This window comes from Pseudoalteromonas sp. RWi3, assembly GCF_054960735.1.
Genome location: NZ_JBHNYL010000004.1, coordinates 230,120 through 287,790, shown reverse-complemented (window position 1 = coordinate 287,790; position 57,671 = coordinate 230,120). Strand labels below are relative to the sequence as shown.

The window sequence follows — 57,671 nt, the reverse complement described above, 5'->3', positions numbered from 1 at the left end:
TTTGCCGTTGAGTGACATGGCTGTTACAGAATCAACTTTTGCCGCTAGAACATGTTGCTTTAGAATGCTGGCAAGTACATCTGGATTTGCCAATAAAGTGTTTAGCATTTTTTCACCAATGGCTTCAAAAGCAGCATCTGTAGGTGCAAATACTGTAAACTCAGAAGATGTATCAGACAATACTGAAGTTAGGTTTGTCGCTTCCAGGGCGGCTAGTAAGGTTGTAAAGTTACCAGCTTGCTGAGCAGTTTCAATAATATTGCTAGTCGGTGCTGGTTGATTTTCTTCGCTTGGCATTAACACAGCGTCAACGATATGAATGATACCATTGTCAGCTGCTACATCAGCATTAGTAACAGAGCTTGTGTTGACAAGTAATGTTTCACCACTTAATGATAACGCAATTTCTTGACCATTCACCGTTGTTACCGTTGCGCCAGCTAAGCCAATAGCCGCTTCTGCATCGACGGAACCCTCTACAACATGGTAAGTCAGTATTTTGCTCAATTTGTCAGTATCAGCAAGTAATGCGTTAATAGTGTCTTCGCCAAGTAAAGCAAACGCGTCATCAGTGGGTGCAAATACTGTGTACGATTTACTAGTGTCTGCAAGCGTGTCGTCCAAGCCAGTGGCTTGCAACGCTGCAACAAGGGTAGTGAAGTTTCCTGCGTTTACTGCAACATCAACAATTGTTGATTTAGATTCTATTGGGGGGGTTACACTATTTTCTTTGTCATCATCGTCATCATTACACCCTTGTAAAAACGCAAGGGTTAAAATAATAAGTAAGAGCTTAACGAATTTATCCATCTTGTAATCCTTTTAACAATTTAATTAACAATCGAATAACCTTTACGCAGTAATTGTGTAAAGTGATCATAAATAATTTTTGTTATTCAAATTGGGTACGGTGGTAAACTCCATTTTAAGTAAAGTCGGCTTTTTAATATCTATATAAATTAATATTGAACGATTACTCCAGCGTGATTTGCAAGCCTACTTGCTTTAATCTCAATGTTAATACACTCAGCCATTTTTACACATTAAAGTAGCGACTTTACATTTTTCGCATGCTGCGACGCTATTGTAATTTAAATGATAATATTAAAAAGTTAATATTAATCAAGTGGTTATTTTATATCTGAGTACTGGCACCTGTATTGCAATTAGTTAAAACAATAACCGCTCTTACAGAAAAAATTTTGAGCTTGGCATATCAATTAACTGATAGGTGAAAGTAATGAGGTCGATTAAACAAATAGAATGTAAGCATTCAACACATGGGCTAAAGCAGGTAGTTAAACATGGATCTGTACTGTTAAGTTGTTTGGTTGGGTTCTATACATCTACTTCATTTGCAAGCATCTCAAATGAAATACCTAACAAAATGGCAAATCAACAAGCCAGTGACGTGTCAAAAAGTATTTATATAGATCCTAAATCAACACAGCAAATTGAAAGGATGAAAAACGTAGTCGCCTGGCATCAGGAAATTGTAAATCGTGGGGGCTGGCAACAGCTAAACCTCGATGGTGCATTTATTCACATTGACACACGAGGCTTTAAAGCTCGTTGGAGAAAACCTTAAGTTATTATTTGACTATACGATTTAATAAGGAAATGTATGTCTATTGGGAAGAGTTTAAAACAGCAAACGCGTAAGTTTATTGACTCTAAGCATATGCTCAGCGGGATCACGGTTGCGTCATTTTTAGAATCGACTATTGTGCCGATTCCACTTGAGGCGGTAATGGTGCCACTAATGCAAGCTCGTCGAGATAAGTTGTGGGTAATTGCTTTGATGGCAACAATTGGCTGCATTGTTGGCGCTTTGGTAGGTTATGCGCTGGGCTATTACTTATTTGATTTGATTGGTGATTGGGTTATTAATACATTTTCAAGCCCAGAACAGTTTGAAAATGTTAAACAAAAAATGCAGGAGCAAGGCTTTTGGTTTGTACTGACCTTAGGGATTGTGCCAATTCCATTTCAAATAGCTATGTTAGCAGCTGGGGCGACTAAGTATTCGATAATGCTGTTTTTACTGGCGACTACCATAGCTCGTTCAATTCGTTATTTTGCACTTGCGCTGGTGGTTTACTATGCTGGCGACCAAGCAGAAAAGGTGATCAAAAAACACAAGACGAAAGCTCTCATTTTTGTCACTGGATTGGTTTTGATCGCATGGTGGTTAAGTTCTTTATAAGTCTATTGTTTATTTGGTAGTTGCTCGTTCATATAGCTAGGTTTTATTGAGCGCTGCCAAATAGCTTTAAAAGCTTTGTTAAATATATATAAAAATAGTAATGGCATTAAAATGAGTTTCACAACTAACAGAGATAAAAGATTGATGAAGTCTATAAAAAGCGCCTCTAGAGACGCAACCATTTCAGTAATCCCCGATGTCACTGCATCAGCTACTTTACTCACCATATTTCCTGTATTGCCTGTTAATTGATCATTATATAGCTGAATATTTTGTTTTAATTGCTCTGTTTTATCGTGTAATGCCGCAAGCTGATTATTCAGTTTGGCTTGTTGTTGTTTTAAATCCTGTTGTTGCTCAATAAGCGGCTTAGCCTGTTCAAGTTGTGTCATTGTCAGCTTTTGTGTCAGGCTACGATTAGCTTGAATTGCATCAATATCAGTTGTAAGTTGTTTTAATTGATGTTGATTATTTTTAACAGTTTTGTTTAATTGGCTTTGTTCAGTGCTGAGTAGTGTTAACTCATCTAATGTTGTTTGTTTTTGGCTGGTAATTTGCGAACGCATATTTGCAGATAATGCTGAGGTGGCATTTGCCTGATCTGTTAGTTTGTCGACAGTTTGACTTACTGCTTTACTTTGCGTATCAATTTCGTCATCTAAAAACACTTGGCTTGCAAACCCTGTTGTAATTACCACGAGTGGAATTAAAAAACGGACTAATATGAAGCTTGCTAACACGTTCGTGCTTAGTTTTTTTAAGTAACCAAAGTAATCACACACAACATAGCACGCAACACTCAAGCTAAACAGAACACTAAAAAGTACTCCCGAGGCAATGCTTAATAAAATACGCTGTATAAATAAAGAGCCTAATGCCAAGCGCATCGCATCTGACATGTATTCAGCTAAATCATTAACTGGGTCGAGCAATTGTGCTGGTTGGATACTAGCAATACCTATGCCTACTTCAGCGGACTGTAATAGCGATATAATGGCATTTACAGAGCGAGATGAGGCATACAGAATGCCTGACTGTAATAATGCTTGATCAATGAAGTCCAGAATAAAGCTCTGAAAATGAGGTAACCAGGCTAGTAAAACTAAGCTACTCAGTAGTATGTACTTAATGACTTGCTGTGAAGTAAAAGGCAAGTGAACCTCTAATAAACAACTAGGTGTTACTCACTATAAAGTGAACAACACCTATTGCCAATTATTTATCACCAATGAGTTGTTGCGGAATTTCCCAACTTTGTTGTAGTAATTCATTTTTCCACGTTTGAATGGTGACCCAAAGCTTGTCATTTTGGCTAATAGTGACAGGTGCAATTGCGTGAGCGTGCTGGCCGTGATCCGTGCCATGCATTATGCCTTCGTCACTTTGAGCAAACTCACTCAATGGCAGTGGTGCAGGGCCTATATTCAAATATGCTTGACGGATATTATTAATTTCACCTTGGTTAAACGCTAGATAAAAATCTTTAACATACTCGTTGTGATGAGAGTAAGGCTGTTCCATATTGAGTGGCATTGGGGCTATTTTAAATTCTCCAATGGTTTGCTCTTGCCATAAGTCAGGAAAGGTTGGGTTTAAAGCTTGATAAATAAATACGCAGGGTAAAATTAAAAACAGTGCATTAAGTAAATATTTTTTTTGTTGCCACCAAGTACTTTGTAAACGCGCCATTAGCTTGCCTCCACAGTTTTGCTGATAGTTGCTGGGCTTGGCTTTTTAGCTTTAACCAGTTTTTTTGAGTACATCATAAAGCCTGTAATTGACATGCCACTTAAAATCAAGCCAAAGATAAACCAAATTATCTTGGTCCAGATACCGCCAATTGTGCCGTAATGCAGAGGGTCTGCAATGTGAGATAATGTTTGTAAAGTGGTCATTGTTTCAGGGCTTTTGCTCGTGGCTATTTCACCTGACCATGGATTCACAGAGGTCGAATATGAGTAACCATCGTAAAAAATTGTATCACCCGCACCCATGATGTTGTACATACCGCGATTGTGTTCAGGCAGCATGATATAAGTAGGAGTAAAATCGCCAAATTTATTTTTAGTCAAGGCAACAGCACTATCTAAACTAATAGGTTGAGTGTTTTTAGAGTTGGGTAATTGAGCTTCGCTTACTAAAGGCGCATGCTCTTCAATATCAATTTCGTTATGCCACATAATTGATTGAGCCAAGTACCAAAGCCCAGTTAAACTCATGATGGCCATAAACCAAATTGACCACACACCACTGACCGTGTGCAAATCTTTTAGTAGAGTTTTACGACCTTGGTTGAAGCGAATTTTAGGTTGGACAAAGGCGCGCCAAAAGCTTTTGTAAATAATTAAGCCGGTGATCAATGCCCCTAGAATAACGATTGCCATAGCACTGACTAGGTAATAACCAACACTATAGCCTTCTTGCCAAGGGAAAAATAACCAGCCATGTAACGTCCGCATAAATTCAACGAAGGAAATTGTTTGATTGATAGCCTGCACTTCACCAGTATATTGGTTTACATAAGCAACAGCGTAAGGTTTGTCTGTGTCGGTAAAAATTATCGCGTTAACCAGGTAAGGTTCATAGCTAAGAATGCTCATGACATCGGCGCTAGGATGCTGACTTTTTAAGCTTGCAATCAGTGTGTCTTTTGATTTTTCTGGTAAATTATCTGGGTTTGTGGCTCTTGCAGCAGAATTTGTCAACCATGTTAACTCGTGGCTAATTACCGATACGGTTCCAGTGACACAAATAAAACAAAATAAAACCCAGATTGGTAGCGAGCACCAACCATGCAACTGAAACCAAAACCGTTGGCTTACCTTTGCCATGTTAACCTCTGTATTGTAAATAGTAAGTATTATCAATTCTTTTTAGATTGTACTACTAAAGCTTAGAGGAACTCAATTAGCTTTGCTAAATGTTCTTCTTACAGGGGGGAAGTAAGGGTCTGTTGACCTTTGCGGATTGAAATTTGTTCAAAGAGGGGCGAATTAATCGCGGCGCAAGGTTTGTAACCAAGTGGGTTAAGTCAAAACCGAGCAAAGCTTCCGTGTCCTGCTCACGCCCCTTAGCACCATCCATGTAGGCCAAAAAGCGTAAATCGCCTATTTATGGGGAGTAACCACACCACATAGGCGCTGCCTTGCCTGAATACCAAACAGATTGCTGAAATTTAACCTTAAAAATCAACATACTAGTTTTTTGCTATTCTTTATTAAGCGTAACCACTCGTTGCGGAAAGGGTATTTCAATATCAGCGCCTTGAATAGCACTATAAACACCGCCGTTAACAGCAAGTTTTGTTTCAATAATTTTGGTCGTTGGAACCCAATAACGGTAACTGATAGTAACGCCACTTTCAGCAAAGGCTTCAATACCAACCTGTGAATGCGGGTTTTCAGCCACTAAATCATGTTGCTCTAGCACTTTTTCTATCAGGCTAATCGCCTGCTCTGCACTGGCATCATAGGCAATGTCAATTTCGCCTTTTACAAGTGAATAGTTAAATGAGTTATGAAGAATTTCACCAACAATATGTTTATTTGGAATAGTGATCTCTACTTTTTCTTCATTAATTAGCACTGTGTGACCCAGCTCAATAGTTTTAACTTGCCCACTAACATTTTTGACTTCGATTGTGTCGCCAACAATAAAAGGTCGTGTAGCAATAATTGCAAGACCTGCCCCATAATTTGACAGCATTCCTTGCAGTGCTAAACCTGCACCAAGCGATGCAGCACCAATGGCTGCAACAAAAGGGGTAACACTAATACCTATTTTGCCAAGCGCTATAATGATAAACATAATTATCAATAATACTTTAACCACATTACTGACAAAGTTAGTTAAGGTAATATCAATATTGTTACGAGTCATAATACCCGCAACTACTTTAGACAGTTTTTGCGCTATCCATAATCCAAAAATGAGTATGAGTACCGCACCCACTAACTGCATGCTGTATTTGACCAAATACTCACTGATCATTGTGTAGTATTTTTCAACTTGCTCTATTTCTGTACTGATCATGAAAAGCCTATAAGTAAATAAAATTCAATTAAGTGAGGGAAGTTATAATAGCAGAAGTTGGCTGAGATAAGGATAAAGCCAAGGTACTATAATTGCCGTCAGTAGTGCACTTAATGCCATAGCAACAGACGAAAAAGCACCAATTTGCGGGTGTTTATTCAGTGCAGCAGCTGTTCCAATTGCATGGCACGCAGTTCCGATTGCAACGCCTTGGGCTTGATGATTTAACACGCCACTCCATTGCAAAATAATAAATCCAAAAAGCGCGCCTAGCAAACCAATAAAAATAACCATTGCAGCAGCTAAAGAAGCAATTCCTCCAAGGGAGTCAGTAACCACTAAGGTGATTGGTGTCGTTACTGACAAAGCGGCAACAGAGTGTGCCAGTTCTTTAGGGACAGCAAATACGATGCTTAATAGAAAACCGACAACGGTTGCGTTAACAATGCCAACAACACTACTGATGAAAATAAGCAAAGCACTTTTTCGAACATGTAAAAATTGCTTATATAAAGGGAGTGCGAGGGCGACAATGGCGGGTTCTAACAACCAGCTCAAAAACTGGGTGTGATAACTAAAAGTTTCATAAGGTATATTAAATAAGATCAGTATTAAGGCTGATAAAACAATTGCTAAAAATACAGGGTTGGTTAGCGCAATAAAGGTTGTAGACTGGCTCAGTTTATTTAAATGTTTAAGTAACATAAACCCTGTAACCACAGCGGGTATACACAACCACCACAAACTAATCATGCTGCGATCGCCCTTTGAAGACGGCTATTAGATGGCTAATTAATAGCAGGCTAGTTAAAGGAACTAAAATTAGGCAGGCAACGATAAACTGCCAGTGTAATGAAATTAAGTTTAAATGTTCAATAAAGCCAACACCTGCGGGAATAAAAAATAAAGGCATAAAATTCAACAAGGGAGATGCGCTAGGGGTAACATGGTGTTCTTTAATTAAACCAGTGAGCAAAAGCCCTAATAATAAAAGCATACCGAGCAAAGGCGCTGGAAAGCTGCCTTGAGTCAATTGCATGATTACTTTTGCAACTGCGAGGCAGGCTAGAATGATTGCTATACTGAGCAAAAGCTGGGCACTTGCTTTTAGTGAAAGAGTAAAGGCAGACATATCAATGCTCTAAAATATTGGTTTTACTTAAGGAAACAAAACTTAATCATGTTTTGAATTTTTTCACTATGCGACTTTATAGCTAAGCATAATGAGAGTGTTACCAACGTTTGCTGTTTTGGTACTCAATGTTATCGTCACCTTTTGCTTTGGCGATTGCACGTTTGGTATTTTTATTGACCAATAGTCTAATCTGGCTAAATGTTTCTTTGGCGAGTATATGTCGTCGGGGAGTTGCATAGCTTTGCTGAGTAACTCGTTTTATCGCAGCTAGCGTATCGGGAGAACGGCTTGATAAAGTAGTGATCATATTTAAGCACTCTTGCAAAGGGTCATCACAAACTTTAGTGACTAAACCAAGTTGATGTGCTTTTTCTGCATCAATTGGTTTGGCGTGGCTGGCTAACCAAAGCGCCTGGTCACGCTGTAACAAACTTGGCAAAATAACATTTGCACCCATATCAGGGCAAAGTCCCCAGCGGGCTTCCATAATCGCTAATTTAGCATTGCTATGTACGATTCTATAATCTGCACCAAGGGCTATTTGTAAGCCGCCACCAAAGCAATTACCTTGAATAACAGCAAATACAGGCACACTTAACGACTGCCATCCAAGCACCACTTTTTGCGCTAAATTACAATTTCCAGGCAACCATTTAAATAGCAATTTGAGAATATTCATTGGATTTTCCATCACGGAACTGACATCAAGTCCGGCACAAAAATGTTCTCCATCACCTTGGATAATAACGGCACGAACAGATTTATTTTTTTTAATTTTTTTGATAATCCCATTCAGCTGTTTAAACATAATGAAACTGAGAGCATTTTGTTTTTGCTCTCTGGCAAGCGTTACAAACGCAGTGTGATGTTTTATTTCTAGTTTAACCATGTCAACTCCTCTGACCTGTTTGGATTAGCTTACGAGTTAATTGAGGTTATGTAAAGTCTATGCTTTGTATTGAAAAATAAAGCGTATTTAGGAGTTAAATTGTTAATTTGACCTACAAAAGGTAACAAAGTGGTGTATATTTTTAATTGAACTAATTGCTATTTTATCTATCAACACTAGCCGACGAGCGTCTGAAACGTTTCGCTGCATTTGAAATAATCATAAACCGTAGTTTAGCTGTAAGCTACAAGGAGAATAAAAACATGTTTAAACGGTTCACGCCAAGTATATCGAGCTCGTGGCTGCTTTTGGCTATCAAAGGTACTTTAGCGACTTCATTAATAACAACGTTAGCTGGTTGTTCTGATGATAATGCAGCTAAACAGGTTGCTCCAGCACCTGCTGTTTCAGTGTTTCATGTAATAACGCAAGAGGTGGGTAATTATCGTGAATTTGTTGCTCGTACAGAGGCACATCAAGAAGTTAAAATTCGAGCTCGCGTTGAAGGTGAGTTAATTGAACGCCATTTTGATGAGGGGTCATATGTTGAAAAAGGCCAATTGTTATTAAAGATAGACCCTTCAGAGTATCAATCGAGTGTGGCACAAATTGAGGCTGATTTAAAAAGTAAAACAGCGGGTGCAAATGGCGCTGAACGTGACTTAAAACGAGGTAAAGAGGTTGCAGCCCAAGGTTTTATTTCTCAGTCAGACTTAGACAAACTCACCACCAACTTCGATCAAGCAACAGCAGCCGTGAAGTCAGCTGAAGCAAGCCTGGAAAAAGCAAAACTTAATCTGAGCTATACCGAAATTAGAGCGCCGTTTGCTGGGCGCATTGGTAAGGTAAATTATGATGTGGGCAACGTTGTTGGGCCTGGCTCAAACGAGCTTGCTGAACTGACCGATGTGGATCCAATCTATGTTAACTTTCAGGTAGAAGAGGCTGATTATATTAGCTATCGTCAAAAGCATCAAAACACAAATGATAACCCCAAAAATGTAGCAATAGATTTAGCGCTTCGTTTACCGAACAACACTAATTTTGAATCTAAAGGTCAACTCGATTTTGCTGACACAAAGATTGATCGCAGTACAGGGACGGTTGAGCTACGTGCCGCATTTGCTAATGAAAAGGCAATTGTTATGCCGGGTTTATTTGTTACTTTAATTGTTGAAAGTAAAGATAAACAGGCTCATTCACTTATTCCGCAAGCAGCAGTGCAAGAAAACCAACAAGGCAAGTTTGTGTTAGTGGTAGGTGATGATAATAAAGTGGCAACACGTATAGTAACACTAGGCAGACGAATTAATGCCATGTGGGTTGTTGAGTCTGGCCTTGAAGAAGGTGAAAGAGTCATTGTTGAAGGCCTTCAAAAAGTGCGCCAAGGCGTTGAAGTTAAAGCTGTTGAGAAAGAAGTTGATCATACAACAGGCACTATTTCAAATAAATCAAACTCAGCGAGTTAAAGGGAGCGCTCATGATAAGTAAAACGTTTATCGCGCGGCCCAAATTTGCCTTAGTGATATCGATTGTGATCACACTGGCAGGTTTGATTTCTGTTGGCTTGTTGCCGGTTAATATGTATCCAGAAATTACGCCACCGCAAATACAGATCACCGCCGTTTATCCAGGTGCTAGCGCGCAAGTTGTTGAAGAGTCGGTTATTAGACCCATTGAAGAGCAGGTTAACGGTGTTGAGGACATGATGTATGTGGAGTCCAGTTCAAGTAATAATGGCACGGCAATTATTACTGTGTACTTTAAAGTTGGCACCGATACTGATATTGCCCAAGTTAATGTTCAAAATAGGGTGGCATTGGCCGAGCCTGGATTACCTAGTGAGGTGACCCGTCAAGGGGTTTCAGTGAAGAAGAAATCGAGCTCAATGTTGCTCGGTATTAACTTGTATTCTGATAAAGAAAATATAGATGCAATATTTCTTAGTAACTATGCAACTAATTACCTTACAGAACCTCTAGGGCGAATTAATGGGGTGGCATCAGCGGAAGTTATGGGTGAGCAAACTTACTCTATGCGTTTATGGTTACGTCCCGATAAAATGGCCTCTCTAGGTTTAACGGTTACAGAAGTCAAAGCGGCACTACAAGAGCAAAATACTATTGTTGCTGCAGGTCAGCTTGGGGCTGCACCATCGCTGCCGAGTCAACAATTTGAATATTCAATTCAAGCAAGGGGGCGTTTGAAAACGCCAGAAGAATTTGGCCAAACAATTATACGCGCCAATCAAAATGGTAACTTTGTTCGACTAAATGACATTGCGAGAATTGAGCTGGGGTCAGCGAGCTATGGCACAACGGCAAAACTGAATCAACAAGATACGGCATTTTTGGTCATTTACCAACTTACAGATGCTAATGCAACGCAGGTCGCCAGTGACGTTAAATCGACAATGGCTGAACTTGCGAAGCAACTCCCTGATGGCGTTAAGTACTCTATTCCTTATGATACAACCGAGTTTATTAATCGGTCGATTGAAGAAGTGGTTGTCACTTTATTTCAAGCCGTTGGTTTGGTTGTGCTTGTGGTCTTTTTATTCTTGCAAAATTGGCGTGCAACGTTGATTCCCACCATAGCCATTCCAGTTTCATTAGTGGGTACGTTTGCGTTTATGATGGCAATGGGTTACTCAATTAACTTAATCACTTTATTTGGCTTAGTGTTAGCAATCGGTATTGTGGTCGACGATGCAATTATTGTTATTGAAAATGTAGAGCGAATTTTAAAGGAAGAAAAGCTGCCAATTAAAGAAGCTGTTACAAAGGCAATGACGCAAGTGACAGGGCCTATTATTGCCACTACCTTAGTGTTGCTTGCTGTGTTTGTTCCCGTAGGGTTTATGCCAGGGATAACGGGTGAGCTATATAAACAGTTTTCTGTAACAATCTCATTTGCGGTCTTAATTTCTTCTGTGAATGCACTGACCTTGAGTCCAGCATTGTGTACTTTATTGCTTAATGAAAAATCGATGCAGCCAATCAAGTGGTTGGCACCTGTTGAGCATAGCATCACTAAATCAACTTCCGCTTACAGTAAGGTTATTCACTTTATACTCAAGCGCGTAGGGCGTATGAGTTTGTTTGCGATAGTTATATTTGTTGCCGCTGCATGGCTTGCTAAAAGTGTGCCGACAGGCTTTGTACCAGCAGAAGATCAGGGCTTTGTATTTGTTGATGTTCAATTACCAGATGCCGCTGCTTCAGGGCGTACAGAACAGGTGATGAAGAAGATTGGCGAAGTTATTAAAAATGAACCCACTGCAACCGATTTTATTGCGGTATCAGGCTTTTCATTAATTGGTGGAGCTGGCTCTAACAATGCACTTGGTATTGTGATTTTAAAAGATTGGGAAGAAAGGAGCACACCGGAACTTGGTTTGAAAGCCACGATAGGGCGTTTAATGGGGCAGCTATGGGCAATGCCAGATGCGCAAATCATGGTATTTAACCCACCACCAATCCCAGGACTTGGCAATAGTTCAGGTTTTGAATTCCGTCTACAAGATAGTGAAGGACGTGACCCTAACGAATTAGCACAAGTGCTTAATGGTCTAATTTATGAGGCTAATCAACACCCTAGCTTATCAAATGTATACAGTACGTTCCGTGCAAATGTGCCACAATACTTCTTGGAGGTTGATAGAAATAAAGCCAAAGCACAGGGCGTTGCACTGAGTGATATATTTATTACCTTACAGGCTCAATTAGGGTCACTGTATATTAATGACTTTAATCAGTTTAGCCGAACTTACAAAGTAATTATGCAAGCAGAGAGTGAGTTTAGAAAAGACCCGAGTGATCTTCAGCATTATTTTGTTCGAAATGATCAAGGAGACATGGTGCCATTGACGACATTGGCTAAACTTGAACCGATCCTTGGACCTACGACCCTAAACCATTTTAACTTGTATCGCAGTGCAAGCATTAGCGGTCAAGCAGCTGCCGGCTTTTCAAGCGGTGATGCAATCGCCGCAATGCAAGAGCTTGCAGGCCAGTTGCCAAATGGTTATACATTCGAATGGGCAGGGCAGTCAAAGCAAGAAATTGAGGCTGGAAATATGGCGCCCATTCTATTTGGTTTAGCTGTTATTTTTGTTTACTTGTTTCTCGTCGCTCAATATGAAAGTTGGACTATTCCATTTTCAGTTATTGCTGCTATTCCATTGGCTATGTTTGGTGCAATGCTTGCCTTGTATGTACTGGGTATGGAAAACAATATTTATGCCCAAGTTGGTTTAGTGCTCTTAATTGGTATGTCGACCAAGACAGCCATTTTAATTGTGGAGTTTGCGATGGAAGAGCGCCTTGCTGGCAAGAGTATTTTTGAGGCTGCGCTGAGTGCGGCAACAATGCGATTTAGAGCTGTATTGATGACGGCATTTTCATTTGTATTGGGTGTATTGCCGCTGGTTTTTGCAACTGGGGCTGGCGCAGGTAGTCGGGTATCGTTGGGTATTACTGTTTTAGCAGGTATGTTAGCCGCCACGATATTTGGTACATTATTAGTCCCGCTGTTTTATAGTTTGGTGCAAACCATGCGAGAGAAAGTCAAAGGTACTGCTAATACTTAAAACTGACGCAGAGGCCATTTAAAAAAGTCAGGGAAACCTGGCTTTTTTTTGGCAAAAATTTGTTTAGGTTTGATACTATAAGGAAATTGATAATGTTGAAGGGTCCACTGTAATGACTGGTCCACGTTTATACAGCGAAGAAGAAGTAACACATCAAGCATATGATATCTTTTTAGAGTTAGCGCCTGATAACTTAAGTGAACAAGATATTGAAGATTTTAATATGCATCGTGAAGAGCTTGGCTTTATTGAAGAAGGTGAGCCAGATGCTCAATGGCAAGATTTTGTTGCGCTTGAGATTGAACCGGAGCACTTTTTACAGGTATTAGTAGGTCTGGAGTTTGAGAACCAAGATATTTTATTTGCCAAAATTTTAATTAGTCGCGATAAAGATGCTCCTTTTTGCCATATTTTATGGAAGGATAGCGAATAATCAGATGATCAATTTAGTACACCAAATAGTTAATTTCCTTACCATGTTAGTAGGTAAATAGTGAATCGTTTTATTCTGTTACTCTGCGTATTCGTCAGTTTAAAAAGCTGGGCAGTCGATCCATTTGAAGACTTCCACGAGTATGGACAACTATCAGAAGAGGAAATACATAAAATTCACCAAGGTGAATTACTTTATGGTGATACTGAATTTGGTTTTATCGTCAGCAGTGGTAATACAAATTCGACCAGCTTTAAACTTAAAGGCAATTTATATCAAGACCTCGAAAATTGGCGCAATCAATTTAAAATAGACACGCTTTATAAACGTGACGAAAATGAGGCAACAGGTGAGAATGAAGTTTCCGCTAATCGTATCTTTATATCCGCTCAGGGAAACTACAAAGTAGGTGTCAAAGATGCATCATTCTTTATCTATGGCGATTATGAAAACGATGAGTTTAGTGGCCTTGCATTTAAAAGTACATTAGCAACAGGTTACGGTAATCGTTTATATGAGGGTGAAAAAAACCAAGTCGATTTTGATGTTGGGCCGGGCTTATATCGCTCAGTTGCAGATAGCAGTACGGAGATTGAAGAGGGGGAAGATGCGACGAAAACAGGTTACCTTTTACGTCTAGCCCTACAGTGGGAGCGCACTGTATCTAAGCGAACACGCTTTAACCAGGATGTAAGTATTGAACAGTCTTTATCTGGACTCAATTCACGTTTAAAATCAGAAACATCATTGATCAGTCAACTTATGGGTGACATGTCTTTAAAGTTTACTTACTTATATCGCTATAACTCAAAACCTGAAGACGATAAACTCAAATACGATTCAGAGCTTAGCGCGACTTTGGTTTATAGTTTTTAACCCCTATTGAGATTTTTATGTATAAAAATAAGCAGTATGCATTATTTATTTTTGCAATCCTTGCTTGGATTGGTAGTTTTGTTGGACTTGCTTGGTATTTAATTGGCGCAGATATGCCTTTAATGGTGTTTGCTGGCATATTAATTCTGGTAGGTTATGTATTTCATGGCTTGACCATTAAAGTAGATCACACATCTATTAGCTGGGGTTTTGGTCCTGGTCTATTTGGAGATACTTTATTGTTGCAGGATATTGTGGAAGCGAAAGCTGTGGAAAACTCATTTCGCCATGGTATAGGCTTACGAATAACCCATGACGGTTGGATTTATACTGTGTCAGGGTTTAGTGCGGTGCAATTAACAATGAAAGATGGCAGTCAGTATCGGTTAGGTACTAATGATCAAGCGGGGCTTCTTGCTGCATTAGATGGTAAGATTAGTCCGTTAGAATCCACTAAGACTGCTTAAAGCAGCTAAAAAAAGCGCCGTCGAGGCGCTTTTTTTGTAACTATTTAGTGCTCGTGGCCACAGCCGCCTTCGCCATGAACATGGCCGTGAGCAAGCTCATCAGCACTAGCATCACGTACTTCAAGAACTTCTACATCAAATTTCAACGTAACACCAGCAAGCGGATTGTTGCCATCAACAATCACTTCATCTTCTTGGATATCGATGATCATAACTGATTGATCACCGTCATCAGTTGTTGCTCTAAACTGCATGCCAACTTCGATTTCCATGCCTTCAAACATAGACTTAGGCACAGCTTGCATTAATTCATCATGGCGCTCACCATAGCCATTTTCAGGTTCCACAGTTACGCTTAATGTATCACCAGCCTGCTTGCCTTGCAGCGCATCTTCTAGGCCTGGAATTAAATAACCAGTTCCAATGATAAACACGAGTGGCTCGCCATCAAAAGAATTATCGATAGAGTTGTTGTCATTATCCGTTACAGAGTAATGCATTTTAACCACTTTATTTTCTGCAATGATCATAGTCATTCCTATTTATTCGTCTTCAAGAGAGTAAGGCAGTGCTTGGATGTTCAGCCCTACTTGCGGTGCATGTTTTACACGCAGTGATTGACTAGGCTCACTGTCGTTTGGCAACACAACAAGGCCATAAAAAGTATGTGATTCTTTATTGTATGCTTGCGCTATGATTTTTCCAGCTCGGCGCCAGTTTTCGCCGACTTGGGTTTCTACATCTAATTCTTCAAATGTGCCATCGCTTTTACCTGATACGATAAACATAGCGCGTTTATTTTTGCCTAAATACTTCATGCGAGCGACAGTTTCTTGACCTGTGTAGCAGCCTTTACGAAAACTGATACCGCCAATAGCTTGTAAATTAACCATTTGTGGTACATATTCACCGATAGCTTCACTGTTTAGCTGCGGCTCGCCAGCTAAAATTGAATGCTGTAGCCATAATGCATCATCCTCTAAACGGGTAACCTTCTCAGGTAATTTATAGTCATCATTGAGTATGAGTAACAAGCGGTTATTTGCTAGCTTGAGGGCTTTTCCTCCAGCAAAGTCACACGCAGTGATTTTCTCAGAAAACGCCAGGCCTAATTGTTCCTCTACAGAGCTTAAATCCTCGGCTATTAAACCGACCAATTGCTGTGAAGATAACTCAATATCTACCTTTGAAAATACAGCATATTTTTTGAGTTCACCTAAAGACTGTTCAATTTCTGGTTCAGAGGCAACCAGAAAATAACTATCTTTAAATGCAAATAATTTAGCGACACTCCACAGTTTGCCTTTTGCATTACAGTGTCCGGCCCACAGAAAGTTATCTTGCTTAAGTGTATTTATATCTTGGGTGATTTGGCCATGAAGATAGGCGAGTTTATCTATACCACTTATACTGATCAGCTTATGTGATAATGGGCATGCATATACAGTCGACATAAAAACCTGCTTTGCGAGAAATTTAGGTACTTATAATAACGTAGATGCTTCTATGGGTATAGATGAAATCAAATGATAAGTTAGTACATTGGAAATTATTTTACTCAAAGATATGAAGTATTATTTAAAGCTGTTTATTCATAGGCATTTTGTTAAACTCAGTAACAACTAAGTACGAGGTAAAAAATGACTGAAATTCATAGTAAAGCACGTATTCGCTGGGCTTGCCGTCGCGGGATGTTAGAGCTTGATGTATTGTTTATGCCATTTGTTGAAGAAGCGTTTGATTCGTTATCAGCAAAGCAACAAGCAGTGTTTCAACGTTTATTGGAAGCAGATGATCCCGACTTATTCGCTTGGTTTATGGGCCATCAACCTTGCAAAGACGCTGAACTAAGCGAGATGGTGCAGCTTATTTTAAATCGAGTTCGTGTATAGATTTTGCGTTACAAATAATAAAGCAGATCATAAAGTTTTTGTGGTCTGTTTTGGTTTATTTGCGTTTTGTTTCTGTGCCTTTTTAACGACACTGTTCGCTCAAGTTTTGACTTTATGTTTGAGTTTGCTAGTTGGGTTATTTTGTTGGCGATGGTACACGCATCAACATCCTATAAGAGGGACGTTGATCATTGATTCTCCACACTGCCACTTTGTGAACCCTGAAAAAGAAATCACGGGTAAAATAGGCGGCAAAAGTCGAGCGTATCAGCATAGTGTGTGGTTGAACATTATTGGGCTAAGCCGCACCCATTGGCTAATTATTAATGCTAATGGATGCGATGAGCAAAGTTTTACCCGCCTCAAGCGAGCTGTATTGATTAGTTCAGCTGATGGGGCGGTGTCAAAATAGTTGGTTTGGGGTTGTTACCTTTATCTGGGTAATCAATGGTGTAGTGAAGGCCTCGGCTTTCTTTTCGCTGCATTGCACTGCGAATAATAAGTTCTGCTACTTGCACTAAGTTACGTAATTCCAGTAAGTTATTAGAAACTCTGAAGTTTGCATAATACTCAAGAATTTCTTGTTGTAATAATTCAACACGGTGAAGCGCTCGTTCTAAACGTTTGGTTGAGCGAACAATACCAACATAATCCCACATAAAAAGTCGTAACTCATGCCAATTATGTGTAATTACGACCTCTTCATCCGAATTAGAGACTCTACTTTCATCCCATACTGGCAATGCTTGTTGTTCAGGGCTTTGATTAATTTTTGCTAGTATATCTTTTGCTGCTGAATGGGCAAAAACAATACATTCAAGCAGTGAATTACTTGCCATGCGATTTGCACCGTGCAAACCAGTATAAGCGACTTCACCAATAGCATATAAGTTATCGAGATCTGTTTTGCCATTAAAGTCAGTCATCACGCCACCGCATGTGTAATGTGCTGCAGGTACAACTGGGATTGGCTCTTTAGTAATGTCTAAACCAACACTTAAGCATTTTGCATAAATAGTGGGGAAGTGCTCAATGATAAAGTCTTTTTCTTTATGGCTAATGTCTAGGTAAAGACAGTTAGCACCTAAGCGTTTCATCTCAAAGTCTATTGCGCGAGCAACGATGTCACGTGGTGCGAGTTCTTCTCTTTCATCAAAGTCTTTCATAAAGCGTGTACCATCGGGGCGCTTTAAATAAGCGCCTTCTCCACGCATCGCTTCAGTGATTAAGAAATTTTGTAGTTCTGGATGATACAGGCTGGTTGGGTGGAATTGGTTAAACTCCATATTCGCTACACGGCATCCAGCGCGCCAAGCCATCGCAATACCATCGCCACTTGATACATCAGGGTTTGATGTATACAAGTACACTTTACTTGCGCCACCAGTAGCTAATGCAACAAATTTTGCTGCAACGGTTTCTACACGTTTTGCTTGGCGGTTCCACATGTAAATGCCGTGGATATGTTGCCCTTGTCGGCCTAACTTTTTATCACCAATTAAATCTATTGCATTGTACTGTTCTAAAATTGTTATATTGGGGTGGGCTTGGACTTGGCTAATGAGAGTTGTTTGTACAGCACGGCCTGTAGCATCTGCGGCATGTAAAATACGTCGATGGCTATGTCCACCTTCACGGGTTAAGTGAAAACGTTCTTTGCCTTGACTATCAAACTCCATATCAAATGGAACACCTTGTTCGATTAACCATTGTAGGCAACCTTGTGCATTACTTGCTGTGTAATGCACCACTTCGCGGTCACATAAGCCGCCACCTGCATCTAGTGTATCTTGAACGTGTGATTCTATGCTGTCATTTTTTTTATCAAAAACAGCGGCAATACCCCCCTGGGCATAAAGGGTTGAACCTTCCTTTAATTCACCCTTACTTATAACGATAACGTTGCAGTGATTAGCTAGCGATAAAGCTAATGAAAGTCCAGCCGCGCCGCTTCCAATAATAGCAACATCTGTGGTGTGGTGTTTATTTTGGTTCATGTCCGTGTTCTTTGCGGTTACAATGCCCGAGATACTAATTTATGAAATTGGTACGAGCAATCAATATTATTGTATATGCGTATATGTATCATATTTTGGGGCGACACAATTAGTCATTTTAAGCCCTCATCTACATATTTATGAGCTATTTTATAAAAAAATAATATTAAATGAACTTTTTATTCACCCCTCAGTCAGAGTATTTGTGAACAATGACTAAGATATGAATAACAAGTAATAATTAGATATAGGAGTACCGGCTCGAATGAGCGAGCAGGATTTGGATTTAGCGCTGGTAAAAAGAGTTCAGCAAGGCGATAAGAATGCCTTCAACTTATTAGTAAAGAAGTATCAGAATAAAATAGCCGGATTGATATCACGTTATGTATCTAATCATGGTGATATTGCTGATGTTGCACAAGAAGCGTTTATTAAGGCATATCGTGCACTTCCGAACTTTCGTGGAGACAGTGCTTTTTATACTTGGTTATACCGTATCGCAGTTAATTGTGCTAAAAATTATTTAGTGGCTCAAGGCCGCAAACCGCCAGCAAATGATGTTGATGCTGAGGATGCAGAATTTTATGAAGGTGCTGATGCACTGCGTTCAAATGCATCTCCAGAAAATTTGTTACTCAGTGACGAAGTCCGCGCTGTAATTTTTAACACAATTGATAGTTTGCCTGAAGATCTTAAAACCGCGATCACCTTACGAGAAATCGAAGGGATGAGCTATGAAGAAATAGCCGTGGTTATGGATTGCCCAGTTGGTACAGTGCGTTCGCGCATATTTCGTGCCCGAGAAGCAATTGATAACATAATAAACCCATTAATAGGCGAGTCTTAAATATGACAAAAGCACACGTTAACAAGTTGGATGATCAAAACTTATCCGCGTTACTTGACGGCGAAGAGTTTTTAACCGATCAGGAAATTGCTGCTAAAGAGTCTGCAACATTAGGCCGTTATGCTTTGATTGGCGATGTAATGCGTGCTGAGTCTGAAAATGACTTTGTTTTAGATATTAGCGATAGCGTTGCCAAAGCACTTGAAAGCGAACCTGTATACGCTGATTTCAGTCAAAAACAAGACACTGAGAGTACAGCTGTGGCTAGTGATAATGTTGTTGCCTTCAACTGGCGTAAGCCGCTTGCACAATTAGCAATTGCAGCCAGTGTGGCCATGTTTGCTATTGTTGGGGTGCAAACATTACCACAAGGTGATAACTCACCTATGAATGAAATTCCTATGCTACAGAGCACACCACTTACAGGTGTTGCATCGCCAGTAAGTTACTCGTCAGAGCCTGCGCTTGAAAATGCAGAAAAAGGGTTTCGTGAGTTACAGCAACAGCGTATCGGAGCGCTTGTATTAGAACATCAACGTCAAGCACGCGTTGCATATTCTCTTGAAAAAGCTCAGACTAAGGCGCAAGCCGAAGAGGAAAAAAAATAAGTAAATGAAATTCATTACCTTTATTTTATCACTAGCATTAATGGCCCCTGCCTATTCTAGTGATGAAAAATCAGCAAAAGAGCTTTTGCTCAATATGGCTGAAGCCGTTCATAACCGCAACTTTGATGCATCGTTTGTTGTTGTTAAGGGCAAATCCATGGAGCCCTATCGTTGGCTCCATGCAAAACAAGGTGAAACCGAATTAGAGCACTTAAGTTTACTTAATGGCGCTGGCCTTGAAATAATTAGAATTGATAACCAAGTCACCTATTTTGAACCTCAATCAGCTCCTTATTCTATTGCCACAGATTCAATCGCAGGCCCAATACCTGAGGTTCTTTTTAAAAACGTAGAGCGTTTAAATCAAGAATATGACTTTGTCTTAGGTGGGAAAGGGCGTATTGCAGGTCGGCCTGCACAACTTGTGCGTATTGAGTCAAAAGATGAGTATAAATTTAACTATTGGCTTTGGATTGATGCAGAGTCATCGCTGATTTTAAAATCAGCCTATGTAAATCACAATGGTGACATGCTCGAGCAACTACAGTTAACACATATCAGTGTGACAGAAGAGCCTGCACCTTTGTTACTTGAAATGCTCAATAAAGATTTCCCTACACCGCTACCTAGTGATGCAATAGCACAAAAAACTGACAATTTAGCGAGTAACAATTGGCAAATAGGCTGGTTGCCAGATGGCTTTAGTTTATTGAAATCAGATAGGCATAAGTTAGACTTGAATAATGAGTTAACTGATTACTATCTCTATTCTGATGGCTTTGTAGAAGTATCTGTATTTGTTCAGCGTCCATTACCCGGGCGTAGACCAAGTGGTGCTTTATCATCAGGTGCAACAACTATTTATGTTCACAACGCTGGCAGTTTTGATGTGTCGGTGGTGGGTAATATCCCAGCGGCAACCGCTAAAACTATCGCAGAATCTGTGGCAAGGCCTCTATAATTCAACATGATTGAACAAACCCTTACAGTGGTGTCTATTAAAGGCACCATTGCTAATTTAGAAGCTCAACAAAAAAAAGCATGTGAAGGATGCAATGGTCGCTGTGGCTCACAAGTGTTTGGTAAGCTTTTCGGCACAGCTAAAAAAACATTCCCATATCAGTTTGAAACGCCCGTTGAGGTCGGTCAAAAAGTTACCTTAGCATTAGACGATAGCCATATGGTTAAACATGCTTTTGCTGTTTACATGCTACCTTTATTTTTGAGCCTTACATTTGCACTTGGTGCTAGTGAAATATTTGATGCTGCCGAGTGGATACAGATTTTAGCCGCTGTTGTAGGTGGTTTTACAGGCTTTGGAATAGCTAAAAGTCGTGTTAAAAGTCTTACGCACGATATAAAAGTAATAAAAATTCACCCAATTAGCCTTCCTTTAACTCAAATAGATGGTGATTGAGGCCAATTAAATGTAAAATTGCGCCTTTATACACTTATTCCATTAAAATAGAAGTTTAGAATCCAGTTTATGAAGCATATCCGTAACTTTTCGATCATCGCCCATATTGACCACGGTAAATCGACCCTTTCTGATCGTTTAATCCAAGTTTGTGGCGGTTTAACCGACCGTGAAATGCAAAAGCAAGTATTGGATTCGATGGACATCGAGCGTGAGCGTGGTATTACCATTAAAGCGCAAAGTGTAACGCTAAATTATACAGCCAATGATGGCGAAACATATCAATTAAACTTTATCGACACCCCAGGACACGTTGACTTTACCTATGAAGTATCACGTTCTTTAGCTGCATGTGAAGGTGCTTTGCTAGTTGTTGATGCCGGTCAAGGTGTAGAGGCGCAAACATTAGCGAACTGTTACACCGCAATTGAAATGGATTTAGAAGTAATTCCAGTTCTTAACAAAATCGATTTGCCGCAAGCTGATCCGTTACGTGTCGCAGAAGAAATCGAAGATATCATTGGTATTGACGCTTTAGATGCAGTGCAATGTAGTGCTAAAACCGGTGTAGGTATTGCCGAAGTATTAGAAATGATCGTGAAGGATGTTCCTCCACCGGTTGGCGATAAAGATGAACCTTTACAAGCGCTGATTATCGATTCTTGGTTTGACCCATACCAAGGTGTTGTATCACTTGTTCGTATTAAACATGGTGAATTACGTAGCGGCGATAAAATTAAAATTATGTCGAATGAGCAAGTACATATTGCTGATCACGTGGGTATATTCACACCAAAACAGACAAACACTGGCGTTTTAAGAACGGGTGAAGTTGGCTTTGTAATTGCAGGTATTAAAGAGATTCATGGTGCACCGGTTGGTGACACTATTACTCATCAAAAAAATGCGGCGCCTGAGCGTTTACCTGGTTTTCAAAAAATTAAACCGCAAGTTTATGCAGGTATGTTCCCAATTGCGTCTGATGACTATGAGTCGTTCCGTGATGCACTTAATAAATTAAGCCTCAATGATGCTTCATTATTCTTCGAGCCGGAAAATTCAACGGCGCTTGGTTTCGGTTTCCGCTGTGGTTTCTTAGGCATGCTTCACATGGAGATTATCCAAGAGCGTTTAGAGCGTGAATACGACATTGATTTGATCACCACTGCACCAACGGTAATTTATGAAGTAGTGACTAAAGAAGGCACTACGCAAATAGATAATCCATCAGACTTACCGCCAGTGAATGATATTTTAGAGATTCGTGAGCCGGTTGTTGAAGCTAATATACTTGTACCACAAGAATATTTAGGTAGTGTTATTACGTTGTGTGTCGATAAGCGTGGCATGCAAACTAAAATGAGCTATCACGGTAAACAAGTTGCAGTAACGTATGAACTACCAATGGCTGAAGTAGTGATGGACTTTTTCGATAAGTTAAAATCTACCAGTCGTGGTTTCGCATCTCTTGATTATAACTTTAAACATTTCCAAGTTTCAGACATGGTTCGCGTTGATATTTTAATCAACGGTGACAGAGTTGATGCACTTGCTATTATTGTTCACAGAGAAAGTGCGCAATCACGCGGCCGCCAATTAGCTGATGCTTTGAAAGAGCTTATTCCTCGTCAGATGTTTGATATTGCAATTCAGGCTGCAATTGGTCAGCATGTTATTGCCCGAACAACGGTTAAGCAATTACGTAAAAATGTAATCGCGAAATGTTACGGTGGTGATGTGAGCCGTAAGAAGAAACTTCTTCAGAAACAAAAAGACGGTAAAAAGCGAATGAAGCAGCTAGGTAATGTTGAAGTACCGCAAGATGCTTTCTTAGCTATTCTTAAAGTTGGTAAATAAGTTTCGTAGATAAAGGGATTAATGAATGGCTGGTTACTTTTCAATATTTTTAGTGCTTTTAACTTTAGGTTCAGGCTTAATTTGGTTAATTGACCACTTTATTTTTGCACCAAAAAGACATGAGCGTATCGCCTTAGCGAGTAACTCTGCTGGCGGAGAATTAGATGAAGAAACTGTTGCATTAATCGCTCCGGAACCGGCAATAATTGAAACGGCAAAATCAATCTTCCCGATGATTGCAGCAATCACGATATTTAGATCGTTTTTGTTTGAACCGTTTCAAATTCCATCGGGTTCAATGATGCCAACATTGCTTGTTGGCGATTTTATTCTCGTGCAAAAGTATTCATACGGGGTAAAAGATCCGGTTTGGCGTACTCAACTAGTTGATGTTAGTGAGCCTGAACGTGGTGATATCGTGGTATTTAAATACCCGCTCGATGAACGGGTTGATTACATTAAACGCGCCATCGGTTTGCCGGGTGATAAAATTGTATATCGAAATAAACGTTTATACATTCAGCCTAATTGTGAGCAAGGACAAGCACAAAAAGGTGATTTAATGTGTAATGAGTTTAATAAAATCGATATGGAAATCATCAACCGCGATGAGTTTAAGCAAGGCTCTATGGATTTAGTGCGTATAAATGAAAATTTAACCACATTAGAGCACGATATTTTAATAAACCCAGAAGCGCTTGAAATGAAAGGGCGTTACTATCAACAACCGGGTACACGTTCAGATGAATGGGTAGTACCGGCAGATCATTATTTTATGATGGGTGATAATCGCGACAATAGCCAAGATAGTCGTGTATGGGGCTTTGTACCAAAAGAAAACTTGGTGGGTAAAGCTGTCTTTATATGGATGAGTTTTGAATTTGATAATGGCCCAGATGACATTTTACCAGGCTGGGTTCCAACTGGAGTTCGTTTTGAACGCCTAGGTAACATTCAGTAACAATGAAAAAAAACGTAACAGAGTTATATAACAAAATAGGGTATACATTTACTGATCAAGGACTACTTGAACAGGCGATGACCCATCGTAGTCACAAAGGGCAGCACAATGAACGCTTAGAGTTTTTAGGAGACTCTATCCTAAGCTTTGTCATTGCCAATGCACTTTATGGTAAGTTTCCAAAAGCCCGTGAAGGTGATTTAAGCCGTATGCGCTCTACTTTGGTGCGTGGTCAAACTCTCGCTGAGTTTGGTCTTGAATTTGGTTTAGGTGACTATTTACGTTTAGGCCCAGGTGAACTTAAAAGTGGTGGTTTCAGACGCGAATCTACACTTGCTGATGCTGTTGAAGCGATTATTGGTGCAGTATTTTTAGATTCAGGCATTGATGTATGTGGTGATTTAATTTTGCAGTGGTATGAGCCAAGACTCGATGCAATATCACCTGGGTTAAATCAAAAAGATCCTAAAACATTACTGCAAGAATACTTACAAGCTCGTAAATTGTCTTTGCCAGGTTACACGGTCGTTGATACCAAAGGCCAAGCTCACAATCAAACATTCACGGTTGAATGTATTGTTGAAGGTATGGATAGCATAATCTCAGTAGGTAGCTCTCGTCGTAAGGCCGAGCAAAAAGCCGCTGAAAAAGCATTGAAGATACTTAAAAATGAATCTTGATACACTTATTCAACCTCATGAAGGTGAGCTAGACACTTATTGTGGCATGATAGCCATTGTTGGCCGACCCAACGTCGGTAAATCAACATTACTTAATGAAATTATTGAGCAAAAGGTAAGTATTACCTCGCGTAAACCTCAAACAACACGCCACCGTATTATGGGTATTCATACAGAAGGTAAGCATCAAGCTGTTTATGTAGATACACCAGGGTTACACGTTGAGGAAAAGCGTGCCATTAACCGTTTAATGAACCGCGCAGCATCAAGCTCAATCGGTGATGTTGAATTAATCATTTTTGTGGTTGAAGGCACTCATTGGAATGCTGATGATGAAATGGTACTCAATAAGGTAAGCCAAAGTGGCAAGCCAGTTTTATTGGTTATTAATAAGATTGACCAAGTCAAAGATCGTGATCTTGTATTACCGCATATGAAGTTTTTAGGCGATAAGTTTGACTTTATAGGTATTATGCCTGTGTCAGCGACACAAGGTAAAAATATTAACTTGATCAAAGATGAAGTAACGAAACGCCTTCCGCCGTGTGAATTTTACTTCCCAGATGACTATGTAACTGACCGCTCAATGCGCTTTATGGCAGCTGAAGTTATTCGTGAAAAGCTTATGCGATTCATGGGTGAAGAACTTCCATACTCTGTAACAGTTGAGATTGAGCAGTTTAAGTGGCAGGAAAATGGTGTTTGGCATATCAATGGTCTGATTTTGGTTGAGCGCGAAACACAAAAGCGCATGGTTATAGGTAACAAAGGCGAAAAGCTAAAAGTTATTGGCCGTGAAGCACGTAAAGATCTTGAAGAAATGCTTGATAATAAAGTGTTCTTAGAGCTTTGGGTAAAAGTAAAATCAGGTTGGGCTGACGATGAAAGAGCCCTGCGTAGTTTAGGCTATGGTGAAGATTAACTTCAGCCTAAATTAACCTATGGATAGCGACTTCTACACAGCATACTTATTACACCGACGTCCTTACAGCGACTCACAAGTAATGCTTGATATGCTCGTAGAAGGCGTTGGCCAATTGCGAATGTTAGCCCGTATTAGTGGCCGACAAGCAACAAAGCATAAAGCACAGTTACAACCCTTCCAAACTTTACTAGTAAATTACACTGGTAAACATGATTTAAAATATATTCAACGCTTTGAATTACATGGTGCACAATCGCCACTTGTAGGTGATCAGCTTTACTGTGGCTTTTATTTAAATGAACTCACTAACCGCATTGTGCCAATTAATGAACCCATTGATTACGCTTATCAGTTATATAAAACTCACCTTGCGCAGCTAAACCAACATCCAAACTTACAAGCGGTGTTGCGCTCTTATGAATTTCAGTTACTAGAGTTGCTCGGCTATGGTGTTGATTTTACTTTCGATGCGGCGGGCGATCCAATTGATGCGGCGCACACGTATAGTTACTATGCCGAATACGGTTTTGTTGCCCAAGACTTAAAAGGGGATGGGTTTACGGGAGCTCAGTTAAATGCAATTGCAGATCATGACTTTAGTGCACCTGATGTGCTATATATGGCGAAACAATTAAGCCGTCATTTAATGAAGCCATTGCTTGGTAAAAAACCACTAAAAAGCCGTGAGCTTTTTATTAAATAATTATATAGGTAAAAAATGAAAGACATTCTGTTAGGTATCAACGTTGATCATATCGCAACTTTACGCCAAGCACGCGGCACAAACTACCCAGATCCCGCTCATGCAGCAAGTGTAGCTGAACATGCTGGCGCTGATGGTATAACTATCCACTTGCGTGAAGACCGCCGCCATATTCAAGACCGTGATGTTTATGTGATGGCCAAAACTATTCAAACACGCATGAATCTAGAGATTGCAGTAACTGATGAAATGCTGGATATCGCATTAGATGTTAAGCCTGAGTATGTTTGCCTAGTGCCAGAGAAACGTGAAGAACTGACTACTGAAGGTGGTTTAGATGTTGTAGCAAACTTTGAAAAAATTAAATCAGCTACAGCAAAGCTGACTGCTGCGGGGATCAAAGTATCGCTATTTATAGATGCTGATAAATCACAGCTGGATGCCGCAAAAGCATGTAATGCCCCATTTGTTGAAATTCATACCGGCGCATATGCAGATGCTGAAAATGACATTGATATGAATAAAGAACTTGAGCACATTCGCCAAGGTGTCGAATATGCCGCTAGTTTAGGTATGACGGTAAACGCAGGACATGGTTTGCATTACCATAACGTTAAACCCATTGCTGCAATGAAAGATATTTATGAACTAAATATTGGACATGCAATCATTGCCCGTGCAGCCATTGATGGCATTGATAAAGCGGTTCGCGATATGAAGCGCTTGATGTTAGAGGCTAGAGCCTAATTTAATCAATAAAAAACGACTCGGATGAGTCGTTTTTTATATTATGCTTGAATTAACAGTTAGTTTCTTCGGCTTTTACGCCTTCTTTAACTTCTTCACATGCATCTTCTATTTTGTTACCGACATCTGTTACTGCTTCATCAATGCGCTCACCGGCTTCTTCGGCATGATTGTCTTCACAGCCCATAATAAAAGCACTTGCGAAAAGGGCGATAACGGCAGTCTTTACTGTTGTAGATTTCATAATGTAATTCCTTGTAAATAAATAATAAATAAATCAGTATGTATATGTTTCGACTAAGGTGTTTTGCCTTGTAGCGCACCTGAAACTAGTGAAATAACTAATAATACTAAAAATATAAAAAATATAATTTTGGCAATTCCTGCTGCGGCACCTGCGATGCCACCAAAACCTAACACTGCAGCAATAAGTGCAATAACTAAAAATGTAATTGTCCAGCGTAACATTGTCGTCTCCTTGGTTTGTTAATTTGTACGAATTAGTTAATGCTAGTTATGTGCCATAAATTTAGTTGTTTATTTTCAGTGGGTTGACTTTAATTGGTAAGCGGGTGAAAAAAATGTGTAAGTAATATTTACTTTATTACGTGTAACTTATGCTTGCTGTTATATATTCCTTTATTAAGCTATTTTTTGGTAAGACCAATTTAACTTTCTTTATATTTTAATTCTGAACTAGTTGGTTTTATAAGTTAAAAATTAAAAATAGTCATGCTAATTAAGTTAGCTCATAACTTTTAGCTATATTGACTATTTTTGTAATCTATATCACAGCAAATAATACCAATATTGAGAGTGTTAAGTTAAGTGTGGGTATGTTATTTTAATATTAATTGGTTTTACCAATTTACAAAGCTTGGATAGGGTTCCTATCTTTGCTATGATTGCTGAATAATTATTTATATAAACTGGTTTATTACCCACTTGTGGTGTGGGTTGCAAATTTTGTATTTAGGGGGTCTGCATGGATATTGGTCAATCACTTGCAACAGCAGCAAATTTAATGGTTACTGGTATGGTGGGTGTTTTCATTTTTTTATCATTGCTAATTTCAGCAATTACACTCATGTCTAAATTAATGAGTCGATTTGAAGAGCCTGTGGCTGAAGCTACACGCACTCCATCGCTCAAATCTCAAGGTGTGCCTAGTGGCCACATCGCTGCAATCAGTGCCGCGATTGCTCAATACAAAAATAATCAAAAACAATAAGGGGTGTCCTATGGCTAAATTAAAACTTACTGAGTTGGTACTCAGAGATGCACATCAATCTTTGTTAGCAACACGCATGCGCTTAGATGACATGTTGCCTATAGCTGAAAAATTAGATAACGCAGGCTATTGGTCTATAGAATCTTGGGGTGGGGCAACATTTGATTCCTGTATTCGTTACCTAGGCGAAGATCCGTGGGAGCGCATCCGTGCACTTAAAAAAGCAATGCCAAATACGAAGCAACAAATGCTACTGCGTGGTCAGAACCTTTTAGGGTATCGTCATTACGCTGATGATGTGGTCGAAAAGTTTGTTGAACGAGCCCATAAAAATGGTGTTGACGTTTTTCGTATTTTTGATGCGATGAATGATGTGCGTAACCTTGAAACAGCTATCAAAGCTGCAATAAAAGTGGGTGCACACGCGCAAGGCACTATTTCATATACAGTCAGCCCAGTTCATACACTTGATATGTGGTTAACCTTAGCTAAGCAGTTAGAAGATTTAGGTTGTCACTCAATTTGTATTAAGGATATGGCAGGTTTACTTAAGCCTTATGACTGTGAGCAATTGATCAAAGGATTAAAAGAAACTGTTTCTATTCCTATCGCAATGCAATGTCATGCAACTACTGGTTTGAGCACCGCGACTTATCAAAAAGCAATAGATGCCGGTATTGATATGCTCGATACAGCAATTTCGTCTATGAGTATGACTTACGGCCACAGCGCAACAGAGACCATTGTTTCAATTGTTGAAGGAACTGATCGCGATACTGACTTGGATCTAAACCAGCTAGAAGAGATTGCAGCCTATTTTCGTGATGTTCGTAAAAAGTATGCGGCATTTGAAGGCAGTTTAAAAGGGGTTGATGGTCGTATTCTATTAGCCCAAGTGCCTGGCGGTATGTTGACTAACATGGAAAACCAATTAAAAGAGCAGGGTGCAGCTGATAAGCTAGACCAAGTACTTCTTGAAATACCACGTGTACGCGAAGACTTAGGCTTTTTACCATTAGTAACACCTACCTCACAAATTGTTGGTACTCAAGCTGTATTGAATGTACTAACTGGCGAACGTTACAAAACCATCACAAAAGAAACGGCGGGTGTGCTAAAAGGTGAGTATGGTTCAACGCCAGCGCCTATGAATAAGGAACTTCAAGAACGCGTACTTGATGGTGGCGAAGCTATTACATGTCGTCCAGCAGATGTACTTCAGCCTGAGCTTGAAACGCTACACACAGAGTTGTTAAAAGAAACGCAGGAGCAAGGATTAGAGCTAGCAGATGAACAAATTGACGATGTTTTAACATACGCATTGTTCCCTCAAATTGGCTTAAAGTTCCTGAAAAACCGTAACAACCCAGATGCATTTGAAGCAGTACCAAGTGCTGAATCAGCTAAGCAAGACAAGCCTTCTAGCAACAAGCCTAATAACAATACCGTTAAAGCAGAGCAATACAGCGTTAAAGTTGATGGCAAAGTATATGATGTTGTTGTTGCCCAAGGCGGTGAGTTAAAAGAAGTAACACTTAAAGACAGTGAGTTAATTCCTCAGTCTGCATCAGTTGCATCTGGAGAAACATTGAATGCTCCACTTGCGGGTAACATTTTTAAAATCAAGGTTAAAGCGGGTCAAGCAGTGAATGCGGGTGACGTTGTGATGATCATGGAAGCGATGAAAATGGAAACTGAGATCCGTGCCACACACAGTGGAACGATTGCAGAAGTACTCGTTGCTGAGGGTGACTCTGTTACAACTGGTGACGCTATGATTTCAATGGCTTAGGAGTGTAGAGGATGGAAGCATTACTAAATCTTTGGCAAGCAACGGGTATCGCTAATTTCACGTTTCCTGCATTAATCATGATCGCAGTAGGGTGTTTATTATTATACCTCGCGATTTCGCGAAACTTTGAACCATTATTATTGGTGCCCATTGGTTTTGGTGCCATATTAACTAATATCCCCGTTGCGGGCTTATCAGACCCCGGTGGCTTGTTGTATTACGTTTATCATATTGGTATTGATACTGGTGTGTTTCCGTTATTGATCTTTATGGGGGTTGGGGCATTAACTGATTTTAGCGCCCTGATAGCAAACCCTCGTATGATGTTACTTGGTGCTGCTGCTCAGTTTGGTATTTTTGCTACGTTATTCGGTGCTATCTTACTTAACTATGTACCTGGTTTTGAGTTTTCATTACAAGATGCATCTGCGATTGCAATTATCGGTGGTGCTGATGGTCCAACAGCTATTTTCTTAGCATCAAAATTAGCGCCAGACTTGCTCGGTGCCATTGCTGTAGCTGCGTATTCTTATATGGCACTTGTGCCGATTATTCAGCCGCCAATTATGCGTGCACTTACAACGCCAGAAGAGCGCAAAATTCAAATGCCACAATTACGTTCAGTGTCTAAGAAGGAAAAAATCATTTTCCCTCTAATGGTCTTGGGTTTGACTATGTTGTTCTTACCTGCTGCAACACCACTTGTAGGCATGTTTTGTTTAGGTAACTTAATGCGTGAATCGGGTGTGGTTGATCGCTTAAGTAATAGTGCACAAAATGAGATTATCAATATCACAACGATTTTCTTAGGTTTAGCTGTAGGGTCTAAATTAGCCGCAGACAAGTTTTTAACTGTCGAAACACTGGGTATTTTAGCGTTAGGCGCATTGGCGTTTTCTATCGGTACAGCGTCAGGTGTGTTTATGGCAAAAGGTTTGAATAAGTTATCTAAATCACCGATAAACCCATTAGTGGGTGCAGCGGGCGTTTCTGCCGTACCAATGGCTGCGCGAGTAGTGAACAAAGTAGGCCTTGAAAACAACCCGCATAACTTCTTATTGATGCATGCAATGGGGCCAAATGTAGCAGGTGTACTAGGTAGTGCCGTAGCTGCAGGTATTTTGTTAGCACTTGTGGGTTAAAGAACAATTTGCAGTGCTCATTCATGTTGAGAACTGCATAACTTTTACTTCCAACCGACTGGCGCAGTTTAAACTGCGCTTTTTTTTGGGCGCTTTTTGGGTATAATCAACGTTAGTTTTACTAATTACCTAAATTTAGAACCTGAATTTAAAAGGCAGTGGTATGAATATTTTTGTGATTTTAATATCCTTAGTTGTCGCTCTTGTCATTCTTGTGCCATTACTTGAAAAGTATCAATCAAAAATGGGTTTAGATGGCGCAACTAAATATGCAAAGTATATTTGGCCATTAGTGATGATTTCATTGGTTGTACAGTTGATTTATATGTTGGTGCGGTAGAGCGTAGCCGTCAGTTTTAGAGCAGCTAGGAGCGGTAAGCTGTAAGTCTTAAGCTGCTCAGCGTTAAAATTGGCTACGTAGGTTGTGTTTGAGCATCACGAAACCCAACGAATAATATCCTTTCAGTCTTTATTAAAGCACAGTATTATCACGTGTTTTATTTATTCAGTTTACTCTGAGTCGTGGGAAAATAATTTTAAATATTTATTTAAAACCAGTGGCTCAGATTTCCATGTGAAATTATATAAATACCATCGTTTCTTCAGGTTTATCCTGTGCAATTAAGGTGCAGGATTAGAGTTTCAGACAATGCCTTAGCCTTATATTGTCACTCCATAATAGTTTCTTTAATAAATATTAGCGAAAATAGATCATGTCGCTTAGGGAAGTGCTCAGGAGATAAATCGCTTTACTATACTCGTTTTGCAATATGACCTAAGTTGTGCGTTTTTTAAATACCTAGCTACTTATTTACATTACATAGCTCAGTGATTATTATGTAAATGATAATAATTACCATTTATATTGGTTTGGATTTCTAGTGTCAAAAATAAAAGTTTTATTAATTGAAGACGATAATACGTTAAATCATTATCTCACCGATTTATTGGTTAAATCAGGTTACTGTGTTGAACAGTGCTTTGATGGTTTAACAGGGTTAGAAATAGCTCAGCGTCGCCAACACCACCTTATTTTACTTGATAAAATGCTCCCTAAGTTAGACGGTGTATCACTTTTAAAAACACTGCGAGAGACCAGCCAGCAGCCTGTTATTATGGTTTCAGCCAAAGGTGCAGAAGAAGAGCGTATTTTAGGCTTGAGCCATGGCGCAGATGATTATGTTGCCAAGCCATTTAATACCCAAGAGCTGTTACTCAGAATTGAGAGCCTATTAAGACGAAGCCAAGCAAGCGTAAAACCAAGCAGTCATGTAGAAATAAATATTGATGGCCTCATGCTCAACGTTATCAAACAGGTTATTTATGTAAATGGTGAAGAGCTTGAGTTCACACCAATTCAGTTTAAATTACTTTGGGAGCTGGTTTCGCAACAAAATCAAATAGTCAGTAAATCAGATTTATACCAAGCAGTGCTTAATAAAAAGTTAGGCGCTTATGATCGTAGTATTGATATGCATCTTAGTCGAGTAAGAAGAAAACTAACAGACGCTAACTGGCTTGGGGAGCGCTTACAAACGGTGCATGGTAAAGGATACTGTTTTAAATGAAGCGAAAGTTACTTTGGAAATTATGCCTAATTTTGGCTACAGGTTTAGTTTCATTTTTTTATTTATTACATATATTTACCTTAAAAACAGAAGAGAGCATGAGTTTTATTGCAGAGCAAGATCGCATGCAGTTACAAGCGTGGGGAGCACACGCCGAAAAGCTCTATACGACTGGAAAAATAGACCAATTAAATGCTTGGTTGGCACAGTTAAAAACTCAAGAAAACACTTGGGTATCCATAGCTGGTTTTAAGGTAAACCACATAGCTGGTGAATCATTTGATCAAAATATTGTTGGTGGTTATCACTTTGGGCGCAGCATTGAATGGAAAATTCATCTCTACTTTGAGCAAAACCCCATAATGGAAATTCCTTTCACTCATACTAATGGCAGCTTATTAATAAAATTACCTGAGCGTATGCGCCCAGGTAACTACTGGACAACAACTAAGTTTATGTTGCAAATAATAATGCCAATGCTGGTTTTAGTCGTGTTATCGATTATTTTATATCGCCATATTATTACGCCTCTACAGCAATTAGAAAAAGCGACTGCAGAATTTAGCCGTGGTAACTTTTCAGTTAGAGTGGCGAAGTATTTAGGAGGACGTAAAGATGAACTTGCCCAACTTGCATTTACCTTTGATCAAATGGCTAGTCGTATTGGTGAGCTCATTAACAATCAAAGACAATTAATTTCAGACTTATCCCACGAATTAAGAACACCACTTACGCGTTTAGATATAGCAGTTGAAAACTTTGATGAGCACGAAAGTAAACAGCACCTTGAGCGAATCACTCGCGAGTCAAAACATATTCGCAAACTCGTTGAAGATAGTTTAACCCTTGCATGGCTTGAAAATGAAAAGCCGATAATTAAACAAGAGCCCGTTGATCTGGTAGACCTGCTTGATGTGTTAATTGAGGATGCTCGTTATGAATTTCCTGATCGAAAGCTGGTTGTTCATGCCCCAGCAACCGCAGTGATTGAAAATAGCTGCCATCGTGCATTATGTCCACCCATCGAAAACGTGATTAGAAATGCGCTGCGTTATACACCGGTCAATGAGCAAGTTACTATTAGCATGTCGTTGGAGTCTAGTTTTTACAAATTACAGATATGCGATCAAGGTCCTGGTATCCCTGAGCAATTTTTAAAGAAAGTATTTGAGCCTTTTTTTAGAGTCGACGACGCACGAATAAGTGAAGGAGATAGCTTTGGTTTAGGTTTGGCCTTGGCTAAACGCCATTTAGCCAGTGTTAGGGCAAAGATCTACGCACATAATGAGTTAGGTGGAGGGTTGGTAGTGGTGATAATGATTCCTATTTCTCAAATGTAACAATTGTAAAAGTCATATCATTAGTGACCTTAGATGGTAATAATTCTTAATTAAGTATTTAACATTTATTTGAGATTTAATTCATGCCATCTGTATTAATAAATAAACCGTTTGTAAAAACCAGTATTCCCAGCGCTGTAATTGCGCTTTGTTTTAACGCCAATGCGGCTATTCAAGAAGAGACTAAACAAGAACAGAAGATAGAAAAAATCACAGTCGTTGGTGCTACAACAAATTCAGAAATCACACCACTTGAGCTTGAAAACTACCAGGCAAACGATTTAGATGATATTTTTCGTCATACACCATCGGTTACTGTAGGTGGATCATTAGGCATAGCACAAAAGATATTTGTACGTGGTATGGAAGACTCAATGGTGAACGTAACAGTTGATGGTGCGCCGCAAACCAGCACGCTGTTTCATCATATTGGCCGTGTTGCAATTGAACCTGAACTATTACAAAGTATAGAAGTACAAGCCGGTGCGGGTGAAGCAACATCTGGTACAGGTGCTGTTGGCGGTGCTATACGTTTTAAAACAAAAAGTGCTGATAATTTACTCCGCGATAACGAGCAGTTTGGTGGTATTGCCAAAGCGAGTTATTTTAGTAATGACGGCCACAAAGAAAGCCTATCATTATACGGCAAGTTAACTGATGAAATAGGGGTGTTAGCGTCCTATGTTAATGTTAGTCGCAATGACATGGATGACGGTGATGGCAGAAATCTAGAAGGGACAGCAGCCGATCAAACCCTTGCATTCATAAAAGTAAACGCCGAGCTTACTGAAAACCAAAATCTTACGCTAAGCTATGAAAATCGCCAAGAAGAAGGTGAGTTTGGTAAACAAACTAACTGGGCCCAAATTGCTGGAGCACCATTGTTTGAATCATGGGGAGAGCGCGAAACCATTGTATTAAATCATGCCTGGTACTTAAATAGTTTCGTAAACCTTGAAACGACTATTTACCAAACAGAGTCTTCATTTAAACGCGAACTTTATACCTGGGATGCTGCAATCGAAACAACGGGTTTTGATATCCGAAATACCAGTGATTTAGGCAATCATACTCTGACTTACGGTGTAGAACAAAAAGTAGATAAAGTTCATGCTGCTTCTTATGAAAACTTTGGTGGTATTTTTGATGAAGAAGGCACTGTGACGGGTGTATATATTCAAGATCACTGGCAATTAAGCGATGCTTTATTACTTAGCTTTGGTGCGCGTTATGATGCTTATGAACTTGATCACAGTGGTGTTGAAGTTAACTGGGTTAAAGTTGATGGTGTCTGGGTCATTGAAACCGACGCAAGTGGTGCGCCAGTGACTTCGTCGGATAAGTTTTCAACTAAAAAACAAGATGGCATTAGTGGCAATATTGGTTTTGAGTATAGTTTTACCGAATCATTAAAGCTGTCTGCTGGTTATGCACAAGCGCTTAGAGGTAGGCAAGTTGCAGATGCTTTCACTGTAGGTGAGTTGACATATAATCAAAACTTATCACCTGAAGAAGTCGATAATACTGAGCTTGGCTTAGTGTATAACGATGGCACTTGGTTGTTTGAAGCATCATTGTACCTAAGTGTAATTAACGACGTGGTATTTGATAAGTTCAAAGGCCGTGAAGGTGTATTCAACGAAAATATCGGTGATTTAGAAACCAAAGGTATTGAACTTGTATCGGGTTATCAAGGCGATAATTTTGATGTTATCGTAAGTTATAGCCATAACGATGTTGAACTAAATAATGCCTCATTTGTGTGGCCAGACGCTAATGATGCCACTGGTTATAGCACTGTTATTATCGATGGTATTGATATGGCAGCCTATGAATATGGCGGTTTAGGTAATGCAATTGGCGATTCTATCAATATTAACTTTAACTATCACGTGAATGAGAAAATTAAGTTTGGTCTAAACTATAACCATGTTGCTAGCCTCAATGATATTGAAGTATTCCACCGTTCGATTGAACTTGGTTGGTTGAATGAGCTCGAAACAATCAATAAGCCAGGCTACGATTTATTTGATGCCTATGTAACCTATGAGCCACTCACCAATCTAAGGTTTGATTTATCAGTGCAAAACTTACTAGACGAATCTTATTTAAGCCACGGTAGTGTTGCTGACTACGGGCATATTAAGGGTTATGAAGGTGTTGTAGGCATTAAAGAGCCAGGGCGTGATATACGCCTTAGTGTGTCGTATACATTTTAACTCCTGAATTAGTTAGGTGCTTTAAGAAAGCACCTAACGGGCTTATTGATGAATATCACAAAAAAACATCTCTCAGTATTTCATGTAACTACTCGTGTGCTTATTGCTTTAATTGGCGGTTATTTTGTGGCAATGCATGGTGCTATCTTGATTGGCAATCATTTATTAAGTGATAAGACTAACAGTATTATCACAGGATTAATGTCTAGCTTTATCATTTACCTCATCACAGCGCTATTTGTATTTGCTACTAAAACAACGTTACGCGCTTTTGCCGTTGTATTGGTTTCATGTATTTTACTTTACTTTTTGAATTACTATTTGCAGGGGCCGCAATAGTATGAGACCTCGATTTAGACAATCTATGAGCTGGCTACATACGTGGTCGGGTTTTGTATTTGCTTGGCTACTATTTTTTATTTTTATTACAGGCACTGCAGGCTATTTTGAAAATGAAATAGACCGCTGGATGAAACCAGAAATAGCCATAGTTAATGAACCCATTGATGACTTAGCAATACTTGAAATTGCTCAGCAACAACTCACAGACAATGCAGAAGATGCAGCTCAGTGGTACATCAGTTATCCATCAGTACGTAACCCGTATATTGATATTTCGTGGATACAGCCAGCAAATAAAGAGACTGGGGCACGTAGGCAGTGGTATGAAAAAAACCTTGCGCCTGATACCAGCGAGCTTATAACAACCAGAGAAACCAGTGGTGGCGAAGCGTTATATCGACTGCACTATAGTCTACATTATGTACCGATTGTTGTTGGCTATTTGGTCACTAGTTTAGCCACGATGCTGATGCTGATTGGCTTAGTCACTGGGGTGATTATTCATAAAAAAATATTCATTGAGTTTTTTACTTTTCGTGCTAATAAAGGGCTGCGAAGTTGGCTCGATATACATAACATTTTTAGCGTATTGCCACTGCCTTTTCATTTGATGATCACCTATAGCGGGCTTATTTTATTAATGGGTATTTCATTTGCCCCTGTGGTGGATGCAACCTATGGCGAAGGCAAAAAAATGCATCGCCAGTTATACAATGAAACACAAGCTGAAAACCTTACAAAGGAAGTTATAGCGTTACCCGCTGAAAACTTATCACTTGAAAGCGCATTAATTGATGCAAAATCACGTTTTAAAGATCAAGCAGTAAGTTATTTGGGGTTAATTGACCGAAATACAGCGCAGCCAGGGTTTGAAGTGTGGTTCGATGCACAAGAGGGCATTGAGCTTGCGACGCTCATCACCTATCGCGCTGTCGGTGGGCAAGTTCAAATAGAACAAGCCACAGGAAAAAAATACAGTGCAGCTGAGGTTTATGATGTGCTGGAGCATTTACACGAAGGATTGTTTGCTGATACTTATCTAAGGTGGTTGTACTTTCTATCTGGCTTGCTAGGGGCTGGAATGATAGCAACGGGAATGATTATTTGGGTGCAAAAACGTAAAAAGCAGCAATCTAGGTTTATCAATGTTATCGATAAGCTTAATGCAGCTGTGGTCGTTGGCTTACCCATAGGCATCGCGGCTTATTTTTGGGCTAACCGTTTACTACCTGTTGAAATGGCTAGCCGTGCCCAATGGGAAATGAACAGCTTGTTTATTGTATTTGCATTGTGTAGCTGTTTTTGTATTACGCGAGCAGCAGAAAAAGCCTGGCAAAATATGCTGTGGTTAGCAGCTGTAGCCTATGCCTTGATACCACTTGTTAATATGCTCACAACAAAGCACAGTATATTATCGAGCTTACAGAATAATGATTGGTTAATGCTGGGGTTTGATTTAAGTATGCTGGTTTTTGCTGGGGTTTTTGCTGTTACGGCGATTGTGCTGCAAAGGCGAAGTGTTATTGGCTTTGCAAACGCACATGTAAAGCAAACAGTAAAAGGTATTTAAATATGTTGATATTACTACAAATAATGCTGCAATTAGTGGGCTTTACACTGCTGAGTTTGTCATTACAACGCCATTATAACTATGTATTTAGTCAAGCATTGGGCTTAAAAAAAAGCACCTGTATATTGTTTAGATGTGCTGGCTTTGCATTACTTATTGTTGCAGCAATTAATGCAATCAGTCTGTGGGGCAATTCACTTGGCTTAGTCTATGTTTTTGCAACCGCAACACTAATAACGACTTTATTAGCTGTTTTATTAGCTTATATTACAAGAGCAAAGATAATCGCCAAATAAATTAGCATAACAGTAACACTCATCACGGTTGTGATTTATCAGTAATTATTAAATACGGTTGAGTCATTATACAGTTAATTGGTAGAGCCCATTCGGTAATATTATTCTTTACTGTTAGTTTAAAGTTTTAATTCAATTGCAAAAAAGTCGATCACAAACGCAACGATTGACTTTGTTTAGACATTAAAAAACCGTTGCTATGTGAATAGCAACGGTTTTATTTTCTGACGGCTGACCGCTCTCTTATTTAAGCGCTAGCTGTAGCTCTCTGTTGCGCTCTAACTGTGCTAAGAATGTATCTGCAATCGGCTTAAACTTCGCAAGCTCTGCGCGAGGTAATGGCTCAGATTTAGGTAGTTTAACTGTTTTAGGGTTGCGGTGAACGCCGTTAACTAAAAATTCATAGTGTAAGTGAGCGCCAGTTACGCGGCCTGTGGCACCGACAGTACCAATTTTTTGGCCCTGCTTAACTTTTTGGCCTTTTTTAACCGCGCGTTTGTTCAGGTGCAAATATTTAGTAACGTACTGAGTGCCGTGGCTAATAAATACATAATTTCCATTATATTTACTGTAGCCTGATTTAATAACTTTACCGTTACCCGATGCAACAACGGGAGTACCTGTACGAGCTGCATAATCAATACCACGGTGTGCTTTTACTCGCCCTGTAACAGGGTGTAAGCGGCGCGGGTTGAAGCTCGAACTAATATATTTAAAGTTTACTGGCGCACGTAGAAACGCTTTTTTCATACTGCGGCCTTCCGGCGTATAGAAGTTATCATCACTGTGGCGAATTGCTGCGTAGCGTTGGCCTTGATTAATAAATTCAGCGGCAATAATTTTACCAGTGCCTATAAATTCACCGTCAACATAATGTGATTCGTAAATTAAACCAAACTGATCACCTTTACGAATGTCATTAGCGAAATCCACGTCCCAGCCAAAAATATCAGCAAAGTTCATAATTTGGCGTTCGCTTAAACCCGCTGAAATACCAGAAGTCCAAAAGCTATTGCTGATTTCACCGCCGGTAGATTTAGTTAAGGTTTCGATTTCTTTGCTATCAATTGAGGTATCGTAGTTACCGTCTTCGTTTAATGTAACAAATAAAGTGTCTGTTTTTGAAATCACATAACGTAACTGCGCTAAAGAGCCATCTTCAGCTGTCGCAAAACTAAGTATTTCACCTGGGTGAATTTTAGTTAGCTTACGTGTTTCTGCATTGGTGTTAAGTAATTTATGAACGGTTTGCGCATTAAAACCGGCGCGCTTAAAGATAAGTGCTAAATTGTCACCGTTCTTTACTTCAAAATCGACTAGGTCATATTCTGGTAATTTTGCTGCGTCTTCTTGTGAATTTAATTCAGTTAATTGTTCAGCGTCATCAACTTTAATTTGTAATTCGTAGCGTTTGCCGATTTCGAGTGCTCCCGCACTGTTATCTTTTGAGGCGGTTGCTTTTTCAGAAGGAATAAGGGTTAGGGCAGCAATAGCAGAAACAAAACCTAGAATAAGCAATTTGTGTTTTTTTGGGAGTTTGTGCACAACGTGAACCATAACGTGCCTTTTTCTGCTGTCAAGATAATTAATCATTAATATTGCAGGATATACTTAATAAAGCGTTAATACCAGTGTTTTGTGGATTTAAACTGTGGCTAATTTACGCTAGAATCCCTAGGTTGACTGAATTTTTTGGAGTAATACAAGTGGATTTACAAACCGCTCTAGCAGAGATTAAACGCGGTGCAGAAGAAATATTAATTGAAGACGAATTAGTCGAGAAGCTAAAGTCTGGTAAAAAGCTGAAGATCAAGGCGGGTTTTGATCCAACTGCACCTGACTTACACTTAGGCCATACCGTATTAATTAATAAAATGAAAACCTTCCAAGACTTAGGTCACGAAGTGATTTTCTTAATTGGTGATTTCACCGGTATGATTGGTGATCCAACTGGCAAAAATGTAACACGTAAGCCACTTACTCGTGATGATGTATTAGCAAATGCTGAAACGTATAAAGAGCAAGTATTTAAAATTCTGGATCCATCTAAAACAACAGTTGCGTTTAATTCATCGTGGATGGAGAACTTAGGCGCTGCTGGCATGATCAAATTAGCTGCACGTCAAACTGTTGCACGTATGCTTGAGCGTGATGACTTTAAAAAGCGTTATGCAAATGGTCAATCCATTGCAATTCATGAGTTTCTATATCCTTTAGTACAAGGTTGGGATTCAGTTGCATTAGAAGCCGATGTTGAATTAGGTGGTACCGATCAACGTTTTAATTTGCTTATGGGCAGAGAGCTACAAAAAGATGAAGGCCAAAAGCCGCAAACGGTACTAATGATGCCTTTATTAGAAGGTACCGACGGCGTGCAAAAAATGTCTAAGTCGCTAGGGAACTACATTGGTATTACAGACGCGCCGAATGACATGTTTGGTAAAGTAATGTCAATCAGCGATGAATTAATGTGGCGTTATTATGATTTGCTAAGTAGCTTATCAATTGAAGAAATTGCTGCGTTAAAAGAAAAAGTTGCACAGGGTACTAACCCACGCGATATCAAAATCGATTTAGCTAAAGAAATGATTGCTCGTTTCCATAGTGACGAAGCTGCACAAGGCGCACATGAGGATTTCATTAAACGTTTTCAAAAGAACGCATTACCTGATGATATCCCAGATGTAACTGTGACCATTGACGAAGACACTGTATTTGTAACGAACATGCTTAAAGAAGCAGGGCTCGTCGCTAGTACTTCAGAAGCTATGCGTATGATCAAGCAAGGTGCGGTAAAAATTAACGGTGAAGAGAAAGTAACAGACTCTAAGCTGGAAATCGCAAAAGGTAGCACGGCTATTTACCAAGTAGGTAAACGTAAATTTGCCAATATTACGGTTGCTTAAGTAGCTCTATAGCTAAGAATGAAAATTCAGTAATAATATAGCCAAACTAGCTAAGAGGTTTGGTTATCCAAAAACCAGCTTCTGCTGGTTTTTTTATATCGTTTTTATAATCTCAATACCAAAAATCACCAATAACCAAAACCCGCGAGCCTGATTTAAACGACTTACCAGCACTGCTATATCTTCAGCTTTTGGTAGCCTCTCAGTACCTATACGCATTTTGTTAAAGCGCTGCGCTTGATACATAGCAGGTCCGCCAAGCTGCACAGCCACTGAAGCTGAGCATGCACTCAATAACCAACCTGAATTACTTTGATAAAAGTGTCTTCCATAATGCTTTATGTAATGAATACTTTGCTTGGTAGCTTTGCTGAGAGCAACAGTTACAGTTAGCAAACGGATTGGCAGCCACTCAAGAATAAATAATAGCCCTGAAATAGGTCTTAAAAAAGCATTGTTAGGAGGAAGGTCGCTGCGCCAGGCTTGATGCATTAAGCTCAACAAGTGATAACTTAAGGTTGCCATGGCGCCAAAAACCAAATATATAAAAATAACGGCAAAATAATGGCGGGCAACTCTTAGCGCGAAAGTTTCCATGGTCGCTTTACAAATACCTGCATTTGAAAGCTTACTTACATCACGAGCAACTAATGGCTTGAGTAATTCTCGCGCGGTTGCTTTTTGGTTTTGCCTTAGCAGACGAGCTATACGAAGCGCTTTTTTTTGTGGTGTTTGCCATTGCAGGCACATATATAAAATTAACCCAGCTAGTAACTCAGGGTAATAAGCGAACTCTAGTAGCAGTACTGTAATGGTTATTATTACAAGTATAACTAAGCTAAAACACAATATTGAGGACAAATATTGGTAGCTATTAGGTTCTTTGGCACGATAAACGCGTTTACCCAAAGCACGAAATATTACAGATAAGAACGTATTAGGGTGGTACCAACTACTTAAAGGCAAAAAGCGCTCAACAAGGAGCGCTAATAAAAACACAATAAAGTCCAAATGTTGTTGAACTAGATTGGGTAACACCTTATAAACTAACCGATGTTAGTTTTTCAAGCAAAGCAACAACCATCTTAGAAGAGTTGATAGATGCCGTTTCTAAGTATTCTTCGAATGATTGCGGCGATTCTTTACCAGCAATGTCCGACATAGAACGAATAACCACAAAAGGGGTTTCTAAGCTATGGCATGCTTGAGCAATAGCAGCACCTTCCATTTCGACTGCAAGCATAGTTGGAAAGTCTGTACGTGCTTTATCGATACGTACAGGGTCACACATAAATGAATCGCCAGTACAAATTAAGCCTATCAACGTCTTAACGTCACTGATTTGAGCAATACTTTGCTCAGCCGCTTCAATCAATTTAGGGTGTGCAGCAAAACCAGCTGGCATTTGTGGAACTTGACCAATTTCATAACCAAACGCAGTTACATCAACATCATGATGGCGTACTTGAGATGAAATAACCACATCGCCAACGCTAAGTGATGGATCAAAACCACCGGCAGAACCTGTATTAATCACGCAATCGGGGTTAAAGTTATCAATCAATAATGTTGTTGCTATGGCTGATGCTACTTTACCAATACCTGATTGAACCAAGGTAACAGTGTTGCCAGCTAATTCACCTGTATAAAAAGTAAAGCCTGCTTTAGTTAAAATTTGTGGGTTTTGCATTGTCTCACGCAAAATTTTAACTTCTGGCTCCATTGCGCCAATAATACCAACATTCATAATTTTTGATTCCTCGAATTAGATGCCGTGATTATACTGTAAAAATGAGAGTAGGGTAAAACCAAACAAAAAAATGCGAGATTAATCTCGCATTTATATAGTTTTAAACTCTAAATTTCGGCTAATGCTGTTGAATGCGCTTTTGCCTGAGAGGGGGAAAGCACTGCTGGTTTTGTCACCCTGTTACGGCTTGGTCTAACACTCGGAGCAGCTGGCTTGCCAAGCTTAAACATAATGGCATTACGAACTTCACTTGGTCGATAACCTGATTTAACTTTCATACGAATGTGGGGGATCCCTGCTGATTCTAATGCACCATTGACAAACCAATCGCGCTGCGCTTTGTGGCCGTCTTTGTTAGCGTTATTAACTAAATCGACAGCAGCAACAATCGTCATTTTTTCTTTGTCGATCAAGACAAAATCTAGCTGTTTATTCTTTGCTTTGGTAATTGCCGCGCGTTTAGCCTTCGGTGACAAGCCCTTTTTACAATCAATAACGTCTATCAGTTTAACCCGACTGACAATCTTATATTGATCGCCAACAGCACGTTCAAGTAAGTTTAAAAAAGCACTCTCTACTTGTGTAAATACACTCTCTTTGCGGGTGAAAGGATAAGGATTGCCGCCATCATCGGTAAATTTTGATGCAACAACAGATGCCCCTACAACTAATACTAATATTGATAATAAAGCGAATTCCATATGGTAACTCCACAACAACAAATTGACACTTTAAATTATTAGCAATTAACGTGCCTAATTGTAGTGGAGTCACTTTTTTATTAAGGCTGGTAGCCGTCTTCTATGCCTTTGACTGCAATAGCAACAGCATCATGTGCGTGTAAAGATTCATAATGATTTATTCTTAACCAATAATCGGTGTACTGCGCGTCTTCTAATCGCGATTTGATTTTTCGCGCGGCATCCTCACAGAACATTAAATTTTGACCATTAAGGCGTGCAAACTCTTGTTCATCTTCGCGCTTAACAGCCGCTTGTACTGGGGTCTTTAGCTCATTTTCTAGCGTATCTATTAAATTAACGACATCAAACTCTGTGATCTGTTCATCTAGCTTAACTTTTACATTCGCAATAGAGCGCTGAGAGTGCGGAGTAGCAACAATTCCCTCTGTACTGCCCAACCAATTAAGAACCTCTTGATGGTTAAGCGCATGTTTATCAAATTTTTCAACAAACGCATTTTGTATAAGTTGGCGTGCTAAAGCAGCTGAGCAAGGACACGTTGAAGAGTAAGTGACATCGACACTCAGTTCAAAACTTAGTTGCCCGCGGTCAATTTTTGCCTCTAACACGAGTGGGTAGCTTTTCCAGCCAGTTTTGCCACTGAGTAATGATTTTCTACGCAGTGGAAGTTCAAATTTAAACTCTACTTTAGCTTGGTTACTCAAACCTTCATGGCTAGATATAAATTTATCAAGCGCTTGAGCGATGGTTTTAGGATTAACTTGCTGTTCGGTAGATAAGGTATCTAGCGCTAAAAACAGGCGCGACATGTGGATACCTTTGGCATCTTCTTTATGAAGGTTTACAAAAGCGCTTGCTTTAGAATTAACGTTAACAGGTGTAAGGCCACGAGATTCAAAAATAAATGGCAGTTCAATTTCTGACATACCCACCCAGTTTAATTTACCTGTTTGAAGGGCTGGAGCCGTATCCGCTATATCGGGCATAGTACTTTGCATGAAAAATCTCGTTATTGGCAAGTTTAAAAGGCGTTATTTTACACGAAATAATTTAAAAAAACGTGGTAGATGAAAATTTTATGTTTTCGTCGCGGAACATGAAAATTGTTAAAGTAAAAATGCTAAAATACTTCAATAGAGAGATAAGTTTTAGTTCATCTAGCCAGATCATTATTGCTTGGTTTAGATGAGAAGGCATATCAGTAATGGCTAGTATATGTTTCTAAGTTGTTCTATTAACTCAAATCATTAAGTTACTTTTGTATCAATTTGAATTTGAGAATACTTATTTTCAGCCATAGTGATGGTATTTACTCTCTATCTTTTATAGCTTTACTTAAATTGTAGGCCTTCGGATAGTATAATTAGCAATCTATCTGCGTATTGAGCCACTTATTCAACGCTATCACTGCGCTAATTGCTTTTACAATGATATCAAGCGCATAGCCACGAGACAGATTTAAATATGATAGATTCTCCTTTGAGCCCTTGGGTTCGAATGCTTTCCAGTTTGATTACACGTTTTGGTGAATTTAAAGCAGCCGCTATTTGCTATGCCCTATTATTGGTTGTTTCGCTGATATTGGCCTGCATGTTCTATTACGTTGCTGTTGGGCAAGTTGTTATCGTTGATGTTCTCGCGATGCTGTTTTTTACCGCGGTTGTATCACCCATCATAATCAGTGTGTTGATTAACTCCATTCGCCAACTCGATGCAACATATGCCTACCTCGATAGTGCAACTAAGCAAGAAAAACTTCTTAACCAAACGCTTAAAGACAATATCAAGCGCTTAAATGTTGAGATTGATGAGCGTAAAATGGCTTTTCAAGCCAAACATAGTGCGATTGAAGAGCTACGTAGAGAGATTGCTGAGCGTAAAAAAACGCAACAGGAACTTGCACAGCAGGGCATGCTACTTCGTTCTATTGTCGACTCCTCACCAGATCTATTTTATTACCGTGATAATAATGGTGTATTTGCCGGGTGTAATAAAATGTTTGAAAAGGTGATAGGTAAACCTGTTAGTGAGCTAATTGGAAAAACAGCTGAACAAATATACCCTGAATCCTACTTGCCAGAGGTACTCACAACAGATAATAAAGTAGAAGAAACACACCAAGCTCTTACGCTCGATGTCGAATATCCAGTAGATAATGAAAATCGTTGGTTTGAAATGCGTAAGTTGCCTTTTATTAATGATGAGGGTGAATATATTGGTTTACTGGCGTTTGGTCGTGATATAACCAGCCGAAAAGAAGCAGCGCAAGCACTTGAAACTGCCTATAAGGACAAAGGGAAATTTATTGCCACACTCAGCCATGAATTAAGAACGCCATTAAATGGCATTGTTGGTTTAACTCGTATGCTGTTGGATACAGAGCTCGATAAGCAGCAACGTAGTTGGTGTAATACCGTATTCTCAAGCGCTGAAACCTTGGGTAATATCTTCAATGACATTATCGATTTAGACAAAATAGATCGGGAACAGCTAGATATAGTTACCGCACCAATCAACGTATCAGACTTTATTAATGACGTGGTTAACTTTGCAGGATTAATTGCCGAACAAAAAGGGCTCGAATTCAATATAGAACGAAAAGGTATGCTTGACGTATACGCTGCCTTAGATCCTACACGATTACGCCAAGTTGTATGGAACCTTATAAATAATGCTGTTAAATTTACCCAAAAAGGCAAGGTGCAATTATCGTGTTTACGTGAGAATCGCGCCGATGGGACATGGCTAGTTATAAACGTAACTGATACGGGGCAGGGCATACCTCAAGAACAACTTCAACGTATCTTCGATATGTACTATAAAGCCCCAGATATAAACGGCACAAATGCAATTGGCTCGGGGATTGGACTGGCAGTAACGAAAGCTTTAGTCACTGCAATGAGTGGCCATATCCGTGTTAGCAGCACTGAAGGGGAAGGGAGTAGTTTTGTGGTAGAAATACCACTTTCACTGTGTGTTGCTCCCGCTGAGCAGAATTATGTAGGTAGAAGCTTAAATATTTTACTTGTGGAAGATGTGCCATTAAACGCAGAGATCGCTACAAACTTGCTTGAGCAGCGAGGGCATGAAGTTATTTGGGCTGAAACAGGTGAAGATGCACTTTCATTTGTAGAAACAGAAGATGACTTAGATCTTGTCCTCCTTGATATGCAATTGCCTGATATTAATGGTGATGAAGTTGCCAGACAAATTCGCTCAGACAGTTTCTTTGATAAATTACCTATTGTTGCCTTAACAGCGAATGTAAGAAGTGCAGAAGAGGAGCTAGAAGGAATTTCTATTCAAGGCGCATTGGCAAAGCCTATTAATACAACTAAGCTCGATAGAATGCTGGCGGACTTATTTGACATCAAACTTGCACAATCATGTGATGAAAACCGCCTTACGGTAGCCAATAAAGACTGTACTGATATAAAAGTTGAATTGTTAGATGTGGAAACAATTGAAGACTTTGTAAATTCAATGGGAATTGAAATATTTAAACGAAGCAGTAGTTTATTTGAAAAGTTAAACCCGCAATATCAACAGGAATTAGCTACGTCCTTACAACAAGATGATAGAGAAGAGTATAAATCAGTTGCACATAAGCTAAAAGGGGCAGCAGGCTCTGTAGGTTTAAACGACGTACAATTACATGCTAAAAAAATGGAGCATGGGGCGCTTGATGAGGATATCGACCTGTTACAAATATGGTTGGTTGAGCTTGGAGATAAAATAAATGAAGGACAACATGCCCTTCATTTATTCTTGCAGCAACTAGAGATGTAGTTGCTGAGGCGGAATTAACGTAGTTTAGGCGTCAATTTTACCGATAAAGCGATAGCCTTCACCATGGATGGTGCTAATCAACTCTGATGTACTGTTATCACTTTCAAAATGCTTACGAATGCGACGGATTGTTACATCAACAGTACGGTCATTTGCACGTAGCTCACGACCAGTCATATGTTTGATCAGTTGTTCACGGCTGAAAATACGACCTGGTGAATCAAGCATTAAACGTAGCGCTCTGTACTCACCTTTAGGAAGGCGTTTAGCGTCACCATTTGGTGATGTTAAACAGCGACTATTTTCATCAAGTTCCCAGCCATTAAACGTAATAACACCATTTGTTTCGAGACTAGACTCTTCACCACCAAGGGCTGTGCGAGAAATTAAGTTACGAGCACGAATAGTTAATTCACGTGGATTGAATGGCTTAGTGATATAGTCGTCTGCACCAATTTCAAGGCCTAGTATACGGTCAACATCATTGTCGCGACCGGTTAGGAAAATAAGTCCAACGTTACGCTTTTGACGTAATTCACGTGCTAAAATAAGCCCGTTTTTACCTGGTAGGTTGATATCCATAACTACAAGATTCACATCATCATTATTTGTAAGCTTGTCATGCATGTCATCGCCATCAATGGCTTCAATAACTTTGTAACCTTCAGCTTCAAATAAACTAACGAGGTTTAGTCGAGTTACGTCTTCATCCTCTACAATCAGAATGACTGGCGTTTGCATTATTAATTAACCTTTTCGGAATATTTTATTTACAATTAATTCGGTACTGTATTATAAAACCGAATACAGAGATTATAGGAGTATATCCATTTGTTAACAAGTAAAATCAATTTGGATGAAACTTAGAAACAGCTAATAACCGAGACTGAACTTTAAAGTTACTGCCCATCAGTTGCTGCTTATTGATATACAGTCGGATTCTATTCCCTTCTTGGACCAAAGCGGCGATACCACCTTTTTCTAAAAAATTGATACTCTCACCCACTGTTAAGGTGTCTGATGAAGTGGTATCGATCCAAAAAGGAATTATATCATCTTCCAACGTTTCATCAATGTATGTGATATCACAAAAGCTATAAAGTTCCGAAGTTTGTTGGTTTTTATTAATTAAAACGACTTCAATCGGCTTTTCATTTATTGTTAGTGACGAATTACTCTTAAAAACGCTACCTATACCTTGTTCTAAGTTATAAAAACAAAACGTAACAGCTTGATTCTTTGACTCAGGATTAAACTCTACAAACTTACTCATTTGAAACAAAAAAGCGGCTTTGACTTGCTCTGGTGATTTCGCCAATACAGAGCTAGATGATATACATATTAATAAGATTAATAATGCTCTCGTCCTCATTTTATTTTCGCTTCATCAGTTGGTAGAGTAATTATAAAGCTGGTTCCACGTTCGTCCTTCTCGTCGTAAAAAACGTTTCCACCAAGGGCTTGTGTAACTAAGTTGTAAACTAAATGCATACCTAAGCCACTGCCACCTTCACCTCGTTTTGTGGTAACAAACGGGTCAAAAATACGTTTCTTGATTGTTTTGTCAACACCAACACCATTATCGCGATAATTAATAATTAAACTGCTCTCATTACGTTCAATGGTGAATTCAATTTCATTACCGATATTATCTTTAAAGCCATGAATAACTGAATTGCTGATTAATTGCTGTAAGACTTGTTGTAATGGACCTACTTTCGTTTCGAAGATTAGTTCGCTTGGGCAATGAACCTTTACTTCGGGTTCTTTGGGTTGCATGTCTGCACGCATTGATAAAAGCACATCTGAAATTAAATTGTTAACATTAACAGCAGACTTAATTTCACCGTCTTGAGTTACTGCAACCTTTTTAAAGCTTGAGACTAACTCAGCCGCTCGATTCAAATTTCGATAGATAAGATCTAAATTCTCAATGCCATCATCAATAAAGCGTTTTAACTGGGTTGAGGTGAGGGTTTTCTTTTCAAATCCATTGTTGATTTCGCTAAGTTTGTCTCTAAGTAGAGTGGAGCCTGTAATACCTAGCCCGATAGGTGTATTTACTTCATGAGCAACACCAGCAACCATTTGACCTAAAGAAGCCATTTTTTCACTTTCAACAATTTGATTTTGATACTGATGCATTCTTTCTAATGTGTTCAATAGCTCTTGGTTCGCTTCACGTAGGGCAATCGTGCGTTGATTAACTTTTTCTTCAAGGCTTTGGTTTAATTGTTTTATTTCAAGCTTATCATTCTTGTGACGCTCAATTTGGTTTTGAGTTCGGGTAAGCATTATGTTGAGGCTGCTAGCGAGCATATTTATTTCGCTGATATTTGTTTTTGGTGCGCGGACATTATAATTATGATTTTTTGACACATCTTGCAATAGTAAGCTGAGATCATCAATTGGGTTGGCGATCCGTTTTTGAATACGTTTCGCGACAAAAAACACCAGCACTAAAACAAATAAAGTGAGAAGAATATCAATGATTATCTTTTTGTTGATATAATCATTTAACCTTTCTAAGCCGCCCCGTATGTATACATAACCCTTAACTTCACCCTCATACATTATGGGCTTAATTAGCTCAACCTGGTTGTCCGTTATCCTTGCTTCTTTGAGTTCATCAATACTATCTACACGCAATGGAACCGGCGGGGTTTTCTTTGCATTAAAGCTAGTAAAAAACTCAGCTTTGTTTGAAATTTCATTTATAGAATAGATATGGATATTTTTTACAAGAGGAATACTCTCAAATGACTTAAGTCGTTGCTCCTCAGTTTTATTATCATCAAATAAAACGGTGATTTGTGCATTAAAAGATATTATCTCGGCAAGAATGTTAAGTTTACTAATAATTAATTGTTTTTGCTCTTTAACATCAAGATAAGTAGATATTGAAATCGATAACGATAAGCATAATGCTGTAACCAGCATAACAGCGCTGATAAGAGCTTTTCGTATACTGGTTTGTGGTAGAGGTTTAGGCATTTTTTAGATGAAGCCCGAATGCTGTCGTTATTGTAAGTTTTTTAAGTCTAGCAAAAGCAAAGGAAAGAGACTAAAAAATATCAAAAAATTATTGAGTTGATTAATGCCTGTTGACCTTTGTGGATTAAAATTCGTTCAAACTAGGGGGGATTTGATTGCGGCGCAAGGTTTGTAACTTAGCGGGCTAAGTAAAAAACGAGCAAAGTTTCCGCATCCTGCTCACGCTCTTTACCTACATCCATTTAGGTATTAAAGGGTTAACCGCCCATAAATGAGGCATAACCGCATTACATAGGCACTGCCTTGCCTTAGCATCAACATTGTGCTTAAAATTCAATCTTAAGAGGTCAGCAGGCCTCGATTTTTATATAGCTTAAGCCCCTATTGCTGCATTAAGTAGCGATAAAAATATTTATTATGTACTTAAATTAGCTTGAATACACGGCAAACTTATTATTTTTATGAACAGTTTGATATTCACCAAATTGCGTTTCTAAAATAGGTGGGTATTTTAAAAAGCAGTTTGCAACAATAGTAAGCTTGCCTGATTTAGTTAGATGTTGTTTTGCATTACTTAAAAACTGCTCTGCAATAGTATAATCAGTAGCAATACCTGTGTGAAAAGGCGGGTTAGAAATTATTAAATCAAACTTACCTTTGATATTAGCAAGGCCATCACTAAGGATGGCTTCACCATTAATGTTATTCAAGGCTAAAGTTTGTGTTGTGGCATAAGCCGCGAGTGCACTTACGTCAGAGCAAACAAATGATAATGACGGGTTTTTAAGGCCTAAAAATGTTGCAATCAAACCAGCGCCACAACCAAAATCAAGCACTTGGCCATTTTTGATGTTTGGTGCGTTTTCCAATAGCATCTTAGTGCCGGCATCAAGTTCACCGTGATTAAATACCCCTGGAATGCTTATCGCATTGAACTGGGCACCTGCTACATCAACAGTAAATTGTTTGTGGTAGCGACCAATGTTAAATGCAGCTGACTGTGTAATGCCTGAAAATAAATATAAGGCACAATGGCGAGCGCTATCAATCTTACGCCCGAACTCACAGTTAGCGTTAAATTGTTTCTCTATTGATTTAACGCCGCTTTTATTTTCGCCAACAACAAGTAAATCCGCATCTTCATTAATTACTGCGCGAATGTTATCCAGAGTCATTAATGCTTCTGGCTTGGCTTTGGGGTAATAGTAAATCACTAAATCAAATTGCTTATTGGCGACCTCATGACTCACGCATACATCTATACCACTAATATTTTTAGCAAACTCACCATTTGCATAGTTATAGCTAAAGGCTGTGATATTACTATTAGGGTTTAAACTTTTAAGTTGAGATAAAAAGCCATCTTGCACAAAATTAACCACCAAAATAGACTCAGCATTGAGTGACTCGCTATTTCGTAGTAATAATGAACTTGGGTTGGTTAATGCGCTCATAAATGGCTTTACCTTAAGTTTATTTAATTAAATTGGTTGTTGCTTAGCTAATGCGCTCGAACATTAAATCCCACACACCATGACCTAAGCGATGACCACGTTGTTCAAACTTAGTAAGTGGACGTAAATCAGGACGAGGTACATAATCATTGGTATCTGATTGATTTTTATAGTGCTGGGCAGCTTGCATTACTTCAAGCATATGCTCAGCGTAGTTTTCCCAATCTGTTGCCATGTGAAAAACACCACCAATCTTTAATTTACTGCGTAAGCTTTCAACAAATGCAGGTTGTACAATACGACGCTTATGGTGACGCTTTTTGTGCCATGGATCAGGAAAGAACAACTGTAGTTTACTAAGAGCGCCATCAGCTATACAGTCTCTTAGGACCTCAACAGCATCATGTTCAAAAACACGTAAGTTGGTTACACCAGCTTCATCTGCGTCCATTAAACATGCACCAACACCAGGGCGGTGTACTTCGATGCCAATAAAGTTAAGGTGTGGTGCGTTTTTAGCCATTTCAACTAATGACTTACCCATGCCAAAGCCAATTTCTAAAACAACGTCATTGTCATTGCCAAAAACTTGAGCTAAATCAAGCATGCCGTTTTGATGCTCAAGGCCCATCGTTTGCCAGCACTTTTCAATTGCAGCAGCTTGCCCTTTTGTTAAACGACCTTCACGTTTAACAAAGCTACGAATTGTACGGATATATTTACCTTCTTGCTTTGCTTGCTCAAGGTTATCGTTACTTGAATCACTCATATATTTTGGCCTGATGAAAACAACATGTTTAAAATGGTGGCGTATTATCCCTGACCGTGGGCTTGAACACAAGGCTTTATCCTTTGTGTATGTTTATAACTTGATATTTTAACTCACTGCAATAGACTGCCCGCTATCAAGGGTCGAGTTATAAAAGTAGTTATTTTGAAGTTAAACACGAGCGATGCAAATTGGTTTTCAACACAGGTTGTTGATTGGTATCAATTACATGGGCGCAAAACCTTACCGTGGCAGCTAAATAAAACACCCTATAAAGTATGGGTGTCAGAGGTAATGCTGCAACAAACGCAGGTTGCGACCGTAATACCGTATTTTGAAAAATTTATGGCAAGTTTCCCCGACATTATTGCATTGGCAAATGCAGATGAGGACCGTGTATTACATCACTGGACTGGATTAGGTTACTACGCGAGAGCACGTAACTTACATAAAACCGCCAAAATAGTGCGCGACCAATACGATGGTGTATTTCCAACCAGTATAGATGAAGTGATAGCCTTACCAGGGATAGGCCGCTCAACAGCTGGTGCCGTTTTATCATTATCCCTTGGCCAGCATCATCCTATCTTAGATGGTAATGTAAAGCGTGTTTTAGCGCGTTATTTTATGGTTGAAGGTTGGTATGGAGTTAAAAAGGTAGAAAACCAACTTTGGCAATTAACAGAGCAACTGACTCCAAAAGATAACGTCACTGAGTTTAACCAAGCAATGATGGATTTAGGCGCAAGCCTATGTTCACGCAGTAAGTTTGAATGTGAACCCTGCCCACTTAACAGCCGTTGCAAAGCATTCAATGGCGCAGTAGTTAAACAGTTTCCGCATTCAAAACCTAAAAAGTCAGTGCCAAAAAAAGTTTGTCATCAATTGATTATTCAATGTGATGACAAAGTGTTGATGGAAAAAAGGCCAAGCACAGGTATTTGGGGGGGCTTGTTTAGCTTTTTTGAATTTGAACAAAAAAATCAGCTGGATGCTTTTTTAGCTCAGCAGGGGCTTGAGCTAACTACCAAAGAAGTTGATCCGTTTACGCATGTGTTTTCGCATTTTGAATTAACGATTAACCCCCATGTGCTTAAAGTTAATACAATGCCTGATGTAGTTAATGAACGTCAACTCGTTTGGTATCCACTTGATCAATCAATTGAGGTCGGTTTAGCTGCGCCAACTAAAAAGCTAGTTAAACAAATCGCTACAATAGTTTAAACTAGCTGTAATTAAATTTAAGCGTATTAAGAGGTCTATCATGGCACGCACAGTATTTTGTCAAAAGTTACAAAAAGAAGCGGATGGTCTTGGCTACCAGCTTTACCCTGGTGAGTTGGGTGAAAAGATTTTTAATAATATTTCAAAAGAAGCATGGGGACAGTGGCAACACAAGCAAACTATGCTAATTAATGAAAAGCACCTAAACATGATGGACCCTGAGCATCGTACATTTTTAGAAGAGCAAATGGTTGGCTTTTTGTTTGAGGATAAAGATGTTGAAATAGAAGGCTATCGTCCTCCGGAAAAGTAACTTGTAGTAATAAAAAAGGGCGTAAGCCCTTTTTTAATGTAAATAATGTAGCTAACAAAGCAAGAGCTCTACTCGTTTTCTTGTTCAGATTGCCTTATTTGCTCTTTTAAAAACTGAGCAACCCGTGAATATTCAATTTCTAAATTATCCCTAAGCTCAATTAGTTCATCACTTGTTAAATCTTGTTGATTACAATGTGTTTCAAAGTCTATGGCTAGTTTTGCAATACTTTCAGCCCCAATAGTTGTCGAGATTGATTTTAATTGATGGCATGCTTGAGCAATACTTTGCGTGTCATTAATAATCACTGCACTATTAATGTCTTTAACTAGTACGCTACTTTGCTCAATGTACATTTTGAAAAAGCGAATCTGTTTTGCTTCGTCGTTATTAACGTATTTAGAAAGCTTGTCCATATTAATTGGTGCTGAAGGGCTTTTCACTTCCTCGATGGCCGGCAAAGCCGAATCTTTGTGGTTTTTATCTCGCCAATTATTAAGTAGCTTTTCTAGGGCATTCAGTTCAACAGGCTTTGTTATATAATCGTTCATACCCGCATTTAAGCAGCGCTCTTTTTCGCCTTTAAGTGCATTTGCCGTTATTGCAATAATATACGGTTGTGCGTTTATGTCGTCTAACTGAGATGCCTCTTCTCGGATCTTTTCAACCATATCGTAGCCAGACATTTTTGGCATATGTAAGTCAGTTAAAATAAGCATATGACGTTCTTTGCGCCAAATTTTAAGCCCCTCTTCACCATTGTCAGCAACTTCTACACCAAACCCTAACAAGTGAAGTTGGTCTGTTAGCACTTGCTGGTTCAAAAGGTTATCTTCTACTAATAAAACCAGATTATTTTCGCTTCTTGCTTGCTCTATATTCAAAAAATTATTGAGGGTTTTTACCTGTTTTATTTTTTTTGGGGTATGTAGTCCGGCCGCTACAAGCACTGAAATCATAAAACTTGACTTACATAACGGGGTGGCGTTGAGGTAAAAGATATTTTTATGATTAATCGCAGCTTCATCAAGTTTACTTAAAACCACAACTTGCTGGTTATAATCTTCTAACGTATACACTAATCGGCGTAATAGTGAGTTTGTTTTATCAATAGACTCGATACCATCAAGAACCCATATCAACTCACTGTGTTCTTGAATTTCTTCAATTTCAGAAATTGATTGTGCGTAATGAGTATTGGCGCCCATAAATGATAAGTAACGGCTTAATGTTTGTCTTCTTGATGAGTCGCTGGTTACAAGAGCTACGTGCTTGCCTTTTAATGCATTCTTGTGAGCATAATTAATGGTACTTTCAGTACTAAAAGGAAGTTCAACAACAAACTCACTACCAATACCAACATCACTCGAAACAGAAATAGTACCAAGCATTAACTCAGTAAGGCTTTTACAAATAGATAACCCTAACCCTGTTCCACCGTACTCACGCGTAATAGAGCTTTCAGCTTGAATGAATGGACTAAATATTTCTCTTAACTGAGTTTGGCTCATTCCCTTACCGTTATCACTCACGGTAAACCTTAGGGTAAAATGGTCTGTCGTATTTTGCGCAACCTCAACACCAATGCGAACATGGCCGCGACGCGACTCATCAGTACTCGTGAACTTTATAGCATTGCTACATAAATTATAAAGTACCTGACGCACTCGAATGGTATCACCTATTAAATTTGTAGGGATATCCGGTGCAATAGATAGTTCAAGATCTAGTTGGCGTTTTTTAGCAATAGAAGAAAGAACACGAGCAACTTCTTCTATGGTATCTGTAACAGAGAAGGGTGTTGTATCGATGTTTAATTTACCAGCCTCAATTTTAGAGAAATCTAGAATATCATCTAAAATGCCAAGCAAAGAAAACGCTGAGTCACGGATTATTGTGCTCAATCTATGCTGAGCGCCATCAAGCTCGGTTTGCCTTAATAAATCAATGGTACCAATAACACCATTCATAGGAGTGCGAATCTCATGACTCATGGTTGCTAAGAAAGTTGTTTTTGCTTCACTAGCTTGTTCAGCATTGTGTGTAGCTTTTTCAAGTGCTAGCGTTCTATTATGAACTTCTGTCTCTAGGCTACTTTGTAATTTTTCTAGATCTGATTGAGCTACTCGGTTATTACTAATAGCTGTTTGTACTTGGCCTAGCAACAAATTAACGTTTTGAGCAACATTATCTAAACCAACGTCGAGTCCTTCATCTACGGTTTTATTGTAATCTGATGATTCTGTAATTGATTGTAATTCAAGAGCCAACGTATTGGTTGATTTACGAATTCTTACGTTGATATAAGCATTAATGAATAGAGAAAAAATAATTAAACACACAAGTGCAAACAGAGCTAGGATTATCGATAGTGAGGAAGACTCAGAAGTAAGTACAGAGTCTTTGGGTATTACTCTTTTGATAATCAACTCACCAACAGGCTGGTCATTTAACTTTAATTGCCTGTAGACCGTATTTTTATTAGGCGTGTGTAAATCAAGCATCAATGGCTCAATCGTTGGTTTAGTAGTTGAGTAAACTAACTCTGTTGGTGAGTTAGCACCATATCTATATAAGTGGTATTCAAACTCAGAGCCAAACGCAGCACTTACATCAAGCAATTTAGCGGCTTTATTTTGCCCAGGTTCTGTCAGTGCTGTAACGAGAGGTGAGGCGAGTTTTTCAGATAAATCAACTAAGCTAACGGGTTCTTTAGGTGCAAACTCACTGATTTGCTCAGAGGTATAAAAAGCGAAAGCCGCTAGTGCGATCGTAGTTACAACAAGGTTTATGACTATTAAAAGTGGCAACAAGCCTTTCACCGGAGAAGAAAATTTACTTTGCATTTATTTTCCAATTATTATCATTATTAACTGCGGCCAAATAGCTGCTTTGTACTGAAAATTAATCCTATCATTTACCAGAAATAATTCACTGGTTAATATACATTAATATGAAATTTACATGATATTTCGTTAAAAAAGCGCATTAATACTATTAAACCT

The 57,671-nt window shown here is 39.2% G+C and carries 56 protein-coding genes (1 of these 56 cut by a window edge); 32 read left to right on the top strand and 24 right to left on the bottom strand.

Translation table 11 applies throughout. The features are described from left to right. On the bottom strand, positions 1-810 hold the 5' portion of the coding sequence (locus ACFI4Z_RS08590; protein WP_462670219.1) for a fasciclin domain-containing protein. 1,383 nt of this gene lie to the left of the window's left edge; only the first 810 of its 2,193 coding nucleotides appear in the window; its start codon is at positions 808-810; its stop codon lies beyond the left edge, outside the window. Positions 811-1,240: 430 nt separating this feature from the next. Here ACFI4Z_RS08590 and ACFI4Z_RS08585 point away from each other — a divergent pair, with 430 nt between their 5' ends. Both ACFI4Z_RS08585 and ACFI4Z_RS08580 read left to right on the top strand, forming a co-directional pair. Further along, positions 1,241-1,588, top strand: a complete 348-nt coding sequence (locus ACFI4Z_RS08585; RefSeq protein ID WP_462670218.1) for a hypothetical protein — start codon at positions 1,241-1,243, stop codon at positions 1,586-1,588. A gap of 36 nt (positions 1,589-1,624) precedes the next feature. Beyond that, a complete protein-coding gene (locus tag ACFI4Z_RS08580) occupies positions 1,625-2,206 on the top strand; it encodes a YqaA family protein (RefSeq protein ID WP_462670217.1) in 582 nt (193 codons plus the stop codon). Positions 2,207-2,208: 2 nt separating this feature from the next. Here the strand turns inward: ACFI4Z_RS08580 and ACFI4Z_RS08575 are convergent, their stop codons facing one another. The 7 genes from ACFI4Z_RS08575 to ACFI4Z_RS08545 all read right to left on the bottom strand — a co-directional run bounded on the left by ACFI4Z_RS08575 (position 2,209) and on the right by ACFI4Z_RS08545 (position 8,262). Continuing rightward, a complete protein-coding gene (locus tag ACFI4Z_RS08575; protein ID WP_462670216.1) occupies positions 2,209-3,360 on the bottom strand; it encodes a hypothetical protein in 1,152 nt (383 codons plus the stop codon). A 61-nt stretch (positions 3,361-3,421) separates the two neighbouring features. After that, the gene (locus ACFI4Z_RS08570) at positions 3,422-3,895 is read right to left on the bottom strand and encodes a hypothetical protein (protein ID WP_462670215.1); all 474 of its coding nucleotides are present in this window, start codon (positions 3,893-3,895) and stop codon (positions 3,422-3,424) included. Then, a complete protein-coding gene (locus tag ACFI4Z_RS08565; RefSeq protein ID WP_462670214.1) occupies positions 3,895-5,037 on the bottom strand; it encodes a PepSY-associated TM helix domain-containing protein in 1,143 nt (380 codons plus the stop codon). Before ACFI4Z_RS08565 ends, ACFI4Z_RS08570 begins: the two co-directional genes overlap by 1 nt. Before the next feature lie 376 nt (positions 5,038-5,413). After that, positions 5,414-6,238, bottom strand: coding sequence for a mechanosensitive ion channel family protein (locus ACFI4Z_RS08560; protein WP_462670213.1), 825 nt, complete (start codon positions 6,236-6,238; stop codon positions 5,414-5,416). Positions 6,239-6,280: 42 nt separating this feature from the next. Then, positions 6,281-6,991 (bottom strand): LrgB family protein, encoded by a 711-nt coding sequence (locus ACFI4Z_RS08555; RefSeq protein ID WP_462670212.1) that lies wholly within the window; start codon positions 6,989-6,991, stop codon positions 6,281-6,283. Further along, positions 6,984-7,370: a CidA/LrgA family protein gene (locus tag ACFI4Z_RS08550; protein ID WP_462670211.1), complete on the bottom strand. Its 387-nt coding sequence runs from the start codon at positions 7,368-7,370 to the stop codon at positions 6,984-6,986. Before ACFI4Z_RS08550 ends, ACFI4Z_RS08555 begins: the two co-directional genes overlap by 8 nt. 100 nt (positions 7,371-7,470) lie before the next feature. Further along, a complete protein-coding gene (locus ACFI4Z_RS08545) occupies positions 7,471-8,262 on the bottom strand; it encodes a crotonase/enoyl-CoA hydratase family protein (protein ID WP_462670210.1) in 792 nt (263 codons plus the stop codon). A 263-nt stretch (positions 8,263-8,525) separates the two neighbouring features. Here ACFI4Z_RS08545 and ACFI4Z_RS08540 point away from each other — a divergent pair, with 263 nt between their 5' ends. From ACFI4Z_RS08540 to ACFI4Z_RS08520, 5 genes are all read left to right on the top strand, one after another. Further along, positions 8,526-9,731, top strand: a complete 1,206-nt coding sequence (locus ACFI4Z_RS08540; protein ID WP_462670209.1) for an efflux RND transporter periplasmic adaptor subunit — start codon at positions 8,526-8,528, stop codon at positions 9,729-9,731. A gap of 11 nt (positions 9,732-9,742) precedes the next feature. Then, a complete protein-coding gene (locus ACFI4Z_RS08535) occupies positions 9,743-12,853 on the top strand; it encodes an efflux RND transporter permease subunit (RefSeq protein ID WP_462670208.1) in 3,111 nt (1,036 codons plus the stop codon). Between the two features lie 112 nt (positions 12,854-12,965). Next, positions 12,966-13,286, top strand: a complete 321-nt coding sequence (locus ACFI4Z_RS08530; protein ID WP_462670207.1) for an HI1450 family dsDNA-mimic protein — start codon at positions 12,966-12,968, stop codon at positions 13,284-13,286. 60 nt (positions 13,287-13,346) lie between these two features. Further along, positions 13,347-14,162, top strand: a complete 816-nt coding sequence (locus tag ACFI4Z_RS08525) for a DUF481 domain-containing protein (RefSeq protein WP_462670206.1) — start codon at positions 13,347-13,349, stop codon at positions 14,160-14,162. A gap of 17 nt (positions 14,163-14,179) precedes the next feature. Then, entirely contained in the window at positions 14,180-14,629 is a 450-nt protein-coding gene (locus tag ACFI4Z_RS08520) for a hypothetical protein (RefSeq protein ID WP_462670205.1), read from the top strand. A gap of 44 nt (positions 14,630-14,673) precedes the next feature. Here the strand turns inward: ACFI4Z_RS08520 and ACFI4Z_RS08515 are convergent, their stop codons facing one another. Further along, positions 14,674-15,159, bottom strand: coding sequence for an FKBP-type peptidyl-prolyl cis-trans isomerase (locus tag ACFI4Z_RS08515; protein WP_099296592.1), 486 nt, complete (start codon positions 15,157-15,159; stop codon positions 14,674-14,676). A 12-nt stretch (positions 15,160-15,171) separates the two neighbouring features. Beyond that, on the bottom strand, positions 15,172-16,083 hold the full coding sequence (gene ygfZ, locus ACFI4Z_RS08510) for a tRNA-modifying protein YgfZ (protein WP_462670204.1): 912 nt from the start codon (positions 16,081-16,083) through the stop codon (positions 15,172-15,174). A gap of 186 nt (positions 16,084-16,269) precedes the next feature. Between ygfZ and ACFI4Z_RS08505 the strand changes: the two genes are divergently transcribed. Next, positions 16,270-16,521: an FAD assembly factor SdhE gene (locus ACFI4Z_RS08505; RefSeq protein ID WP_462670203.1), complete on the top strand. Its 252-nt coding sequence runs from the start codon at positions 16,270-16,272 to the stop codon at positions 16,519-16,521. Between the two features lie 380 nt (positions 16,522-16,901). Here ACFI4Z_RS08505 and nadB read toward each other — a convergent pair whose 3' ends face one another. Further along, entirely contained in the window at positions 16,902-18,518 is a 1,617-nt protein-coding gene (gene nadB, locus ACFI4Z_RS08500) for an L-aspartate oxidase (RefSeq protein WP_462670202.1), read from the bottom strand. Between the two features lie 265 nt (positions 18,519-18,783). On the opposite strand from nadB, the gene rpoE reads away from it, so the two are divergent. From rpoE to pdxJ, 10 genes are all read left to right on the top strand, one after another. Beyond that, on the top strand, positions 18,784-19,365 hold the full coding sequence (gene rpoE, locus ACFI4Z_RS08495; RefSeq protein WP_462670201.1) for an RNA polymerase sigma factor RpoE: 582 nt from the start codon (positions 18,784-18,786) through the stop codon (positions 19,363-19,365). Between the two features lie 2 nt (positions 19,366-19,367). Further along, on the top strand, positions 19,368-19,973 hold the full coding sequence (locus ACFI4Z_RS08490) for a sigma-E factor negative regulatory protein (protein ID WP_462670200.1): 606 nt from the start codon (positions 19,368-19,370) through the stop codon (positions 19,971-19,973). A 4-nt stretch (positions 19,974-19,977) separates the two neighbouring features. Beyond that, the gene (locus tag ACFI4Z_RS08485) at positions 19,978-20,934 is read left to right on the top strand and encodes a MucB/RseB C-terminal domain-containing protein (RefSeq protein ID WP_462670199.1); all 957 of its coding nucleotides are present in this window, start codon (positions 19,978-19,980) and stop codon (positions 20,932-20,934) included. A gap of 6 nt (positions 20,935-20,940) precedes the next feature. Further along, positions 20,941-21,390: a SoxR reducing system RseC family protein gene (locus tag ACFI4Z_RS08480; RefSeq protein WP_462670198.1), complete on the top strand. Its 450-nt coding sequence runs from the start codon at positions 20,941-20,943 to the stop codon at positions 21,388-21,390. 69 nt (positions 21,391-21,459) lie between these two features. Continuing rightward, on the top strand, positions 21,460-23,247 hold the full coding sequence (gene lepA, locus ACFI4Z_RS08475; protein ID WP_462670197.1) for a translation elongation factor 4: 1,788 nt from the start codon (positions 21,460-21,462) through the stop codon (positions 23,245-23,247). 25 nt (positions 23,248-23,272) lie between these two features. After that, positions 23,273-24,208 (top strand): signal peptidase I, encoded by a 936-nt coding sequence (gene lepB, locus ACFI4Z_RS08470; protein ID WP_462670196.1) that lies wholly within the window; start codon positions 23,273-23,275, stop codon positions 24,206-24,208. Between the two features lie 2 nt (positions 24,209-24,210). Beyond that, the gene (rnc, locus tag ACFI4Z_RS08465) at positions 24,211-24,888 is read left to right on the top strand and encodes a ribonuclease III (RefSeq protein WP_099296602.1); all 678 of its coding nucleotides are present in this window, start codon (positions 24,211-24,213) and stop codon (positions 24,886-24,888) included. Next, positions 24,878-25,810, top strand: coding sequence for a GTPase Era (gene era, locus ACFI4Z_RS08460; protein WP_462670195.1), 933 nt, complete (start codon positions 24,878-24,880; stop codon positions 25,808-25,810). The genes rnc and era overlap by 11 nt, the downstream gene beginning before the upstream one ends. A 19-nt stretch (positions 25,811-25,829) precedes the next feature. Beyond that, positions 25,830-26,516, top strand: coding sequence for a DNA repair protein RecO (gene recO, locus ACFI4Z_RS08455; RefSeq protein ID WP_462670194.1), 687 nt, complete (start codon positions 25,830-25,832; stop codon positions 26,514-26,516). Between the two features lie 15 nt (positions 26,517-26,531). After that, positions 26,532-27,263, top strand: coding sequence for a pyridoxine 5'-phosphate synthase (gene pdxJ / locus ACFI4Z_RS08450; RefSeq protein WP_462670193.1), 732 nt, complete (start codon positions 26,532-26,534; stop codon positions 27,261-27,263). Positions 27,264-27,315: 52 nt separating this feature from the next. Here pdxJ and ACFI4Z_RS08445 read toward each other — a convergent pair whose 3' ends face one another. Together ACFI4Z_RS08445 and ACFI4Z_RS08440 are read right to left on the bottom strand one after the other, a co-directional pair. Beyond that, positions 27,316-27,507 carry a hypothetical protein gene (locus ACFI4Z_RS08445; RefSeq protein WP_394193510.1) on the bottom strand — a complete coding sequence of 64 codons (192 nt, stop codon included), beginning with the start codon at positions 27,505-27,507 and terminating at the stop codon, positions 27,316-27,318. 53 nt (positions 27,508-27,560) lie between these two features. After that, positions 27,561-27,731 carry a DUF1328 domain-containing protein gene (locus ACFI4Z_RS08440; protein WP_462670192.1) on the bottom strand — a complete coding sequence of 57 codons (171 nt, stop codon included), beginning with the start codon at positions 27,729-27,731 and terminating at the stop codon, positions 27,561-27,563. Positions 27,732-28,248: 517 nt separating this feature from the next. Here ACFI4Z_RS08440 and ACFI4Z_RS08435 point away from each other — a divergent pair. From ACFI4Z_RS08435 to ACFI4Z_RS08390, 10 genes are all read left to right on the top strand, one after another. Further along, the gene (locus tag ACFI4Z_RS08435) at positions 28,249-28,494 is read left to right on the top strand and encodes an OadG family protein (protein ID WP_394193508.1); all 246 of its coding nucleotides are present in this window, start codon (positions 28,249-28,251) and stop codon (positions 28,492-28,494) included. Between the two features lie 10 nt (positions 28,495-28,504). Further along, positions 28,505-30,286 (top strand): sodium-extruding oxaloacetate decarboxylase subunit alpha, encoded by a 1,782-nt coding sequence (gene oadA, locus ACFI4Z_RS08430; protein WP_462670191.1) that lies wholly within the window; start codon positions 28,505-28,507, stop codon positions 30,284-30,286. Between the two features lie 11 nt (positions 30,287-30,297). After that, positions 30,298-31,428 carry a sodium ion-translocating decarboxylase subunit beta gene (locus ACFI4Z_RS08425; RefSeq protein WP_462670190.1) on the top strand — a complete coding sequence of 377 codons (1,131 nt, stop codon included), beginning with the start codon at positions 30,298-30,300 and terminating at the stop codon, positions 31,426-31,428. 163 nt (positions 31,429-31,591) lie between these two features. Continuing rightward, positions 31,592-31,768: a hypothetical protein gene (locus ACFI4Z_RS08420; RefSeq protein WP_394193506.1), complete on the top strand. Its 177-nt coding sequence runs from the start codon at positions 31,592-31,594 to the stop codon at positions 31,766-31,768. A 541-nt stretch (positions 31,769-32,309) separates the two neighbouring features. After that, a complete protein-coding gene (locus ACFI4Z_RS08415; RefSeq protein WP_462670189.1) occupies positions 32,310-32,996 on the top strand; it encodes a response regulator transcription factor in 687 nt (228 codons plus the stop codon). Beyond that, on the top strand, positions 32,993-34,336 hold the full coding sequence (locus tag ACFI4Z_RS08410; RefSeq protein ID WP_462670188.1) for a histidine kinase sensor domain-containing protein: 1,344 nt from the start codon (positions 32,993-32,995) through the stop codon (positions 34,334-34,336). Before ACFI4Z_RS08415 ends, ACFI4Z_RS08410 begins: the two co-directional genes overlap by 4 nt. An 83-nt stretch (positions 34,337-34,419) precedes the next feature. After that, positions 34,420-36,555, top strand: a complete 2,136-nt coding sequence (locus tag ACFI4Z_RS08405) for a TonB-dependent receptor (RefSeq protein WP_462670187.1) — start codon at positions 34,420-34,422, stop codon at positions 36,553-36,555. Between the two features lie 48 nt (positions 36,556-36,603). Beyond that, a complete protein-coding gene (locus ACFI4Z_RS08400; RefSeq protein WP_462670186.1) occupies positions 36,604-36,894 on the top strand; it encodes a hypothetical protein in 291 nt (96 codons plus the stop codon). Positions 36,895-36,919: 25 nt separating this feature from the next. Next, positions 36,920-38,467 carry a PepSY-associated TM helix domain-containing protein gene (locus tag ACFI4Z_RS08395; protein ID WP_462670185.1) on the top strand — a complete coding sequence of 516 codons (1,548 nt, stop codon included), beginning with the start codon at positions 36,920-36,922 and terminating at the stop codon, positions 38,465-38,467. A gap of 2 nt (positions 38,468-38,469) precedes the next feature. Then, on the top strand, positions 38,470-38,763 hold the full coding sequence (locus tag ACFI4Z_RS08390; protein WP_462670184.1) for a DUF3325 family protein: 294 nt from the start codon (positions 38,470-38,472) through the stop codon (positions 38,761-38,763). Between the two features lie 243 nt (positions 38,764-39,006). On the opposite strand, the gene ACFI4Z_RS08385 is transcribed toward ACFI4Z_RS08390, so the two are convergent. Continuing rightward, positions 39,007-40,320: a peptidoglycan DD-metalloendopeptidase family protein gene (locus ACFI4Z_RS08385; protein ID WP_462670183.1), complete on the bottom strand. Its 1,314-nt coding sequence runs from the start codon at positions 40,318-40,320 to the stop codon at positions 39,007-39,009. A gap of 149 nt (positions 40,321-40,469) precedes the next feature. On the opposite strand from ACFI4Z_RS08385, the gene tyrS reads away from it, so the two are divergent. Further along, complete coding sequence (gene tyrS, locus ACFI4Z_RS08380) at positions 40,470-41,669, top strand: tyrosine--tRNA ligase (protein ID WP_099296616.1); 1,200 nt, start codon at positions 40,470-40,472, stop codon at positions 41,667-41,669. 93 nt (positions 41,670-41,762) lie between these two features. On the opposite strand, the gene ACFI4Z_RS08375 is transcribed toward tyrS, so the two are convergent. The 4 genes from ACFI4Z_RS08375 to folE2 form a co-directional block, all read right to left on the bottom strand. Then, positions 41,763-42,707 carry a cobalamin biosynthesis protein CobD/CbiB gene (locus ACFI4Z_RS08375; protein WP_462670182.1) on the bottom strand — a complete coding sequence of 315 codons (945 nt, stop codon included), beginning with the start codon at positions 42,705-42,707 and terminating at the stop codon, positions 41,763-41,765. Between the two features lies 1 nt (position 42,708). Continuing rightward, complete coding sequence (gene mtnN / locus ACFI4Z_RS08370) at positions 42,709-43,416, bottom strand: 5'-methylthioadenosine/S-adenosylhomocysteine nucleosidase (RefSeq protein WP_462670181.1); 708 nt, start codon at positions 43,414-43,416, stop codon at positions 42,709-42,711. A 110-nt stretch (positions 43,417-43,526) separates the two neighbouring features. After that, positions 43,527-44,120, bottom strand: coding sequence for a DUF2726 domain-containing protein (locus ACFI4Z_RS08365; RefSeq protein ID WP_099296619.1), 594 nt, complete (start codon positions 44,118-44,120; stop codon positions 43,527-43,529). Positions 44,121-44,200: 80 nt separating this feature from the next. Further along, entirely contained in the window at positions 44,201-45,121 is a 921-nt protein-coding gene (folE2, locus tag ACFI4Z_RS08360; protein ID WP_462670180.1) for a GTP cyclohydrolase FolE2, read from the bottom strand. Between the two features lie 466 nt (positions 45,122-45,587). On the opposite strand from folE2, the gene arcB reads away from it, so the two are divergent. Beyond that, entirely contained in the window at positions 45,588-47,912 is a 2,325-nt protein-coding gene (arcB, locus tag ACFI4Z_RS08355; protein ID WP_462670179.1) for an aerobic respiration two-component sensor histidine kinase ArcB, read from the top strand. Between the two features lie 24 nt (positions 47,913-47,936). Here the strand turns inward: arcB and arcA are convergent, their stop codons facing one another. From arcA to trmB, 5 genes are all read right to left on the bottom strand, one after another. Beyond that, entirely contained in the window at positions 47,937-48,653 is a 717-nt protein-coding gene (arcA, locus tag ACFI4Z_RS08350; RefSeq protein ID WP_099296622.1) for a two-component system response regulator ArcA, read from the bottom strand. A gap of 106 nt (positions 48,654-48,759) precedes the next feature. Beyond that, entirely contained in the window at positions 48,760-49,230 is a 471-nt protein-coding gene (locus ACFI4Z_RS08345) for a YfiR family protein (RefSeq protein ID WP_462670178.1), read from the bottom strand. Between the two features lie 50 nt (positions 49,231-49,280). Next, the gene (locus tag ACFI4Z_RS08340) at positions 49,281-50,906 is read right to left on the bottom strand and encodes an ATP-binding protein (protein ID WP_462670177.1); all 1,626 of its coding nucleotides are present in this window, start codon (positions 50,904-50,906) and stop codon (positions 49,281-49,283) included. 428 nt (positions 50,907-51,334) lie between these two features. After that, entirely contained in the window at positions 51,335-52,360 is a 1,026-nt protein-coding gene (gene rsmC / locus ACFI4Z_RS08335) for a 16S rRNA (guanine(1207)-N(2))-methyltransferase RsmC (protein ID WP_462670176.1), read from the bottom strand. 43 nt (positions 52,361-52,403) lie between these two features. Further along, the gene (gene trmB / locus ACFI4Z_RS08330; RefSeq protein WP_462670175.1) at positions 52,404-53,129 is read right to left on the bottom strand and encodes a tRNA (guanosine(46)-N7)-methyltransferase TrmB; all 726 of its coding nucleotides are present in this window, start codon (positions 53,127-53,129) and stop codon (positions 52,404-52,406) included. A 165-nt stretch (positions 53,130-53,294) separates the two neighbouring features. On the opposite strand from trmB, the gene mutY reads away from it, so the two are divergent. Together mutY and ACFI4Z_RS08320 are read left to right on the top strand one after the other, a co-directional pair. Continuing rightward, entirely contained in the window at positions 53,295-54,353 is a 1,059-nt protein-coding gene (mutY, locus tag ACFI4Z_RS08325; RefSeq protein ID WP_462670174.1) for an A/G-specific adenine glycosylase, read from the top strand. 40 nt (positions 54,354-54,393) lie between these two features. Then, the gene (locus ACFI4Z_RS08320; protein ID WP_394193493.1) at positions 54,394-54,666 is read left to right on the top strand and encodes an oxidative damage protection protein; all 273 of its coding nucleotides are present in this window, start codon (positions 54,394-54,396) and stop codon (positions 54,664-54,666) included. Positions 54,667-54,734: 68 nt separating this feature from the next. Here ACFI4Z_RS08320 and ACFI4Z_RS08315 read toward each other — a convergent pair whose 3' ends face one another. Further along, a complete protein-coding gene (locus ACFI4Z_RS08315) occupies positions 54,735-57,512 on the bottom strand; it encodes an ATP-binding protein (protein ID WP_462670173.1) in 2,778 nt (925 codons plus the stop codon). Between the last annotated feature and the right edge of the window lie 159 nt (positions 57,513-57,671).

Excerpts from the sequence above, each read along its gene's own strand:
- ACFI4Z_RS08585 (WP_462670218.1), top strand. The coding sequence starts at position 1,241 with ATGAGGTCGATTAAACAAATAGAATGTAAGCATTCAACACATGGGCTA.
- ACFI4Z_RS08580 (WP_462670217.1), top strand. The coding sequence starts at position 1,625 with ATGTCTATTGGGAAGAGTTTAAAACAGCAAACGCGTAAGTTTATTGAC.
- ACFI4Z_RS08570 (WP_462670215.1), bottom strand. The coding sequence starts at position 3,895 with ATGGCGCGTTTACAAAGTACTTGGTGGCAACAAAAAAAATATTTACTT.
- ACFI4Z_RS08565 (WP_462670214.1), bottom strand. The coding sequence starts at position 5,037 with ATGGCAAAGGTAAGCCAACGGTTTTGGTTTCAGTTGCATGGTTGGTGC.
- ACFI4Z_RS08560 (WP_462670213.1), bottom strand. The coding sequence starts at position 6,238 with ATGATCAGTACAGAAATAGAGCAAGTTGAAAAATACTACACAATGATC.
- ACFI4Z_RS08555 (WP_462670212.1), bottom strand. The coding sequence starts at position 6,991 with ATGATTAGTTTGTGGTGGTTGTGTATACCCGCTGTGGTTACAGGGTTT.
- ACFI4Z_RS08550 (WP_462670211.1), bottom strand. The coding sequence starts at position 7,370 with ATGTCTGCCTTTACTCTTTCACTAAAAGCAAGTGCCCAGCTTTTGCTC.
- ACFI4Z_RS08545 (WP_462670210.1), bottom strand. The coding sequence starts at position 8,262 with ATGGTTAAACTAGAAATAAAACATCACACTGCGTTTGTAACGCTTGCC.
- ACFI4Z_RS08540 (WP_462670209.1), top strand. The coding sequence starts at position 8,526 with ATGTTTAAACGGTTCACGCCAAGTATATCGAGCTCGTGGCTGCTTTTG.
- ACFI4Z_RS08535 (WP_462670208.1), top strand. The coding sequence starts at position 9,743 with ATGATAAGTAAAACGTTTATCGCGCGGCCCAAATTTGCCTTAGTGATA.
- ACFI4Z_RS08530 (WP_462670207.1), top strand. The coding sequence starts at position 12,966 with ATGACTGGTCCACGTTTATACAGCGAAGAAGAAGTAACACATCAAGCA.
- ACFI4Z_RS08520 (WP_462670205.1), top strand. The coding sequence starts at position 14,180 with ATGTATAAAAATAAGCAGTATGCATTATTTATTTTTGCAATCCTTGCT.
- ACFI4Z_RS08515 (WP_099296592.1), bottom strand. The coding sequence starts at position 15,159 with ATGATCATTGCAGAAAATAAAGTGGTTAAAATGCATTACTCTGTAACG.
- ygfZ (WP_462670204.1), bottom strand. The coding sequence starts at position 16,083 with ATGTCGACTGTATATGCATGCCCATTATCACATAAGCTGATCAGTATA.
- ACFI4Z_RS08505 (WP_462670203.1), top strand. The coding sequence starts at position 16,270 with ATGACTGAAATTCATAGTAAAGCACGTATTCGCTGGGCTTGCCGTCGC.
- nadB (WP_462670202.1), bottom strand. The coding sequence starts at position 18,518 with ATGAACCAAAATAAACACCACACCACAGATGTTGCTATTATTGGAAGC.
- rpoE (WP_462670201.1), top strand. The coding sequence starts at position 18,784 with ATGAGCGAGCAGGATTTGGATTTAGCGCTGGTAAAAAGAGTTCAGCAA.
- ACFI4Z_RS08490 (WP_462670200.1), top strand. The coding sequence starts at position 19,368 with ATGACAAAAGCACACGTTAACAAGTTGGATGATCAAAACTTATCCGCG.
- ACFI4Z_RS08485 (WP_462670199.1), top strand. The coding sequence starts at position 19,978 with ATGAAATTCATTACCTTTATTTTATCACTAGCATTAATGGCCCCTGCC.
- ACFI4Z_RS08480 (WP_462670198.1), top strand. The coding sequence starts at position 20,941 with ATGATTGAACAAACCCTTACAGTGGTGTCTATTAAAGGCACCATTGCT.
- lepA (WP_462670197.1), top strand. The coding sequence starts at position 21,460 with ATGAAGCATATCCGTAACTTTTCGATCATCGCCCATATTGACCACGGT.
- lepB (WP_462670196.1), top strand. The coding sequence starts at position 23,273 with ATGGCTGGTTACTTTTCAATATTTTTAGTGCTTTTAACTTTAGGTTCA.
- rnc (WP_099296602.1), top strand. The coding sequence starts at position 24,211 with ATGAAAAAAAACGTAACAGAGTTATATAACAAAATAGGGTATACATTT.
- era (WP_462670195.1), top strand. The coding sequence starts at position 24,878 with ATGAATCTTGATACACTTATTCAACCTCATGAAGGTGAGCTAGACACT.
- recO (WP_462670194.1), top strand. The coding sequence starts at position 25,830 with ATGGATAGCGACTTCTACACAGCATACTTATTACACCGACGTCCTTAC.
- pdxJ (WP_462670193.1), top strand. The coding sequence starts at position 26,532 with ATGAAAGACATTCTGTTAGGTATCAACGTTGATCATATCGCAACTTTA.
- ACFI4Z_RS08445 (WP_394193510.1), bottom strand. The coding sequence starts at position 27,507 with ATGAAATCTACAACAGTAAAGACTGCCGTTATCGCCCTTTTCGCAAGT.
- ACFI4Z_RS08440 (WP_462670192.1), bottom strand. The coding sequence starts at position 27,731 with ATGTTACGCTGGACAATTACATTTTTAGTTATTGCACTTATTGCTGCA.
- ACFI4Z_RS08435 (WP_394193508.1), top strand. The coding sequence starts at position 28,249 with ATGGATATTGGTCAATCACTTGCAACAGCAGCAAATTTAATGGTTACT.
- oadA (WP_462670191.1), top strand. The coding sequence starts at position 28,505 with ATGGCTAAATTAAAACTTACTGAGTTGGTACTCAGAGATGCACATCAA.
- ACFI4Z_RS08425 (WP_462670190.1), top strand. The coding sequence starts at position 30,298 with ATGGAAGCATTACTAAATCTTTGGCAAGCAACGGGTATCGCTAATTTC.
- ACFI4Z_RS08420 (WP_394193506.1), top strand. The coding sequence starts at position 31,592 with ATGAATATTTTTGTGATTTTAATATCCTTAGTTGTCGCTCTTGTCATT.
- ACFI4Z_RS08410 (WP_462670188.1), top strand. The coding sequence starts at position 32,993 with ATGAAGCGAAAGTTACTTTGGAAATTATGCCTAATTTTGGCTACAGGT.
- ACFI4Z_RS08405 (WP_462670187.1), top strand. The coding sequence starts at position 34,420 with ATGCCATCTGTATTAATAAATAAACCGTTTGTAAAAACCAGTATTCCC.
- ACFI4Z_RS08400 (WP_462670186.1), top strand. The coding sequence starts at position 36,604 with ATGAATATCACAAAAAAACATCTCTCAGTATTTCATGTAACTACTCGT.
- ACFI4Z_RS08395 (WP_462670185.1), top strand. The coding sequence starts at position 36,920 with ATGAGCTGGCTACATACGTGGTCGGGTTTTGTATTTGCTTGGCTACTA.
- ACFI4Z_RS08390 (WP_462670184.1), top strand. The coding sequence starts at position 38,470 with ATGTTGATATTACTACAAATAATGCTGCAATTAGTGGGCTTTACACTG.
- ACFI4Z_RS08385 (WP_462670183.1), bottom strand. The coding sequence starts at position 40,320 with ATGGTTCACGTTGTGCACAAACTCCCAAAAAAACACAAATTGCTTATT.
- mtnN (WP_462670181.1), bottom strand. The coding sequence starts at position 43,416 with ATGAATGTTGGTATTATTGGCGCAATGGAGCCAGAAGTTAAAATTTTG.
- ACFI4Z_RS08365 (WP_099296619.1), bottom strand. The coding sequence starts at position 44,120 with ATGGAATTCGCTTTATTATCAATATTAGTATTAGTTGTAGGGGCATCT.
- folE2 (WP_462670180.1), bottom strand. The coding sequence starts at position 45,121 with ATGCAAAGTACTATGCCCGATATAGCGGATACGGCTCCAGCCCTTCAA.
- arcB (WP_462670179.1), top strand. The coding sequence starts at position 45,588 with ATGATAGATTCTCCTTTGAGCCCTTGGGTTCGAATGCTTTCCAGTTTG.
- arcA (WP_099296622.1), bottom strand. The coding sequence starts at position 48,653 with ATGCAAACGCCAGTCATTCTGATTGTAGAGGATGAAGACGTAACTCGA.
- ACFI4Z_RS08340 (WP_462670177.1), bottom strand. The coding sequence starts at position 50,906 with ATGCCTAAACCTCTACCACAAACCAGTATACGAAAAGCTCTTATCAGC.
- rsmC (WP_462670176.1), bottom strand. The coding sequence starts at position 52,360 with ATGAGCGCATTAACCAACCCAAGTTCATTATTACTACGAAATAGCGAG.
- trmB (WP_462670175.1), bottom strand. The coding sequence starts at position 53,129 with ATGAGTGATTCAAGTAACGATAACCTTGAGCAAGCAAAGCAAGAAGGT.
- ACFI4Z_RS08320 (WP_394193493.1), top strand. The coding sequence starts at position 54,394 with ATGGCACGCACAGTATTTTGTCAAAAGTTACAAAAAGAAGCGGATGGT.
- ACFI4Z_RS08315 (WP_462670173.1), bottom strand. The coding sequence starts at position 57,512 with ATGCAAAGTAAATTTTCTTCTCCGGTGAAAGGCTTGTTGCCACTTTTA.